The 55,021-nt window shown below is 64.2% G+C and carries 55 protein-coding genes and 1 pseudogene (1 of these 56 cut by a window edge); 21 read left to right on the forward strand and 35 right to left on the reverse strand.

What is annotated here, in order from left to right; translation table 11 throughout:
* The 9 genes and pseudogenes from AC3A4H_RS08710 to AC3A4H_RS08750 all read right to left on the reverse strand — a co-directional run.
* Positions 1 to 77 (reverse strand): annotated as a pseudogene (locus tag AC3A4H_RS08710) (ribulose-phosphate 3-epimerase); the annotation flags it as partial.
* Entirely contained in the window at positions 74 to 1,015 is a 942-nt protein-coding gene (cbbX, locus tag AC3A4H_RS08715) for a CbbX protein (RefSeq protein WP_487766353.1), read from the reverse strand. The gene cbbX and the pseudogene AC3A4H_RS08710, both read right to left, overlap by 4 nt.
* A 178-nt stretch (positions 1,016 to 1,193) precedes the next feature.
* A complete protein-coding gene (locus AC3A4H_RS08720) occupies positions 1,194 to 1,613 on the reverse strand; it encodes a RuBisCO small subunit-like domain-containing protein (protein ID WP_487766354.1) in 420 nt (139 codons plus the stop codon).
* 105 nt (positions 1,614 to 1,718) lie between these two features.
* Positions 1,719 to 3,179 (reverse strand): form I ribulose bisphosphate carboxylase large subunit, encoded by a 1,461-nt coding sequence (locus AC3A4H_RS08725; RefSeq protein ID WP_487766355.1) that lies wholly within the window; start codon positions 3,177 to 3,179, stop codon positions 1,719 to 1,721.
* A 34-nt stretch (positions 3,180 to 3,213) separates the two neighbouring features.
* A complete protein-coding gene (gene fba / locus AC3A4H_RS08730; RefSeq protein ID WP_487766356.1) occupies positions 3,214 to 4,293 on the reverse strand; it encodes a class II fructose-bisphosphate aldolase in 1,080 nt (359 codons plus the stop codon).
* 2 nt (positions 4,294 to 4,295) lie between these two features.
* Complete coding sequence (gene gap / locus AC3A4H_RS08735; RefSeq protein WP_487766357.1) at positions 4,296 to 5,345, reverse strand: type I glyceraldehyde-3-phosphate dehydrogenase; 1,050 nt, start codon at positions 5,343 to 5,345, stop codon at positions 4,296 to 4,298.
* A 13-nt stretch (positions 5,346 to 5,358) separates the two neighbouring features.
* Positions 5,359 to 7,371, reverse strand: a complete 2,013-nt coding sequence (gene tkt, locus AC3A4H_RS08740) for a transketolase (protein ID WP_487766358.1) — start codon at positions 7,369 to 7,371, stop codon at positions 5,359 to 5,361.
* A 10-nt stretch (positions 7,372 to 7,381) separates the two neighbouring features.
* On the reverse strand, positions 7,382 to 8,254 hold the full coding sequence (locus AC3A4H_RS08745; protein WP_348777624.1) for a phosphoribulokinase: 873 nt from the start codon (positions 8,252 to 8,254) through the stop codon (positions 7,382 to 7,384).
* Between the two features lie 20 nt (positions 8,255 to 8,274).
* Positions 8,275 to 9,324, reverse strand: coding sequence for a class 1 fructose-bisphosphatase (locus AC3A4H_RS08750; RefSeq protein ID WP_487766359.1), 1,050 nt, complete (start codon positions 9,322 to 9,324; stop codon positions 8,275 to 8,277).
* Between the two features lie 120 nt (positions 9,325 to 9,444).
* On the opposite strand from AC3A4H_RS08750, the gene AC3A4H_RS08755 reads away from it, so the two are divergent.
* A complete protein-coding gene (locus AC3A4H_RS08755) occupies positions 9,445 to 10,398 on the forward strand; it encodes a LysR family transcriptional regulator (RefSeq protein ID WP_487766360.1) in 954 nt (317 codons plus the stop codon).
* A gap of 4 nt (positions 10,399 to 10,402) precedes the next feature.
* Here the strand turns inward: AC3A4H_RS08755 and AC3A4H_RS08760 are convergent, their stop codons facing one another.
* From AC3A4H_RS08760 to AC3A4H_RS08785, 6 genes are read right to left on the reverse strand one after another with little or no spacing between them, the layout of a single operon-like run.
* Positions 10,403 to 11,035, reverse strand: a complete 633-nt coding sequence (locus AC3A4H_RS08760) for a hypothetical protein (RefSeq protein ID WP_348777621.1) — start codon at positions 11,033 to 11,035, stop codon at positions 10,403 to 10,405.
* Entirely contained in the window at positions 11,035 to 11,865 is an 831-nt protein-coding gene (locus AC3A4H_RS08765) for an ABC transporter permease (protein WP_487766677.1), read from the reverse strand. The genes AC3A4H_RS08760 and AC3A4H_RS08765 overlap by 1 nt, the downstream gene beginning before the upstream one ends.
* Positions 11,866 to 11,906: 41 nt before the next feature.
* Entirely contained in the window at positions 11,907 to 12,692 is a 786-nt protein-coding gene (locus tag AC3A4H_RS08770; RefSeq protein ID WP_487766361.1) for an ABC transporter ATP-binding protein, read from the reverse strand.
* Positions 12,693 to 12,750: 58 nt separating this feature from the next.
* Positions 12,751 to 13,212, reverse strand: coding sequence for a cupredoxin domain-containing protein (locus AC3A4H_RS08775; protein ID WP_487766362.1), 462 nt, complete (start codon positions 13,210 to 13,212; stop codon positions 12,751 to 12,753).
* Between the two features lie 26 nt (positions 13,213 to 13,238).
* On the reverse strand, positions 13,239 to 14,213 hold the full coding sequence (locus AC3A4H_RS08780) for a YVTN family beta-propeller repeat protein (protein WP_487766678.1): 975 nt from the start codon (positions 14,211 to 14,213) through the stop codon (positions 13,239 to 13,241).
* 37 nt (positions 14,214 to 14,250) lie between these two features.
* Positions 14,251 to 15,480, reverse strand: a complete 1,230-nt coding sequence (locus AC3A4H_RS08785) for an ABC transporter substrate-binding protein (protein WP_487766679.1) — start codon at positions 15,478 to 15,480, stop codon at positions 14,251 to 14,253.
* Between the two features lie 429 nt (positions 15,481 to 15,909).
* On the opposite strand from AC3A4H_RS08785, the gene AC3A4H_RS08790 reads away from it, so the two are divergent.
* The 5 genes from AC3A4H_RS08790 to AC3A4H_RS08810 are packed head-to-tail and all read left to right on the forward strand — an operon-like array spanning position 15,910 to position 20,303.
* Positions 15,910 to 17,106, forward strand: coding sequence for a (5-formylfuran-3-yl)methyl phosphate synthase (locus AC3A4H_RS08790; protein ID WP_487766363.1), 1,197 nt, complete (start codon positions 15,910 to 15,912; stop codon positions 17,104 to 17,106).
* The gene (locus AC3A4H_RS08795; RefSeq protein WP_487766364.1) at positions 17,103 to 17,738 is read left to right on the forward strand and encodes an amino acid kinase family protein; all 636 of its coding nucleotides are present in this window, start codon (positions 17,103 to 17,105) and stop codon (positions 17,736 to 17,738) included. The genes AC3A4H_RS08790 and AC3A4H_RS08795 overlap by 4 nt, the downstream gene beginning before the upstream one ends.
* A 2-nt stretch (positions 17,739 to 17,740) precedes the next feature.
* Positions 17,741 to 18,292 (forward strand): flavoprotein, encoded by a 552-nt coding sequence (locus AC3A4H_RS08800; RefSeq protein ID WP_487766365.1) that lies wholly within the window; start codon positions 17,741 to 17,743, stop codon positions 18,290 to 18,292.
* On the forward strand, positions 18,285 to 19,679 hold the full coding sequence (locus tag AC3A4H_RS08805) for a DUF6513 domain-containing protein (RefSeq protein ID WP_487766366.1): 1,395 nt from the start codon (positions 18,285 to 18,287) through the stop codon (positions 19,677 to 19,679). Before AC3A4H_RS08800 ends, AC3A4H_RS08805 begins: the two co-directional genes overlap by 8 nt.
* A gap of 3 nt (positions 19,680 to 19,682) precedes the next feature.
* Positions 19,683 to 20,303, forward strand: a complete 621-nt coding sequence (locus tag AC3A4H_RS08810; RefSeq protein ID WP_487766367.1) for a DUF447 domain-containing protein — start codon at positions 19,683 to 19,685, stop codon at positions 20,301 to 20,303.
* A 72-nt stretch (positions 20,304 to 20,375) separates the two neighbouring features.
* Here AC3A4H_RS08810 and AC3A4H_RS08815 read toward each other — a convergent pair whose 3' ends face one another.
* A complete protein-coding gene (locus tag AC3A4H_RS08815) occupies positions 20,376 to 21,416 on the reverse strand; it encodes a hydantoinase/oxoprolinase family protein (protein WP_487766368.1) in 1,041 nt (346 codons plus the stop codon).
* A 45-nt stretch (positions 21,417 to 21,461) separates the two neighbouring features.
* Between AC3A4H_RS08815 and AC3A4H_RS08820 the strand changes: the two genes are divergently transcribed.
* On the forward strand, positions 21,462 to 22,172 hold the full coding sequence (locus AC3A4H_RS08820; RefSeq protein WP_487766369.1) for a HisA/HisF-related TIM barrel protein: 711 nt from the start codon (positions 21,462 to 21,464) through the stop codon (positions 22,170 to 22,172).
* Between the two features lie 214 nt (positions 22,173 to 22,386).
* On the opposite strand, the gene fae is transcribed toward AC3A4H_RS08820, so the two are convergent.
* The 7 genes from fae to AC3A4H_RS08855 form a co-directional block, all read right to left on the reverse strand.
* Complete coding sequence (gene fae, locus AC3A4H_RS08825) at positions 22,387 to 22,896, reverse strand: formaldehyde-activating enzyme (protein ID WP_348777608.1); 510 nt, start codon at positions 22,894 to 22,896, stop codon at positions 22,387 to 22,389.
* A 186-nt stretch (positions 22,897 to 23,082) separates the two neighbouring features.
* Positions 23,083 to 23,928 carry a triphosphoribosyl-dephospho-CoA synthase gene (locus AC3A4H_RS08830; RefSeq protein ID WP_487766370.1) on the reverse strand — a complete coding sequence of 282 codons (846 nt, stop codon included), beginning with the start codon at positions 23,926 to 23,928 and terminating at the stop codon, positions 23,083 to 23,085.
* Complete coding sequence (locus AC3A4H_RS08835; protein WP_348777606.1) at positions 23,925 to 24,875, reverse strand: ATP-grasp domain-containing protein; 951 nt, start codon at positions 24,873 to 24,875, stop codon at positions 23,925 to 23,927. The genes AC3A4H_RS08830 and AC3A4H_RS08835 overlap by 4 nt, the downstream gene beginning before the upstream one ends.
* Positions 24,876 to 24,879: 4 nt before the next feature.
* Positions 24,880 to 25,836: a methenyltetrahydromethanopterin cyclohydrolase gene (gene mch, locus AC3A4H_RS08840; RefSeq protein ID WP_487766371.1), complete on the reverse strand. Its 957-nt coding sequence runs from the start codon at positions 25,834 to 25,836 to the stop codon at positions 24,880 to 24,882.
* Complete coding sequence (locus AC3A4H_RS08845) at positions 25,833 to 26,966, reverse strand: ATP-grasp domain-containing protein (RefSeq protein WP_487766372.1); 1,134 nt, start codon at positions 26,964 to 26,966, stop codon at positions 25,833 to 25,835. Before AC3A4H_RS08845 ends, mch begins: the two co-directional genes overlap by 4 nt.
* Positions 26,944 to 27,840, reverse strand: coding sequence for an NAD(P)-dependent methylenetetrahydromethanopterin dehydrogenase (locus AC3A4H_RS08850; protein ID WP_487766373.1), 897 nt, complete (start codon positions 27,838 to 27,840; stop codon positions 26,944 to 26,946). Before AC3A4H_RS08850 ends, AC3A4H_RS08845 begins: the two co-directional genes overlap by 23 nt.
* A 55-nt stretch (positions 27,841 to 27,895) precedes the next feature.
* Entirely contained in the window at positions 27,896 to 28,858 is a 963-nt protein-coding gene (locus tag AC3A4H_RS08855) for a beta-ribofuranosylaminobenzene 5'-phosphate synthase family protein (RefSeq protein WP_487766374.1), read from the reverse strand.
* Positions 28,859 to 29,001: 143 nt separating this feature from the next.
* Here AC3A4H_RS08855 and AC3A4H_RS08860 point away from each other — a divergent pair, with 143 nt between their 5' ends.
* From AC3A4H_RS08860 to AC3A4H_RS08880, 5 genes are all read left to right on the forward strand, one after another.
* Positions 29,002 to 29,391 carry a 4a-hydroxytetrahydrobiopterin dehydratase gene (locus AC3A4H_RS08860; protein WP_348777601.1) on the forward strand — a complete coding sequence of 130 codons (390 nt, stop codon included), beginning with the start codon at positions 29,002 to 29,004 and terminating at the stop codon, positions 29,389 to 29,391.
* 99 nt (positions 29,392 to 29,490) lie between these two features.
* Entirely contained in the window at positions 29,491 to 30,567 is a 1,077-nt protein-coding gene (locus tag AC3A4H_RS08865) for a tungsten formylmethanofuran dehydrogenase (protein ID WP_487766375.1), read from the forward strand.
* A complete protein-coding gene (locus tag AC3A4H_RS08870; protein ID WP_487766376.1) occupies positions 30,561 to 32,192 on the forward strand; it encodes a formylmethanofuran dehydrogenase subunit A in 1,632 nt (543 codons plus the stop codon). Before AC3A4H_RS08865 ends, AC3A4H_RS08870 begins: the two co-directional genes overlap by 7 nt.
* Complete coding sequence (gene fhcD / locus AC3A4H_RS08875; RefSeq protein ID WP_487766377.1) at positions 32,180 to 33,088, forward strand: formylmethanofuran--tetrahydromethanopterin N-formyltransferase; 909 nt, start codon at positions 32,180 to 32,182, stop codon at positions 33,086 to 33,088. The genes AC3A4H_RS08870 and fhcD overlap by 13 nt, the downstream gene beginning before the upstream one ends.
* Positions 33,085 to 33,894 carry a formylmethanofuran dehydrogenase subunit C gene (locus AC3A4H_RS08880; protein WP_487766378.1) on the forward strand — a complete coding sequence of 270 codons (810 nt, stop codon included), beginning with the start codon at positions 33,085 to 33,087 and terminating at the stop codon, positions 33,892 to 33,894. Before fhcD ends, AC3A4H_RS08880 begins: the two co-directional genes overlap by 4 nt.
* A 234-nt stretch (positions 33,895 to 34,128) precedes the next feature.
* Here the strand turns inward: AC3A4H_RS08880 and AC3A4H_RS08885 are convergent, their stop codons facing one another.
* Positions 34,129 to 34,542, reverse strand: a complete 414-nt coding sequence (locus tag AC3A4H_RS08885; protein ID WP_487766379.1) for a MerR family transcriptional regulator — start codon at positions 34,540 to 34,542, stop codon at positions 34,129 to 34,131.
* A 324-nt stretch (positions 34,543 to 34,866) separates the two neighbouring features.
* On the opposite strand from AC3A4H_RS08885, the gene AC3A4H_RS08890 reads away from it, so the two are divergent.
* The 3 genes from AC3A4H_RS08890 to AC3A4H_RS08900 all read left to right on the forward strand — a co-directional run bounded on the left by AC3A4H_RS08890 (position 34,867) and on the right by AC3A4H_RS08900 (position 39,081).
* Positions 34,867 to 37,248, forward strand: a complete 2,382-nt coding sequence (locus tag AC3A4H_RS08890; RefSeq protein WP_487766380.1) for a heavy metal translocating P-type ATPase — start codon at positions 34,867 to 34,869, stop codon at positions 37,246 to 37,248.
* Between the two features lie 138 nt (positions 37,249 to 37,386).
* Positions 37,387 to 38,403, forward strand: a complete 1,017-nt coding sequence (locus AC3A4H_RS08895) for a L,D-transpeptidase family protein (protein WP_487766381.1) — start codon at positions 37,387 to 37,389, stop codon at positions 38,401 to 38,403.
* A gap of 114 nt (positions 38,404 to 38,517) precedes the next feature.
* Positions 38,518 to 39,081, forward strand: coding sequence for a L,D-transpeptidase (locus AC3A4H_RS08900; RefSeq protein ID WP_487766382.1), 564 nt, complete (start codon positions 38,518 to 38,520; stop codon positions 39,079 to 39,081).
* 137 nt (positions 39,082 to 39,218) lie between these two features.
* Here AC3A4H_RS08900 and AC3A4H_RS08905 read toward each other — a convergent pair whose 3' ends face one another.
* The 5 genes from AC3A4H_RS08905 to AC3A4H_RS08925 all read right to left on the reverse strand — a co-directional run bounded on the left by AC3A4H_RS08905 (position 39,219) and on the right by AC3A4H_RS08925 (position 42,938).
* Entirely contained in the window at positions 39,219 to 39,644 is a 426-nt protein-coding gene (locus AC3A4H_RS08905; protein WP_348777593.1) for a BA14K family protein, read from the reverse strand.
* A gap of 892 nt (positions 39,645 to 40,536) precedes the next feature.
* Entirely contained in the window at positions 40,537 to 41,007 is a 471-nt protein-coding gene (locus AC3A4H_RS08910; protein WP_487766383.1) for a BA14K family protein, read from the reverse strand.
* 254 nt (positions 41,008 to 41,261) lie between these two features.
* Entirely contained in the window at positions 41,262 to 41,474 is a 213-nt protein-coding gene (locus AC3A4H_RS08915; protein WP_056105658.1) for a cold-shock protein, read from the reverse strand.
* Positions 41,475 to 41,871: 397 nt separating this feature from the next.
* Entirely contained in the window at positions 41,872 to 42,084 is a 213-nt protein-coding gene (locus AC3A4H_RS08920) for a cold-shock protein (RefSeq protein WP_348777591.1), read from the reverse strand.
* A gap of 419 nt (positions 42,085 to 42,503) precedes the next feature.
* The gene (locus AC3A4H_RS08925) at positions 42,504 to 42,938 is read right to left on the reverse strand and encodes a VOC family protein (RefSeq protein ID WP_487766384.1); all 435 of its coding nucleotides are present in this window, start codon (positions 42,936 to 42,938) and stop codon (positions 42,504 to 42,506) included.
* Between the two features lie 270 nt (positions 42,939 to 43,208).
* On the opposite strand from AC3A4H_RS08925, the gene AC3A4H_RS08930 reads away from it, so the two are divergent.
* Both AC3A4H_RS08930 and AC3A4H_RS08935 read left to right on the forward strand, forming a co-directional pair.
* The gene (locus tag AC3A4H_RS08930; RefSeq protein WP_487766385.1) at positions 43,209 to 44,750 is read left to right on the forward strand and encodes a sulfatase-like hydrolase/transferase; all 1,542 of its coding nucleotides are present in this window, start codon (positions 43,209 to 43,211) and stop codon (positions 44,748 to 44,750) included.
* A 144-nt stretch (positions 44,751 to 44,894) separates the two neighbouring features.
* Positions 44,895 to 45,251 (forward strand): DUF1428 domain-containing protein, encoded by a 357-nt coding sequence (locus AC3A4H_RS08935; RefSeq protein WP_348777588.1) that lies wholly within the window; start codon positions 44,895 to 44,897, stop codon positions 45,249 to 45,251.
* 77 nt (positions 45,252 to 45,328) lie between these two features.
* Here AC3A4H_RS08935 and AC3A4H_RS08940 read toward each other — a convergent pair whose 3' ends face one another.
* Both AC3A4H_RS08940 and uvrB read right to left on the reverse strand, forming a co-directional pair.
* A complete protein-coding gene (locus tag AC3A4H_RS08940) occupies positions 45,329 to 45,532 on the reverse strand; it encodes a dodecin family protein (protein ID WP_487766386.1) in 204 nt (67 codons plus the stop codon).
* A gap of 142 nt (positions 45,533 to 45,674) precedes the next feature.
* Positions 45,675 to 48,626 (reverse strand): excinuclease ABC subunit UvrB, encoded by a 2,952-nt coding sequence (uvrB, locus tag AC3A4H_RS08945; protein WP_487766387.1) that lies wholly within the window; start codon positions 48,624 to 48,626, stop codon positions 45,675 to 45,677.
* A 212-nt stretch (positions 48,627 to 48,838) separates the two neighbouring features.
* On the opposite strand from uvrB, the gene AC3A4H_RS08950 reads away from it, so the two are divergent.
* A complete protein-coding gene (locus AC3A4H_RS08950; RefSeq protein ID WP_487766388.1) occupies positions 48,839 to 49,969 on the forward strand; it encodes a glycosyltransferase family 4 protein in 1,131 nt (376 codons plus the stop codon).
* Between the two features lie 59 nt (positions 49,970 to 50,028).
* On the opposite strand, the gene AC3A4H_RS08955 is transcribed toward AC3A4H_RS08950, so the two are convergent.
* On the reverse strand, positions 50,029 to 50,514 hold the full coding sequence (locus AC3A4H_RS08955) for a SemiSWEET family sugar transporter (RefSeq protein WP_487766389.1): 486 nt from the start codon (positions 50,512 to 50,514) through the stop codon (positions 50,029 to 50,031).
* Between the two features lie 211 nt (positions 50,515 to 50,725).
* Between AC3A4H_RS08955 and AC3A4H_RS08960 the strand changes: the two genes are divergently transcribed.
* Both AC3A4H_RS08960 and AC3A4H_RS08965 read left to right on the forward strand, forming a co-directional pair.
* Positions 50,726 to 50,977 (forward strand): DUF1344 domain-containing protein, encoded by a 252-nt coding sequence (locus AC3A4H_RS08960; protein ID WP_348777583.1) that lies wholly within the window; start codon positions 50,726 to 50,728, stop codon positions 50,975 to 50,977.
* 189 nt (positions 50,978 to 51,166) lie between these two features.
* On the forward strand, positions 51,167 to 51,406 hold the full coding sequence (locus tag AC3A4H_RS08965) for a hypothetical protein (RefSeq protein WP_348777582.1): 240 nt from the start codon (positions 51,167 to 51,169) through the stop codon (positions 51,404 to 51,406).
* A gap of 96 nt (positions 51,407 to 51,502) precedes the next feature.
* Here AC3A4H_RS08965 and AC3A4H_RS08970 read toward each other — a convergent pair whose 3' ends face one another.
* On the reverse strand, positions 51,503 to 52,720 hold the full coding sequence (locus AC3A4H_RS08970) for a mandelate racemase/muconate lactonizing enzyme family protein (protein ID WP_487766390.1): 1,218 nt from the start codon (positions 52,718 to 52,720) through the stop codon (positions 51,503 to 51,505).
* A complete protein-coding gene (locus AC3A4H_RS08975) occupies positions 52,717 to 54,333 on the reverse strand; it encodes a GMC family oxidoreductase (protein ID WP_487766391.1) in 1,617 nt (538 codons plus the stop codon). The genes AC3A4H_RS08970 and AC3A4H_RS08975 overlap by 4 nt, the downstream gene beginning before the upstream one ends.
* A 192-nt stretch (positions 54,334 to 54,525) precedes the next feature.
* Between AC3A4H_RS08975 and AC3A4H_RS08980 the strand changes: the two genes are divergently transcribed.
* Positions 54,526 to 54,918, forward strand: coding sequence for an acyl-CoA thioesterase (locus AC3A4H_RS08980; protein WP_487766392.1), 393 nt, complete (start codon positions 54,526 to 54,528; stop codon positions 54,916 to 54,918).
* A gap of 21 nt (positions 54,919 to 54,939) precedes the next feature.
* Here AC3A4H_RS08980 and AC3A4H_RS08985 read toward each other — a convergent pair whose 3' ends face one another.
* Positions 54,940 to 55,021, reverse strand: partial view of a winged helix-turn-helix transcriptional regulator gene (locus AC3A4H_RS08985; RefSeq protein WP_487766393.1) — the 3' end only. It continues 320 nt past the right edge of the window; only the last 82 of its 402 coding nucleotides appear in the window; the start codon falls outside the window, past its right edge — the gene reads right to left on this strand; it ends in the stop codon at positions 54,940 to 54,942.

Genomic DNA, 55,021 nt, shown 5'->3' on the forward strand with positions numbered 1-55,021 from the left:
ACCGCCTCGACCTCGTCGCCGAGGCGTGAGAAATCGGCCGACAGAACCGAGGGCGCGATCAGGGTTTTTGCGGTCATTGGCTGGCCTCCTCACCCTTCGTCTTCATTGCGAAGACCCGACTTGCGGTGATGTCATCCGAGGAAATAGTCGACAGGGCCTTGGCGTCGAGCGGGCCCTGGGAGGTCTCGAACAGCCGGTTGGCTTGCCGCAAACGCGCCCGGTCGAGTGCGTTGCGGATCGAGCGCGCATTGGCGAAATGCGGCTGCTCGCGCCGACGGGCAATGTAGTCTTTGAGCGCCGCGACAGCGGGTTGATCGAGCCTGTAGTTCTGGTGGTCGAGCATCTTCTTGGCGATCCCGAGAAGTTCGTCGTCGGTATAGTCCGGAAAATCGATGTGGTGCGCAATGCGCGAGCGGAAGCCGGGATTGCTCTCGAAGAAGCGGTCCATCCGCGGCGCGTAGCCGGCGAGGATCACGACCAGGTCGTCGCGCTGGTTTTCCATCACCTGAAGCAGGATCTCGATCGCCTCTTGGCCGTAGTCGCGCTCGTTTTCCGGGCGATAGAGATAATAGGCCTCGTCGATGAACAGCACCCCGCCCATCGCCTTTTTCAGGATCTCCTTGGTCTTCGGGGCGGTGTGGCCGATATATTGGCCGACCAGGTCGTCGCGGGTGACCGATACGAGATGGCCCTTGCGGATGTAGCCGAGGCGGTGGAGCAGGTCGGCCATGCGCAATGCGACGGTGGTTTTGCCTGTACCGGGATTGCCGGTGAAGCTCATGTGGAGCGTCGGCGTTTCGTGCGCCAGGCCCATGCGCCGGCGCGCGCGCTCGACCAGCAGCAGGGCCGCCGTCTCGCGGATGCGCTTCTTGACGGGGGCGAGGCCGATCAGGTCGCGGTCCAGCTCGGCCAGAACGTCCTTGACGCCCGAGCTCTCGAACTCCTCGCGCAGGTCGATTGCCGTCGGGATTTCCTCGACGGGGGTTTCGGTTTCGGCTGTTGCTGTTGCGGACATACGAGTCTCCTGTGTGAGGTATCGTGCCTGGAGGCGCGGCCTCTTTACCCTCCCCCTTGCGGGGAGGGTCGCTGAGCGAATTGGGCGTAGCGAGATTCAGGAGTGGGGTGGGGGTTCCAACCCGTGCGTTCCCGCCCGCTATGCGGTCGACCGTTCCCCCAAGGGAGGGTAATCGAACTCACCCGTATCTGTTGCCGGCCGGGCGGTCGGCTGCATAGGGCTTGGTCGTGTAACGCACCACGCGGCCGGGCGCTTCCTGCCGCTCGAGGCGGTAGCCGGGCTCCTCGGCCGGGCGGTTGACGATGAAGGACAGCTTCACCGACTCCCAGCCATGGCTGGAATCGAATGCGACGACGCGGATGTAGCGGTCGCCATAGACCTTGCGGCACGCCTTCAGTTCCATGATCAGGGCCGCGGCGTCGGGATTGTCGAACATCGGGTGGCCCCACATGTCCCAATAGGTGTTGCGGGGATGCGGGTCGTCGGTGAACTCCAGGCTGACGGCCCAGCCATTGTCGATGCAGTACTGCACCTGCGCCCGGATCTGGTCGTCTGTCAGGTCGGGCAGGAATGAGAAAGTTCCCTGGGTGATGCGCATTGGAATTGGCTCCTGTCGGTTGCGCCGCTTTGCCCTCCCGTGCGGGGGAGAGGCGGCGAATGATGCGGTCGGCCCTCCCCACGCGGGGGAGGGTAAGGTGCGGTCTTACTCCGCCGCCGTCGCCACCGGCACGAAGTCCGGCGAGTCGGTCGAGGCGTAGTTGAAGGTCACGTCCTTCCAGGTTTCGAGCGCCTGCTTCAGCGGCAGGCAGGTCTTGGCGGCGTCCTGCAGTATCTGCGGTCCCTCGCGCATGATGTCGCGGCCTTCGTTGCGGGCGAGGATCATGCATTCGAGCGCGACGCGGTTGGCGGTGGCACCCGCCGCGATGCCCATGGGGTGACCGATCGTGCCGCCGCCGAACTGCAGCACCACGTCCTCGCCGAGCAGGGTGAGCAGCTGGTGCATCTGGCCGGCATGGATGCCGCCCGAGGCCACCGGCATCAGCTTGTTGAGCGAGGCCCAGTGCTGGTCGAAGAAGATGCCGTTTTCCAGCCGCTTCGGATTAAAATCCTCGCGGCAGACGTCGTAGTAGCCGTGGGTCGTGGCCGGGTCGCCTTCCAGCTTGCCGACCACCGTGCCGGCATGGATGTGGTCCACGCCCGCCAAACGCATCCACTTGGCGATGACGCGGAAGGAGACGCCGTGGTTCTTCTGGCGCGTATAGGTCGAGTGGCCGGCGCGGTGCAGGTGCAGGATCATGTCGTTCTTGCGCGCCCAATTCGACATGGACTGGATGGCCGTGTAGCCAATGACCAGGTCGATCATGACGATGGTGGAGCCGAGTTCCTTGGCGAAGTTGGCGCGCTCGTACATGTCCTCCATGGTGGCGGCGGTCACGTTCAGATAGGTGCCCTTGATCTCGCCTGTCTCGGACTGCGCCTTGTTGACGGCCTCCATGCACCACAGGAAGCGGTCGCGCCAATGCATGAAGGGCTGCGAGTTGATGTTCTCGTCGTCCTTGGTGAAGTCGAGACCGCCCTTCAGTGCCTCATAGACCACGCGGCCGTAGTTGCGGCCGGAGAGGCCGAGCTTGGGCTTCACGGTCGCGCCCAGCAGGGGCCGGCCGAACTTGTCGAGGCGCTCGCGCTCGACCACGATGCCGGTGGCCGGGCCGTTGAAGGTCTTCACATAGGCGACCGGCAGGCGCATATCCTCGAGCCTGAGCGCCTTGAGAGGCTTGAAGCCGAAGACGTTGCCGATGATCGAGGCCGTGAGATTGGCGATCGAGCCCGGCTCGAACAGGTCGAGATCGTAGGCGATGTAGGCGAAATACTGGCCCGGCGCGTTGGGAACCTGGTCGACCTGGTAGGCCTTGGCGCGGTACTTCTCAGAGGCGGTGAGGCGGTCGGTCCAGACCACGGTCCAGGTCGCAGTCGAGCTCTCGCCGGCCACCGCCGCGGCAGCCTCGATCGGGTCGACGCCGTCCTGCGGGGTGATGCGGAACACCGCGATGATGTCGGTGTCCTTGGGCTCGTAGTCGGGCTCCCAATAGCCCATCTTCTTGTATTCCATGACACCGGATCTGTAGCGTGCGGCTCCGGTGACGGTTTCTGTCTTGTTGGCCATAGGTCTGGTCCTTTCTTAGCTTGGGTTGGACCGCTCAGGCGGCCTTGGCGGGTGCGATTTGCGGGTCGAGCTTGCCGGCGGCGTAGCGCTTGGCCATCTCGTCCATGGCGATGACCTTGATCTTCGAGGCGTTGCCGGCGGTGCCGAAGCGCTCGAGACGGTCGCGGCACAGGTCGCGCATGGCGTCCATCGCCGGTTTCAGGAACTTGCGCGGGTCGAATTCGCTCGGATGCTCCATGGCGATGCGGCGGAACTGGCCGGTCATGGCCATGCGGCAGTCGGTGTCGATGTTGACCTTGCGAACGCCATGGCGGATGCCGCGTTCGATCTCCTCCACCGGCACGCCGTAGGTCTGGGGCATCTGGCCGCCATGCTTGTTGATGACGTCCTGAAGCTCCTGCGGCACCGAAGACGAGCCGTGCATGACGAGATGCGTGTTGGGCAGCTTGCGGTGGATCTCCTCGATCACGCGCATGGCCAGGATGTCGCCATCGGGCTTGCGGGTGAACTTGTAGGCGCCGTGCGAGGTGCCGCAGGCGATCGCCAGTGCGTCGACCTTGGTGCGGGTCACGAAGTCGACCGCCTGGTCAGGGTCGGTCAAAAGCTGGTCGTGCGACAACGCGCCTTCGGCGCCGTGGCCGTCCTCGGCCTCGCCCTGTCCCGTCTCCAGCGAGCCGAGCACGCCGAGCTCGCCCTCGACGGAGGCGCCGACCCAATGGGCCATGCGCGATACGCGCTCGGTAATAGTGACGTTGTATTCATAGCTCGCGGGCGTCTTCGCATCGGCCTCCAGCGAGCCGTCCATCATCACTGAGGTGAAGCCGTGGCGGATGGCGGTGAGGCAGGTGGCTTCGTTGTTGCCGTGGTCCTGGTGCATGCAGACCGGGATGTCGGGATAGATCTCGGCCAGAGCGTCGATCATCTTGGCCAGCATGATGTCATTGGCGTAGGAGCGGGCGCCGCGCGAGGCCTGGATGATGACCGGCGCGTCGCAGGCCTTGGCCGCCTCCATGATGGCGAGGCCCTGTTCCATGTTGTTGATGTTGAATGCCGGCACGCCGTACCCGCGTTCGGCGGCGTGGTCGAGCAATTGCCTCAGCGTGATGCGGGCCATGGTCAGGCTTCCTCCTTCGTCCTGCTGTGCTGCTTGCGGGGTTCGAGCGTACGGCCGATCGCCGCGGCGGTGTCGGCCATGCGGTTGGAAAAGCCCCACTCGTTGTCGTACCAGGACATGACCCGGACGAGGTTGCCCTCGATGACCTTGGTCTGGTCGAGCGCGAAGGAGGACGAGGCCGGATTGTGGTTCAGGTCGATCGAGACCAGCGGCTCGTCGACGATGGCTAGGATGTTCTTCAGCTTGCCGTTGGCGGCTGCCTTCATCGCTTCGTTGACCTCTTCCACGGTGGTCGGGCGCGAGGGCACGAATTTGAAGTCGACCACGGAGACATTTGGCGTCGGCACGCGGATGGCGACGCCGTCGAGCTTGCCCTTCAGCTCCGGCAGCACCAGGCCCACGGCCTTGGCCGCACCGGTCGAGGTCGGGATCTGGGAGAGGGCGGCGGCGCGGGCGCGGTAGAGATCCTTGTGCATGGTGTCCAGCGTGGGCTGGTCGCCGGTGTAGGAGTGGATCGTGGTCATGAAGCCGCGTTCGATGCCGATGGCCTCGTGCAGCACCTTGGCGACCGGTCCCAGGCAGTTGGTGGTGCAGGACGCGTTGGAGACGACGACGTGTTCCTTGGCGATCTTGTCGTCGTTGACGCCATAGACCACGGTCAGGTCGGCGCCGTCAGCAGGCGCTGAGACGAGCACGCGGCGGGCGCCGGCGCTAAGATGCGCCGAGGCTTTTTCCTTCGAGGTGAAGATGCCGGTGCATTCGAGCGCGATGTCGACGTCCAGTTCCGTATGCGGCAGCTCGGCCGGGTTGCGGATCGCAGTCACCCTGATCGGCGGCAAGTCGTCGATGACCATCGTGTCGCCCTTGACGGTGACCGTGCCCGGGAAACGGCCGTGGACGCTGTCGTAGTGCAGCAGATGCGCGTTGGTCTCGACAGGGCCGAGATCGTTGATCGCCACCACCTCGACGTCGGTGCGGCCCGACTCGATGATGGCGCGCAGGATGTTGCGGCCGATGCGGCCAAAGCCGTTGATTGCGACGCGAACTGCCAATTGCTCCTCCCGTTCAGTCGATGAGCTCGAGGGCCGCGCCGGCGACCGCTTCGGGCGTGATGTTGAAGTGGCGGTAGAGTTCGGCGGCGGGGGCGCTGGCGCCGAAGCCCGACATGCCGATGAAAGCGCCGTTCTCGCCGATCCAGCGGTCCCAGCCGAGGCGGGCGGCAGCTTCCACCGCCACGCGCGGGGCGGTGCCGAGGACGGACTTGCGGTAGGACGCGTCCTGCGCCTCGAACAGCTCCCAGCAGGGCATGGAGACCACGGCGGCCTCGATGCCGCGCTCGGCCTTCAGCTTCTCGGCGGCGGCCACCGCGATCTCGACCTCGGAGCCGGTGGCGATCAGCGTCGCGGCGCGCGGGCCTTCCGTCTCGCGCAGCACATAGGCGCCGCGGGCGGAGCGGTTCTCGCTCGAATGAGCAGGCCGCAGCATCGGCAGGTTCTGGCGCGACAGCACCAGCACGCTCGGCCGGTCCTTCGTCTTCAGCGCCAGTTCCCAGCACTCCGCCGTTTCGATGATGTCGGCCGGGCGGAACACGTTGAAATGCGGCGTGGCGCGCAGCATGGCCAGATGCTCGACCGGCTGGTGTGTCGGGCCGTCTTCGCCCAGCCCGATGGAGTCATGCGTCATGACGTAGATGACCCGCTGGCCCATCAGCGCGGACAGCCGCATGGCACCGCGCGCATAGTCGGTGAAGCACAGGAACGTGCCGCCATAGGGCACGAAGCCGCCGTGCAGCGCGATGCCGTTCATGGCCGCCGCCATGCCGTGCTCGCGGATGCCGTAGTGGACATAGCTGCCGGAGTAGTCGCCGGCGACGAGGCGGTTCATGCCCTTGGTAATGGTCAGGTTCGAGTGGGTGAGGTCTGCCGAGCCGCCGACGGTGAGGCCGGTGGCGCCGTTGATGACGGAAAGCGCCATTTCGGAAGCCTTCCGGGTGGCGACCTTGGTCGCCTTCTCGACATGCTCCTTGCGGAAGGAGTCGAGCGCCTCGAACACGGCAGGCGGGACATCGCCGGCAATTGCCGCCTCGAAAGCATCGCGGCGTGCGGAGGCTGCAATCCGCACTTCCCACTCGCGGCGTGCAGCTTCGCCGCGGCCGGCAACTTCGCGCCATGCAGCCACAATTTGATCCGGCACCTCGAATGGCGGCCAGGACCAGCCGATGTTTTCGCGTGCGGCGGCGACTTCGGCTTCGCCGAGCGGCGCGCCGTGGGTCTTTTCGGAGCCCTGAAGGTTGGGAGCGCCCTTGCCGATGACGGTGCGGCAGGCGATCAGCGAGGGGCGGTCGGAATTGCGTGCGTGCTCGATTGCCGCGGCGATCGCATCCGTGTCATGGCCGTCGATCTCCTGCACGTCCCAGCCGGCAGCCCTGAAGCGCGCCGGCTGGTCCATCGAGGTCGACAGCGAGGTCGGGCCGTCGATCGAAATCGAATTGTTGTCCCAGAAGACGATCAAGCGGTCGAGCTTCAGATGGCCGGCAAGGTCGATCGCCTCGTGGCTGATGCCTTCCTGCAGGCAGCCGTCTCCGGCGATCACATAGGTGTAATGGTCGACCAGATCGGCGCCGTGGCGCGCGGCCAGCATGCGTTCGGCCAGCGCCATGCCGACGGCAGTCGAAATGCCCTGGCCGAGCGGTCCGGTGGTGGTCTCGATGCCCTGCGCATGGCCGTATTCGGGGTGGCCGGCGGTGCGGCTGCCGAGCTGGCGGAAATTCTGCAGCTGCTCGATCGGCATGTCGGGATAGCCGATGAGATAGTGCAGCGCATATTGCAGCATCGAGCCGTGGCCGGCCGAGAGCACGAAGCGGTCGCGGTCGGGCCAGTCGGGCCTTGTCGGGTCGAGCTTGATGAAGCGGCGGAACAACACCGTCGCCACGTCGGCCATGCCCATGGGCATGCCCGGATGGCCCGAATTGGCCTTCTGCACGGCATCCATCGCCAGTGCGCGGATGGCGTTGGCCATGTCGCGCTCGGACACGGTTTCGGCGGCCGGATTCGGCTTGAGAGACGATTGCAGGTTCATGGCTTCCTCCTCACGACGCGCGCTTCTTGCGCTCGATGAGTTGCAGGATGAGGGGGGTAAGGATGAGCTGCATGGCGAGGTCGAGCTTGTTGCCCGGCACCACGATGGAATTTGCCCGCGACATGAAGCTGTCGTGGATCATCGACAGCAGGTAGGGGAAGTCGATGCCGCGCGGCCGTGCGAAGCGGATGACAAGCATCGACTCGTCCGGGGTGGGTATCCAGCGGGCGATGAAGGGGTTCGACGTGTCGACGATGGGCACGCGCTGGAAGTTGATGTCGGTCTGGGTGAACTGCGGAGTGATGTAGCGCACATAGTCGGGCATGCGGCGCAGGATCACGTCCATCACGGCTTCGGTGGAATAGCCGCGCGTGGACCGGTCGCGATGGATCTTCTGGATCCATTCGAGATTGATGACCGGCACGACGCCGATCTTGAGGTCGGCGTGGCGGGCGAGGTTGACCTGTTCGGTCGCCACGCAGCCATGCAGCCCTTCGTAGAACAGAAGGTCGCTGGGCGGAAATTCGCGCCATTCGGTAAAGGTGCCCGGCTGCTGGCCGTAGAGCTTGGCCTCTTCCTCGTCGTGGACATAGGTGCGCGTGCGCCCCGTTCCGCGGCGGCCATATTCCTCGAAGACGGATTCGAGAATCTCCAGCTCGTTGGCCTCGACATTGAAGTGGGTGAAGTTGGGGTTCCCCTTCTCCTCCTCCTCGGCGACCTTCAGCTTCATTGCCGCGCGGTCGTAGCGGTGGAAGGCATCGCCCTCGATGAAGGCAGCCTCGATGTGCTCGCGCCGGAAGATCTGCTCGAAGACGCGCTTGACCGAAGTGGTGCCGGCGCCGGACGAGCCTGTGATGGAAATGATCGGGTGCTTGGCCGACATGAAACGCTTTCTCCCCCAGGTCAGGCGCGGAACAGGCCGCGGTGGCCGAACAGCGGCGAGCGCTCGCCTATGCTGCTCGGATCCAAGTGATAACGAGTGATGCGGGCCACCTCCCGGGCGGAGCCGAAGACCAGCGGAGTGCGCTGGTGCAGGCTCTGCGGATGGATATCCAGTATGCGCTCGATCGTGTCGGTCGCCGCGCCGCCGGCCTGCTCGATCAGATAGGCGATCGGGATGGCCTCGTAGACGAGCCGCAGGCGGCCGCTTGCGTATCCGCGGCGCTGGTCGCCCGGGTAGAGGAAAACGCCGCCGCGCATGAGGATGCGGTAGCAGTCGGCCACCAGCGAAGCGATCCAGCGCATGTTGAAGTCGCGCTCGCGCGGACCCTCGGTGCCCTTCAGGCAATCGTCGACATAGAGCCGCACGGCCTCGTCCCAGTGGCGGTAATTGGCGGCATTGATCGCGAATTCATGGGCGCGCGGCGGCACGATGCGGCTTTCATAGGCCTGCACGAAGGTGCCCAGTCGCGCCGACTGGACGAAGACATGGGTGCCGCTGCCAAGCGACAGCACCAGCGCCAGCTGCGGGCCATAGATGAAGAAGCCCGCGCCGAGCAGGTTCGTTCCCGGCTGCAAAAAGGAGGCGGCCGGATTTTCATCCGGCGCGCCAGTTGCAGGGAGGAGCGAGAAAATCGTTCCGATCGACACGTTGGTGTCGATGTTGGAGGAGCCGTCGAGAGGATCGATGGCGATGGCAAGCTCGGCATCCGTGTTGAGCAGGACCGGCTGGTCAAGTTCCTCCGAGGCGTAGAGATGCACCGGCGCATGGCGCATGGCGTCGAGGAAGATGTCGTCGGCGAAGACGTCGAGGTCCTTCTGCACGTCCCCGTCGTGATTGGTGCCGCGCGTGCCTGCGAAGGCCCTGCCGAGCGCGCCCTGGTTGATGGTATTGCGCACCTTGACCGCCGCCTGGGCGAGCTGGCGGATCGTCGTGGCAATGGCGTCGCGACGCAGGTCGCCGCCGCTGCCGACGTAAGAATTCAGAACCGCATCGAGTGTTGCCGTCGTCATCTTGTCCTCCCGAGCGGTCGCAAAGCATCGACCAAGCCTGAGACGGATGAGAACAAAGGCGCTTACCTAAGTAAATTTTAATAACTTTACTTTTCTAATAAAAAAGATTTAGCATCGGGCATGCGGAACCTCACTTTCAGGCAGCTCAGAGCAGTTCAGGCGATCATCGCCACGGGCAAAATCGTCAACGCTGCCAAGGCCTTGGGGCTGACCGCGCCGGCGGTAACGATCCAGCTGAGGCAGGCCGAGGACGAACTCGGCATCGCGCTTTTCGACCGCACCGCAGACGGGATGCGTCCGACTGCCGCAGGATTGGCCCTGGTCGATGCGGCCCAGGCGATCGAGGAGCGGCTGCGGCTGCTAGAAGATCAGATCGACGCGATAAAGGGCGTGCGCACCGGCAGCCTGACGCTGGGCGTCGTCTCCACCGCCAAATATTTCGCGCCACGGCTGATGGCCGCCTTCATGAAGGAATATCCGGACATCGAGATGAGCCTTCTGGTCGGCAACCGCGCCGAGACGATCGCCAACCTGAAGAGCCATGATGTCGACATCGCGCTGATGGGGCGTCCGGCGCGCGACGTGCCTGTGCGGGCGTCGGCCTTCGGAGACCATCCGCTGGTCATCATCGCAGCACCCGACCATCCGCTGGCGAAGGCCCGCGACATTTCCAAGGAACGCATCGCCCGCGAAAACTTCCTGATCCGCGAGCCGGGTTCGGGCACGCGCATTTCGCTGGAGATCTTCCTGAGCGAAATTCCCGGCCGGCTGGACGACCTTGGCACGGAGATGGACTCCAACGAGACCATCAAGCAGGCGGTGATGGCAGGGCTGGGAATTGCGTTCATTTCCGCGCACACCGTCGCCTTCGAGGTGGAAACGAGGCGTCTCGTTATACTGGACGTACAGGGCATGCCGATCCGCCGGCAATGGTTCGCGGTGATGCGGGCCGACCGGGCGATCTCGCCGGCAATGTCGACCTTCCACGATTTCCTGATGCGCAAGGGCGCGATGTACCTGCCGCTGTTCGGCAAGCTCTATCCCGCCCAGGCGCCCCGGCCGGAAATGGTATGAGGCGCTACTTCTTCGGTGCGAGGGTATCGGCGATGGTCTTTGAAAGCTGATATAGCCGCTGCTCGATCAGCGTCGGCACCTCGCAGACATAGGTGAGCGACTTGACCCGCTCGTCGAAGACCCGCGTCTCCCAATTCAGCCGGTCAGTCAGTTGCGTCACCTGATTGGGGTCGGCATCGGGCTTGGCGGTCAGGTCGTCGAGTTCCGAGGCCTCCTTGCGCAGATCCGCGGCAACCTCGATCTGCTTGCGTGCATAGCGGGTGATGCCGCTCATGACGCGCGATCGTTCGGCGTTCATGTGGTCGAACAGGCCCTGTTCCAGCATGGTCATCGCGGGCACCAGCTTGTCCGGCGGCAGGCTGGCGGCGAAGTCCTTGATCTGCTGCTCAGCGTCGGGCAATGGCAACCGGCGGGCGGCGAGCTCGCGCACGCGTTTGGCAATGTCGGGATCGTTTTCCCAGCCCTTGGCCGTGTCCGGCAGTTCCGGCCCGTTCCAGATCTGGGCCAGCGACAGTTCGGGCACCTTGCGCTGCATGCATGGCCAGTCGGGTTCGGTGGTGGCGGCATTGGCAGGGTGGACGAGGGCGCATGCCAGCAGAATGCCGGCAAGGCTGCAGATCGGCAGCAAAGGTCTCATCAGGCGTTTCCTCCCGTATCCTGTTTACGGTTCATCAGGCCGCGCGACGGGTCGTAGGCGATGATGGCGCCGGCCAGGAACAGCAAGGTGCACCCGACCACGACGGCGAGAGAGAACCAGTCGATCTGGCAATAGAGCGCAAAGCGGATCAGCTCCACCGCATAGGTGAAGGGGTTGAACAGGCAGATCTTGTAGAGGATGGGGCTCGACTGCTGCACGCGCCAGAGCGGGTAGAGCGCCGGCGAGGCGAAATACATCGGGAAGATCACGAAGTTCATCACGCCGGAAAAGTTCTCGAGCTGCTTGATGAGCGACGACAGGAACATGCCGAGCGCGCACAGCATCAACCCCGCCAGGAACAGCGCCGGCAGCACGAAGAGATAGCCCAGCGGCGGCGCCTTGATATCCCAGAACCAGGCTACAAACAGGAACACATAGACCTGGGCGATGGCGACCGCGACGCCGGCGAACAGCTTGGATACCAGCAGGTACCAGCGCGGGAAGGGGCTGACCAGCAGCGTGCGCATGTTGCCCATCTCGCGGTCGTAGACCATCGAAAGCGACGACTGCATGCCGGAAAACAGCAGGATCATGCCGCAGAGGCCGGGCGTGATGTAGACCTCGTAGAGCACGTAGGTCTTGTAGGGCGGGATGATCGAGACGCCGAGCACCTGGCGGAAGCCGGCGGCGAAGATCAGCAGCCACACCAGCGGCCGGACCAGCGATGAAATGAATCGCTCGCGCTGGTTCACGAAGCGCAGGCCCTCGCGCACCAATATGCCCTTCAGGCAGATCAGGTATTGGCGCAGGCCCAAGCGTGGCGACCGCATCGGCACGGTGCCGTGGTCGCTGGTGCGGGCAGGCAGGTCGCTCATGGCTGCATGTCCGTCATCTGCTGGTCGTCAAGGCCGCTGAGCCGCGCAAAGGCTTCGCGAATCGTCTTCATGCCCGCGGCGCGCACCACCTCCACGACGCCGCCGGCGGCGACGAGGCGGCCCTCGCGCAGCACCACGACATGATCGCTGTCCTCGACCTCGTCGATGAGATGCGTGGCCCACAGCACGCCCACGCCTTCGGTCGCTACCAGCTTGCGGATGGTGGCGAGGATGCCGGCGCGCGACTGGATGTCGAGCCCTACCGTCGCCTCGTCCAGCAGCAGCAGGGGCGGGCGGTGAAGCATGGCACGCGCGATCTCGATGCGGCGCATCTGGCCGCCCGACAGGCTGCGCGCCTTGTCGTTCAGCCTGTCGCTCATGTCCACCTGCTGCAGCAGCGCCTCGATGCGCGCCCGCGCCTCGCGCGCGCCGATGCCGTGCAGCGAGGCATGATAGGCAAGGTTCTGGTAGACGCTGAGGTCGAGATCGAGCGTGCGTGCCTGGAAGACGATGCCGAGGCGTTTCAGTGCTTCGCCCGAGGCGCGGGCAACATCGTGCCCGAAGATGCGGATCGAGCCCTCGCGCGTGTTGTAGAGGCGGCTGATCAACGAGAACAGCGTCGTCTTGCCGGCGCCGTTGAGGCCGAGCAGAACGGTAAAGGTGGCCGGCGCGATGGTGAAGGAGACGTCCGAGAGCGCCCGCTTGGAGCCGTAGGAATAGCTGACCGCGGCGACCTCGAGGGCCGCCACATTGCCATGTCCTTCGGTCTTCACATGCTGCAAGGCGGATCGCTCCTTTGCCTCCTGACCATACCGCCGCTTAGCTGGGGCCTCCATTGGCCTATTTGACGGTAATCGTGCCCTTCATGCCCTTGTCGGCCAGGTCAGGCACCGACCATGTGTAGGTGCCGGGCCGCACGGTGTTGAACTGGACCAGTATGGTGCCGGGGGAATCGAATTCCAGCCAGGCCGGCGCGCCGTTCATATGGATTTCCAGTCCGTTGATGACGATCTGATTCATCCAGACGTTACGGAACAGGTCGGTCACGAACTTGTATTCCAGTCCGGTGCCCGAGCTGATCTTCCAGCGATAGCCCTGTCCGGCAATGAGATCGAAGTCGTTCTGGTTGACGGCGAGGTTGTCTTCGGCCGTGCCCAGGATCAGTTCGGGCAGGTTCTGGCTGGCGCGTGTGGCCTTGGGCTGCTCGTCATCGTCGTCGGCCTCCTGCGCGAAGGCGTGGAGCGGTAGCAGGGCAGCACTGATCAATGCGGCAAAGGCAACACTGCGGTATTTCCTCATCATCGTCCTCTCCTCGCTTTTCAAAAAACTCACTGCGGCGACACCACCACGCCCCAGGGCAGGGCGCCGACGGTGACCGACTCGATCGGCTCGTCGTTGGCCACGTCGATGAAGGTGATGTCGTTTGAAATGCCGTTGGTGCTGATGATCATCTTCTGGTCGGGGGTGAAGGCGAGCTGCCAGACCCGCTGGCCGACCAGCACATATTTCTCCACCTCGTAGGTTTGCGTGTTGATGACCGCCACGCGGTTGGCGGGCCCGAGCGCCACATAGGCTTTCTTGCCGTCGGCGGTGATGCGCACGCCCACCGGCTGGATCGCCTCCGAGCGCAAGCCCGGAATGGCGAAGGTGATCTTGTGCGTGACCTGGCGGGTGGCGTTGTCGATGACCGAGACGGTGCCGCCGATCTCGGCGCTGACCCAGACCTCGGAGCCATCCGGCTTGAACTGGGCAAAGCGCGGCCTTGTGTCCACAAGGACGTTGTCGGTGATCTCATGGGTCTGGGTGTCGATGAAATGGGCCATGCTCGTCGTTTCCGACGTGTTGACCAGCGTCTTGCCATCCGGGCTGATGCCCATGCCCTCCGGCTCGACCCCGACGGGGATCTCGGCCACCACCCTTTTCGTCTCAAGGTCGATGACGGTGACTAGATTGTCGTTCTCATTGGCGACATAGAGGATCTTGCCGTCGGGCGAGAGCGTGAAAAGTTCCGGGTCGGGGCCGGAGGGGAGGGTGCCGACGATCTGGTACGTGGCCGTGTCGATTATCTGGATCGTGTCGTCGTCGCTTGCGCACAGATAGATGAACTTGCCATCGGGCGAGATGGTGATGCCGCGCGGGCGCTGCCCCACCGGCACCGACTTGACCACCTTCATCGTCGTCGAGTCGACGACGGTCATGGTGTTGTCCTTCTCGTTGGAGACGTAGACCATGAAGGCCGATGCCGGCGTGGCCAGGAACGTGGCGGCGAGCGCCGCGGCCGCGAGTGACAATTTTCCACGCATCCAGTGCACCCTCCCGGTTTGTCTTTCGTTCACGTTCCTATTTCTTGAATACGCATTTCGTTTCAGGCTGGTCGACGCCGAGCGTGTCGAGTTCCGAGACCTGGTGCAGGAACCCTTCCTGCGGCGAGGTGGAGACGACGGCCTTGGCATCGCCCAGGAAGATCGGCTGGCGCAATTGCAGGTTCCAAGGGCGGAAGGTGAGCTTCTGGCCCTTGAAGGCGGCGATCGAGAACTTGTCGCTGTGGAGATAGTCGCTGATCTTGCCCGGATCGCCGCTGTTGGTGCGCGTGGCCGCCTCGCCGACCGAGCGCACCGCGGTCCAGGCGTTCATGTCCTTGGACAGCATGTGCCGGCCGGCGTTCTTGTCGAAGCGGGTCTGAAGCTGCGAGCCGCCCCACTGCTCGCTGGCCGGGTGCCAGGAGGATGGCATGAGCCCGGCGGTTCCGGCCACCACGCGCGGCAGCCAGGTGCGATAGGGCACATAGGTGCCGAACACCTCACTCTCGTCGGCCACCAGCACCGCGTCGTGGTCGGGAAAATCCTGGGTGAACACCGGCATCTGCTGCTGTATCTGGATGACGCCCGTGTCGGTGCGGCGCGCAGTGCCGGTGTCCTTGAACTCCTTCTCAGCCAGAAGCTTGGCGCCGAACCGTGTTGCCGCGCGGCGCAGGGCGTCGGCGAACAGTTGATCGTTCTCGTGCGAGCCGTAGATGAGCACCCAGCGCGGCCACTGCTTCCAGATGAGATACTGGGCCAGCGCATCGGCCAGCATGCTGCGCGTCGGCGCAATGTGGAAGACATTGGCCCGGCATTCCTCCTCGCGCAGGATGTCGTCGGGGGCGCCGATGTTGAAGATCAGCACGCCCTTGTCGCGCGCAATATCCGCGATCGACAGCAACTGCTTTGCCGAAAGGTCTGCAAGCACGTAGCGATCGCCCTTGCCGACCAGTTCGTTGAAGGCGCCGACGGCATCCGCACCGGGCTTGATCTCGGCGATGTCGAGCTCGAACTTCTGCTTGAGGAAGGAACCGGTGGTGTTGTTGTCGCCGATGCCGAGCTTGGCGCCGGCGATGCCCTCATCCGGTGGCGGAATGTCGAGAACCGATAGTGCCAGCTGCGGCTGGTAGGCGCGCAGGTAGCCGATGCGTATTTCTGTCGTCTGCTGCGGCGCCTTGGCTGAATTTGTCTGGGCTTGCGCGAGAGCGGGCAAGACGTTGACGGCCGCCCAAAAAAGAACGATGAAAACCCGCAGAGAGTTCGGCACCATACTCTTCATAGTGACTCGCCCGTTGTCATCCGGCCAAAGACCGGAAGAAAGTGCTGCCATAGTTCGGTGCCGAAATGAACTTAGCCCATGGTCTAATATTGTCAAAGCCCGGCAGCCGCGATTTCATCGCGGCTGATATAGTTCATGTCGCAATTTCTCATGTTTCAGGACGGATCGAGGGGGCCGCGCGCAAAACGGACCTCGTAAACCGCTTTGTCACCTTTGCCGCCGAGTCCGGACGGACTATGCTGGCATTGAAACGTGGAAAAGCTCGCCAAGGCGGCCCCAAACCCGAATGATCGCGCGGAGGAAAGCGCCTATATCGAGGCCGGTGATGCACGGCCAGACGAACGGTCCGGCGCCTCGCCGGGCGACCCCAGCCCGCCCTTACTGCAAACATACCGGCCTCGCGCCTAAGGAACTGATGAAATGACGAAAATGCTGGCGAGCGTGAACGGCGTCGAGGAGGCGGAGATCGCCCTTGCGGGCGGCGCCGACATCATCGACCTGAAGGACCCGAACGCCGGGGCGCTGGGCGCCGCGCCCATCGAGGTCATTCGACAGACCGTCGCTGCCGTCGGCGGCAGGCAGCCGGTCAGCGCCGTCGCCGGTGACCTGCCGATGCAGCCGGACCTCATTCGCGCCAAGGCGGAGGAGATCGCCGCCACAGGCGTCGACTATGTCAAGGTCGGCTTCTTCCCTTCGGCCGATGCCGTCGCCTGCGCCGAGGCGCTGGCGCCGCTTGCCGGACGGACGAAGCTGATCGGCGTTCTGTTCGCCGATCTCGAGCCCGACCTTGGCCTCCTGCCGGTGATGGCCCGCAGCGGGCTGCACGGAGCCATGCTCGACACGGCCAGGAAGGACGGGCGCCGGCTGCTAGACCACATGCCGCCAGCCATGCTGCACGGTTTCGTCGACGACTGCCGCGCGCTCGGCCTGGCGGTCGGCCTTGCCGGCTCGCTGGAAGCCCCGGATATTCCGCGCCTGCTGCCGATGGCACCGGATTTCCTCGGCTTCCGTGGCGCGCTTTGCGACCAGTCCGAGCGCACCGGCGCCATCGAACCCGAGGCTGTTCGGCAGGTCCGCGCCCTCATTCCCGACGCACGCCCGGCAGGCGCCGCCGCCGCCAGCGTCGACTACAGGCTGCTCGCGGCACGCGGCTATTCGCCCGGTGCGGCCGATGCGGCGCTCGGCACCGACAAGATCTTCGTGCGCGAATTCGTGCTGCCGGTGCAGATCGGCGCCTACAGTTTCGAGCACGGCCACACCCAGAAGGTGCGCTTCGACGTCGTGGCCGACGTGCTGCGGGTGACGCACGCACCGGAAGACATGCGCCACGTGTTTTCCTACGATATCATCATGGACGGCATCCGCACCATCGTCGCGCGCGGCCATGTGCAGCTCAGCGAAGCTCTGGCCGAGCAGGTGGCGGCCCTGGTGCTTGAGGACCCGCGCGTCATGAAGGTGACAGTGCGGGTGGAGAAGCTCGAGCTCGGACCCGGCGGCGTCGGGGTCGAAATCGAGCGCAGGCGGGCGAGCGAGCGGGCGCTGCATTTGCGCCACGGCGCGGCTGCGGGCGAAGGCGGTTTCGCGGCCGGCGGCGGCCAGAAGGGCTCGTCTTCATGAGGCGCATTGTCGTCAAGCTTGGCGGCAGCACGGCCTATCATGCCGAAATGCGGGAGTGGACCGAAATACTGGCCGAGGCGCGCGCGCCGCTGGTCGTCGTGCCGGGCGGCGGTCCCTTCGCCGACCGCGTGCGCGAGGCGCAGGCGCAGATGGGCTTCTCCGACGCCTCCGCCCATTTCATGGCCATCCTGGCCATGGAGCAGATGGGGCTGGCCCTACTCGACATGAGCGAACGGTTTTCGCCGGCACGCACGGTCGAGGAGATCGATGCGGCGCTGGAGCATGGGAAGGTGCCTGTCTGGCTGCCCTCGCAGATGTGCCAGACAGCGGCCGACATCGCGCAATCATGGGACGTGACTTCGGATTCGCTGGCGGCCTGGCTTGCAGGCCGCATCCATGCCGAAACGCTGCTGCTGATTAAGCAGACTGACGCCTTCGATGCGGAAGAGGATGTGGAGGGGCTCGCAACTGCGGGCCTGGTCGATCCGATGTTGTCTTCCATGCTGCGCCCGGAGACAGGCCTTTACCTGGCCGGACCGGGGGCGCTTGCAACGGCGTCCCAGCGTCTCACTGCAGGCGAAGTGCCGGGAAGGGAGTTCGCCGCGCGCGCGGCGCAGAGGGGAGCGGCGTAGACATGGCCAATTTGCACACGCCGCGCTGGGCCTGGGTGCTGACCGGTTCCGGCCATTTCTTCACGGAAAGCTTCGAGATGATCCAGCAGCTCGAGCATTGCGATATCTTCGTCACCAAGGCGGCGGACGAGGTGCTGCGCATGTACAAGCTGAAGCTCGATTTCCCGGATTCGATGCGGGTGATCCACGACAAGACGGCGAGTGCCATTCCGGTCGGAGGCTTCTATCACGGCGTCTACCACACCGTGGTGATTGCGCCCGCTTCCTCGAATACGGTTGCGAAATGCGTGCTCGGCATCTCCGACACCATCGCCACCAATGTCTATGCGCAGGCCGGCAAGTGCCGCGTGCCGTCGATCGTATTTGCCTGCGACACCGCGCCGGAGCTGGAGACCATGGCGCCGCATGGCATGGTCAAGGTCTATCCACGTCCTATCGATCTCGAACACACCGAACGGCTGAAGAACTTCCACTACACCACGGTGGTGGAATCGCTTGCCGGGCTGAAGGCAGCGGTGGCCGCCCGCCGAACCGAGCTGGAAGGCCATGGCTGAGCGGCTCGTCTTCCTCACCGGCCATCTTGCCAAGGCGCGGCTGGAGCGGCTTCTGGCCGGGCTGGGGGAGACCGAGTTTTCCTGGGAGATCATCGACATCGGCGTGAAGGTTGCGGCGCTGATGACGGAGGAGATCATCAAGCGCCGGCTGAACATGCCGGAAGGGGCCGATCGCGTCGTCGTTCCCGGCCGCTATCGGGGTGACCTCGACCGGCTGTCGGCGCATTTCAATGTGCCCTTCGTGCGCGGCCCGGACGAAATTGCGGACCTGCCTGCTTTTCTCGGCCGCGCAGGCGAGCCGCCGGACCTCTCGCGCCACGACATGCGCATCTTCGCCGAGATCGTCGATGCGCCGATGCTTTCTGTCGCCGGCCTGCTGGCGCGGGCGCGCGTGCTGGTCGAGGCCGGTGCCGACGTGGTCGATCTCGGCTGCCTGCCCGAGACGCCTTTTCCGCTGCTGGGCGAGGCAGTGAGCGCGCTGAAGGCTGAGGGCATTTCGGTCAGCGTCGATTCAGCCAATTTCGAGGAACTGAGGATCGGCGCGGCAGCCGGCGCCGACTATCTGCTCAGCCTGAACGAGGAGACGCTGCCGCTCGCCTTCGACCATCCGGCGGTTCCGGTGCTGATCCCTTCGGTTCCCGGTGATCTGGATTCGCTCGGCCGCGCCATAGAGGCGGCGCAGAAGGCTGGCATCGACTTCATTGCCGACCCGGTTCTCGATCCGATCCATTTCGGCTTTGCGGCCTCGCTCGGCCGCTTCATCGAGGCGCGGCGGCGCTGGCCCGATGTCGAGCTTCTGATGGGCACCGGCAACCTGACCGAACTGACCGATGCCGACACTTCCGGCATCACGGCCATTCTGGCAGGCCTGTGCTCGGAGCTCCGCGTGCGCAATGTGCTGACGGTGCATGTCAGTCCGCACACGGTTCGCACCGTGGAGGAGCACGACCTTGCCCGCCGCATGATGTTTGCCGCCCGCGCCGACGGGGCGCTGCCGCGCGACTACCACCCCGGCCTGCTGCAGGTCCACGACCGCAAGCCCTATGCAGCGACCCTGGAAGACATCGAGGCTCTTGCCGCCAGCGTGCGCGACGCCAATTTCCGCATCATGACAGCGGAGGACGGCATCCACATCTTCAACAGCAAGGGCCATGCCGTGGCGACGGATGCCTTCGAGTTGTTTCCTGGTCTTGGCGTGGAAAACGACGGCGCCCATGCCTTCTATCTCGGCGCCGAGCTGATGAAGGCCGAGATCGCCTGGCGCCTGGGCAAGCGCTACGCGCAGGACGAGCCGCTGGCCTGGGGCGTGGCCGCTCCCGCGCCGGAGGCCGACCGTACTCGCCTGGCCGAAGCCGGCCATACGCTGCGCGCGAAAAAAGGGGGATAAGTGATGCCTTATATTCGCGAGACCATCATCACCACGGTGAACAAGAGCGGAAAGGTGCACATCGCGCCGCTCGGCATCATCGAGGAGAAGGACGGCTGGATCGTCGCGCCGTTCCGGCCGTCGATCACGCTCGACAACCTGGCGCAGGTGCCTTTCGCAGTCGCCAACTATACCGACGACGCGCGCATCTTCGCCGGCTGCCTGACCGGGCGCAAGGACTGGGCGACGGTGCCGCTGGGAGAATATCCGGTTCCGCGCCTCGAAGCGGCGCTCGCCCATTCCGTGCTCGAAGTGGTGGATGTCGAGGACGACGGCGTGCGCCCGCGCCATTTCTGCCGCGTGGTGGCGGAGGAAATGCATGCGCCCTTCACTGGCCTCAACCGCGCCAAGGCGGCCGTGCTGGAACTGGCCATCCTCGTCAGCCGGCTGGGCATGCTGCCGCGCGAGAAGATCGAAACCGAGATAGCCTATCTCGCAATCGGTATCGAAAAGACAGCTGGCCCGGCAGAGAAGGAGGCGTGGGGCTGGCTGATGGAAAAGGTGACCGATCATTTCTCCGCGCTGGACGCCAAAGGGCGAGATGTGCAGGAACGGCCTGAGAGCCCCCTTCCTCCCGAGAGTTGATATTTTGAATCGGAAGTCAGTCCGAACTGTCTGGCGGCGCTGACTTTTTCAGATCTGCCAGGTCGGCGGGATTCAGTTCATATCCTGCGCCAGCAGCGCCAAGGCCGCGGCCGGGGCCGCACTGCTCGCCTCGCTGCGGGCGTCGTCGCTGGCTGCGATCAGGTCGGCGAAGTCGACGAAGGGCCGTTCCATCCGCGCGGCCAGCCGCCTGATCTGCCAGCGGCCGATGCCGGCGCCGACGACCGGCGCGGCGCTGTCGCCCGCCAGCCTGCCCGCCACGCGGAAGGCGGCGTCGTGCACGGTGCGAAGCTGCTGCTCGCTGAACCAGCGCGCAAGCTCCCGCCACTCCGGCGGCGTGAGGTCGGAGGCGTCGCGCCCCACCATGCGGGCAAGGCGCGAAATGGAACCCGCCGCCGTCTTGGCCTGGCCATCGGCGGCAGGCTGCTTGTCGTCGTCCTCATCGAGCACGCCGAGGATGCGGTGCACGTCGGCGATGGTCGCAAAATATTCGTTCATCAAGGGCGACATCGCTCCCTTGACCGGCGCGGCGGAGGCGATGCCGATGAGGGCGCTGCGGGTGAAGCCGGTATAGACGAGCTCGCCTGTGGCAAGCCTCTCGGCGTCGGTGTAGCCGTCATGCTCGACCCGGCCTCCTTGCGTGACGAGGAGATCGGTGGTGGTCGAGCCCATGTCGACAAACAGCGTGTCACCGGCATGCTCGGCGACGAAGGCCGCACTCGCGTGCCAGTTGGCAGAGGCGACATCGGCCGCAAGCGCGGTCGCCTTGTCGGGCGCGACGAAACCGGAGCGGCCGGCATAGATCAGCGCCTTGCCCGGGAAATGCTCGGTGACGATCCCCAGCAGCGAGGCGATGCCGGCCTCGCGCGAGGGAAAAATGTCGGACAGCTCGCCGGTCATGGTGACGACGTTGAGGCGGCTGCCGGCAAACAGGGGCCGTGCCGCGTGCGCGGCATCGATGAGCCGGTCGAGGCCGAGCCAGATAGGTGTCGCCAATGTCAGCGCCTCGACGATGCGGCCATCCTCCGCGCGGGCGATCTTCAGATGCGCGCCGCCGATGTCGCAGCCGACCACGATATTCTTTTCTTTGCTCACGCTTCACGCTTTCACGTGTAGGAATTGCCGAACCGAGGGTTGCAGATGCGTATCATTCCCGTGCTCGATCTGAAAGGCGGCCAGGTCGTGCGGGCCGAGCAGGGTCGGCGCGACCGCTACCGGCCGATCGTCACCCCGCTGAGCGCCAGCGCCGATGCGGTGGCAGTGGCCGAAGGGCTGCGGCGGCTTCATCCGTTCCCTACCTTCTACGTCGCCGATCTCGACGCTATCGAGGGGCGGGAGCCCAGCAGCGAGACGCTGGCGCGGCTGGCCGCTATGCGCGATGCGCCCGAACTATGGGCGGATGCCGGATATGCCGATGCGGCCAGTCTCGAAGCCGCTCTCGAAACCCCGGCGCTGTGCCCGGTGCTGGGTTCGGAGTCGCAGGCCGATACGGAACTGCTGCGCCGTTTCGCCGGACATACGGACCTCATCCTGTCGCTTGATTTCTTCGCCGACGGTTTTCGCGGGCCGGCCAACCTGCTGGAGGAACAGGACCTGTGGCCGCAGCGGGTGATCGTGATGACGCTGGCCAAGGTGGGCTCAGGGGCAGGGCCCGACTTCGAGCGGCTGCGCGAGATCAAGGCCAGGGCTGGCGGGCGCGCGGTCATCGCCGCCGGCGGCGTGCGCAACGAGGCGGACCTGCGCGAACTCGCGCGCCTCGGCATCGCCGCCGCTCTGGTAGCGACCTCGCTGCATGACGGCACGCTGACGCCGGCACAGATCGCGACGCTTGCAGAGACGCCGAACGCATAAGCCACCAAGCTGCCGGGCGGGGCCACCGCCGGCAGCAAGACACACCCTCTATGCCGCTCGCCTTTCGCGGGCGAGCGGACCGATAAGGCCAACCTCCCGAAGAATCAGCGCGATGCTTCGGAAAGGAGCGTCAGAAACCCAGCATCTTCATCAACCGGCGCAACAGACCATCCGGCTCTGCAGAGGGTTTTATCTGTGCGGGGCTGTCTCTTGTCTATGAGGCTCCGAAGGGATGCTTGACCGAATCGCGCTTGGCGGTTGCCTCGGCTGCCGTCGGCGTGCCTTCGACGGCGCGCTGGATGGCTTCCTTCACAGCCTGGTAGTTGAATTGCTGTATCTTGGCGTCGTCGCTGGCTTCCCAGTGAATGAAGACGCCGACGCAGATGAAGACGTCGTCGGCTTCCTCGGCCGGGATGATGCCTTCGGCGACGCTGTCCTGGACCGCCTTGGCCACGGCGAACTGGGCGGGACCGAACATCTGCACCGCCTGCTTGGCGCCCTTGATCGTGACCTTGTTGAAGAGGACGGTGTTGGGCTTGCAGGGAAGGTTGGGCGTAAGCACTGCCAGAAGCGTGGTGAAGCCGTCCTTGTTGTTGGTGAGCGCGTGACAGAACGCGGATTCGACCGGGCTCCCACGCGGGCCGATAAGCAAATCGACGTGCGCCACCTCGTTGCCGTCGCCGACCAGCGACTCACCGACCATGACCTTATTGATCTTTGCCATGCCAATTCTCCTCCAAGACACAATTTGGGTGCCAAGACACAATCATGGTGCCCATGGATGCCGCTCACGAGCGGGCGCCCGATGGACAGCTATCCTTGTTGGCAGCGTCCGGAAAACCGGACCGGTTGGCTAGATAGCCGCGAAAGCCCTGCTTCCGCTGCGGAAATTCAAACATCAACCCGGCGATTACGCAAGGTGAGCCCCCAGATTGTGGACTAAAAGACAAGCAACGGTGAGGTCGGCCGAGGTGCCGGGATTGATGTCTGCGGCCTTGAGCCGGGCATCGAAGCCCAAAAGTACTTCGATGCGCGCATTTTCGTCGCTTGGGGCCTCAAATTTACGCCGAACGGATGAGGCCTCGGCGCGTACAGCCTCGGCGATTCCGGCCCCGTGCTTGCGCAAAATATGGCTGTCGGGGAAGGCGGTCAGGAATTCCAGATAGGCATGCACGGCCGGCCACATGCCTCTCTCGCCACGCGCGACCGCCGCCTTGAGCGCCGGCAGGCCCGCTTCGAATATGTCGGCGAAGCCGGTCACATATTGGTGGGCGATGCGGTCGCGGTTCGAGGCCTCTTGCATGGCCTCGAGCAGCCCCGCCGTGGGGCGCTCATGCACATCGTGCCTGGGTGCCTCGCCCAGCCCGCCGGGCGAGGCGAGCACGATTGCCTCGAATACGGCTGCGGTGTCGTCGAGGTCGATGGCATCGAGCACCCGCCGCAGATTGGTGCGCAGGTCGGCGCCTTCCATTGCCGCCGCCTCGGCAAGGGGCGCGCAAAGCAGGACGATGCCGAGATTGGTGTTGGTGCCGACGGCATCGCGCGTGGCGCTCACCGCTTCGCGGATGCGCAGGCCGAGCGAAAGCTCGGGATCGGTGAGCGGCGCCGACGAGACCCGCGCGCTCGTCAGGAACTGCTCCGTCGTCATGCGGTGTCCGTCGGCGAAGCGGTGCACGTTGCCGGGCTTCAGCGCCTCGATCTCCTGCCGACAGGCGTCCTCATATGCGGCACGGATGATTTCGCGCGAAACCGTCATATGGGCACTGCCGCGCCTTCGGCCGCCGGCGCGTTTTCGACCAGCGTCAGCGTCGGGCGGCCATGCACGGCCTCCACCAGAGCTGCGGCAATGGCGTCGGCTATGCTGACCTGCGCCACCGATTGCAGGCCCGACCATGCCGGCATGCTGTTGACCTCAAGCACGAAGTGTCGCCCGTCTGCGTCGGCCACGATATCCACCCCGGCAAAGGCAGTGCCCACGGCCGCGGCCGAGGCCAGCGCCAGCGCTTCAAGCTCGGTGTCGGCTCCCGCGATGTGCTCGGGCGTGGCGCCGCGGTTGACGTTGGTGATCCAGTCCTCGCCGCGCCGCGCCATCATGGCCACCACCCGGCCGGCGCAGACGAAGACGCGATAGTCGCGAAAGGGCGGACCGGCGCGTGCGACATAGCGCTGGAGGTAGTAGACCCCGTTGATCTCCTCTTCGCCGGGCAGGTCGGCCATGTCGCGGATCAGCCGGATGCCGCGGCCCTGCGCGCCGAACAGCGGCTTCAGCACCAGGGGCCCCGATGCTGCCTCGCGGGTCACGACGGCCTGCGCCGCTGCCAGCCCTTCCACCGCGAAGGTAACCGGCGTTGGCAGGCCGGCCTGGTGAAGCAGGAAGGTGGTGGTCGACTTGTCGACGCAGTTTTCTATCGCCTTGGCCGGGTTCCACACCGGCACGCCGAGGCTGCCCAGGGCGTGCAGCACGCCGAGCCGGCGCGTGATCGCCTCGAACGAGCCGGCCGAGATCGAGCGTACCAGCACCGCGTCGGGCAGCGATCCATCCTCGAAGCCTGGAATGGCGAGGCCGGAGGGGCTTTCCGTGTCGAAGCCAACGGCCGAGAGCGAGGCGGTGACGGTTTCGCAGCCGCGCCGCTGGATGGCCGCAACGACGCTGCGGGACTGGGCGCCGGAATTGTCGTTGAGGACGAGTATCCTTGTCGCCACGCTTCTAGCCCAGACTCGTTTCCAGCATCGCAAGATCACGGCTGCCGGTGCGGAAAGTATCCCCGGTCTCGATTGCCGTCACGATGACTTCGGCCGGGCTGAACAGCAGCGGGTCGATGGCGTAGAAGTCGCCCTTGAAGTGCTTGAAGACCTCGGCAAAGGGGCGGCCATGGTCACGCGAGGCGCTGCTCGGCATGTTTTCGGCCAGGGCACGAGCATCGCTTGCCGAGCCGCGCACGAAAAGCTGCACCAGCCCGCCATAGATGATGGCATCGTTGGTGCGGCCCATCGCCGTCAGGAAATCCGGATGCGGGGCGGGAATGGGGGCGGCGCCGACGCCATCGACGATATTGTCGAGCGGGAATTTGAGATCGTTGGCCTTGTGCAGGGCGACCTCCAGCACACGGCTGACGATCTGCACGCAGCCGGCGATGCTCTGCGTCGGCGCGTAGACGAATGTGAGGTTTTCCGGCGCAAGCCCCGTGGCCGCAGCCACCTTTTCGACAACGGCCGCGGGCGGCGGCGTGGCGGTTTCCAGAACAATCACGCTCTGCGCCGCCTTTTCGCGGTAGGAGAGGGTGGAAAACAGCGGTTCGACATGCGCCAGCACGCGCACGGGGCCGGAGCCCATGGCGAAATATTTGCCGCTGGAGAGGTTCCAGCCGGCATACTGGCTGGCCAGGCAGGCAAGCACCGGCTGCGAGGAGCGGACCTCGACATTGAGCGGCCATTTCCCGGCCGCGAAGTTCATGGCGGTCGAGAGCGTGCCCAGCCCGCCCATCGTGGCCTCGGCCATGCGCAGGCCGGCTTCGATGCTGCCGAGGGCATTGGCACCCGCGTCGATCAGGCGTTCGCCCAGCGGGCCGGTGGAAACCGAGACACGCAGGCGCTCGGAATCGTCGACCATGCCCTGCGCGATGCGGGCGGCATTGTCGTTGAGAAACGCGGAACCGTCTTTCATGGTCGGCCTCCATTCCAGTGGTGCTGTAGTGCTTGTTGGCGTTCGGCGAGCGTCCGCCGCGCCGCTTCGGCGCTGGGGCCGCGCGCGAAGATGGTGCAGACCGGATCACCCGCCTCCAGCACGGTGCCCGCAGACTGGCGGTCGGCGACCCATTCGGGCCAGGCGATGGCCGGGAAGCTGTCCACCGGCCTGTCGGCATAGGTGATGGTCGCGGCCATGCAATCCAAAAAGCGCGGCAGGCGATAAGGCTCGCCGCGGCCTGCGCGAATGTGCGCCTCCATGAGCGGGGCGTCGTCGGCGTCGAATATGTCGAGCGTGGCGCCCGGGCGGGGGTTGATCTCAAGCAGATGGTAGCCATCGGCATTTCGGATCAGGTCCGCGCTGCACAGGCCGACGAGGCCGGCGCGGCGGGTGAGCGCGGTGAGCCAACCGCCAATTGTCGCCGCGTCCACGCGGTCGAAGCGCAGCAAGCGCACCGCGCCGCCATAGCGGTAGGGCGCATTCGGGGCGGGCGACAGGAACTGCCGGCTGAATCCGACAATGCGTGCGCTCTCGCCATCGCCCACGAACAGGGCCGAAACGCTCGCGCCGCCCAAGTGGCGCTGGAAGTAGCGGCCCGCCTGCGCCGCGTCGCCATTGGCGGGGCGGATATGGGTTCCGCCGGCGCCGCCGTCGCGCTTGACCAGCCAGTGTTCAGGATCGGCAGGCGGTTCGCGCTGCAACGCCGGATGCGGGATGCCGAGTTCTTCGCAATCGGCCGCAAAGGTTTCGGGGTCCTTCACGCGGCGGATCGCCTCGCCGCCACAGCCGGCGAGGGGAAAGCGCCGGGCGATGGCATCGATGAGGTCGGGCTGGCGCTCGAAGCCGGAGCCGCAGACGACCGCGACCGGTTCCTCCGGCCCGGCAAGCTCTGCCAGCGTCTCCACCGCTCGGCTCGCATCTATGCCGTCGTGCAGATCGCCGGGCAGAATGACCGCGCGGTCCGCCAGCGCGCGCGTGTCATCGTCGCAGAACAGGTCGGCGACGAGGGCGCGATAGCCGGCCCGCCGTGCCGCGGCGGCCAGTGCGCGGCCGGATATCGCCGCAATGAGAACGGCGGCCCCGGAACTATTTTGCGATCTCGCGGGCAAGGGAAAATGCGTCCTGAAAATCGAATGCGACCGCCTTATCGGCTTCTATCATCTTTTGGAACAGACCGAATTCGGTCTTGTACTTGACGCCGCCGATGGCCAACGGCCCGATGCCGACAGCCTTCGTCGCTTCGATCGGATCGCCATTGGCGTTGACCGCCACGCCTTCGATGCCGGCGGGGGGAACCGCATTGACGTCGGCGGCGATGAGGAGGTCGTTGCCAGCGGAGAGTACGTCGCGCGAAAGCACCTGCACGCCGGCCTTGGCGGCCGATAGCACCACCTCGTTTGCACTTACGGCTGCGGCCTTCTTGTCCTCGCTGGAGCCGTCCATTGGCGTGATCTCCACGCCGAAGCGGGCCTGCATGTCGCCCGCAATCTTGCGCACGCGCTCGATGCCGTCATGGCCGACGATCGTGACCTTGGCGCCTTCCCGCGCCGCGATGACCGCTGTGCAGAAGCCGACCACGCCGGTGGCGCCGAACACGGCGATACGCGTGTCCTTCAGGCTGCGCTCGAATTTGGTTTCGAGCAGCTTCTCGACCTTGGCCACCATGGCGGCGGCGGTGGTGAAGGAGCCGGCCGGGTCGGCGAAGACCGAGATCTTGAATGGCGGCACCATGGCCTTTTTGGCTACGTCGAACATGTCCAGCGCCAGCGGTGCGTCCTTGCCGGCGATGAAAATGCCCGTGTCGACCCCGGCATCCGGCGGCCGCGAGAAAATCGCGTCCTGCACGAGGCCGGTGACCTCGCCGAGGCTGACGTCGACATAGGGAACGACCGCATCGAAGCCGGCGTCGAGCGCCATGTTAACGTCGAAGGGGCTCATGTGCTTGAGCGGCGTGAGCATGTGCAGGATGTGTTTGCGAGCCATGACTGCCTTCCTGAGCTGGGATTGAGGCGCCCGACCTGTCCGGGCGTCCATTGGTCTAGCTGCCGACGAGGTCCAGCGCCGATGTGCTTGTTCCGGCCCCCGAATTGCGACCGCGCACGACCCTCGTTTCAATGCCTTCCGGCAGTGGGCCGGCCTTGTCGACGATCGAATGCACTTGCGCCGCGGGTGCAAAGGCGAAGCCGGTCGGTCCCCAGGAGCTCTGGCCTATGCCGACTGCACCGGCCTCTGCCAGCCTGTGCGCGACCGCTTCCACGCGCTTGCTGGTGAAGACACCGCCCTGGGCCGGCGCGAAATAGGCGCCGATGAGGGCCTGGATGGCGGTTATGGCGGCACCGAAGGACGGCAGATCACGCTCCACCAGGGCAGGCATAACGCCCATCAGCACATGGCGGCAGATCTCGCCGGCGCTGGCGGCGGGGAAGGGCGGCAGCGCGCGGAAAGCCTCGATCTCGTCCGTTCCGTAGATGCCGTTCTTGCCGGCCTCCAGAACCAGAATGACGCGCCAGTCCTCCGGGAAGGGCAGGCGCGCGATCACCGGCGGCTGCTTGCCGCTGTCGTCCTTGCCGGCATCGACGATGAGCCCGCCGCTTTCGAAGCTGGCGATGCCGATGCCCGAGCGCTCGCCGCGGCCGAGCAGAATCGCATCGGCAGCGGTATTCAGCGGCAACTGGTGCAGGGTGCGCAGCGCCGCCGCCATGGCAATGGCGATCTGCGTGCCCGAGCCCAGGCCGGCATGGGGTGGAATGGCACGCTCGATGACCAGCCGGTGCGGCGTGCGGATGCCGAGATGCTGCGAAAGCCGTTTCAGGTGTTCGGCGGCGCGTTCGGCATCAGGGCCTTCGGCGCTGGTCTCGCGGGCGTGCGACAGGGTGACGACCGTTTCCGGCTCGCTCAGCGGCAGGCCGAGGCTGCCGAAACGCCGCGCGGCGTCGCCGCTCAGGTCGAGGAACCCGAGATGCAGCCTTGCCGGCACTTTTATGGTTAAGGAATTAGACATCTACCCTCATGTGGGTGCATCATGCATGCATCACAGCAGTTAGGTGCCCGCTTTCATGATAGCTGCTTTCATAGACGGGGCAAGCGGGAGGAAAGGAATCACATGCGCGCCTGCAAAACTCTGTGTCAAAAGTGGAGGCGATCATGAGCGACCAGAAGCAAGCTGCCAAGGAATACGTCTATTCCGAGGCCGAAATTGTCGAAAAGCTCCAGAAGGAACTGCCCAAGTGGCGCTATGAGAATGGCTGGATCAGGCGCAAATACAAGACCCACAGCTGGAAATCCACCCTGATGGTGATCAACACCGTCGGCCATCTGGCCGAAGCCGCCTGGCACCATCCCGACCTTGCGGCTTCCTATGCCTGGGTCGAGGTCAAGCTGATGAACCATGCGGCCAAGGGTGTCACCGACAAGGATTTCGAGCTGGCCAGGAAGATCGAACAGGTCGTGGGCTGGCAGCCGGGCCAGGAAGGCGGCGCACTGGAAGGCACGCCGCAGACTGACCAGCGCTTTGCCTACATCAAATACGATTGACCAAATGCGCTTTGTCCGCCTTAATCTCTCCGGGCGAAATACTTGTTCGCCCGGAAAATTTTTGTTTGAAGTCAGATCGGCACCAGAAAGTTGCATAGCATGACGGTTGCATGGATCGGCGACCGGGGCGTGCCTGTAGCAGAGGCGGCAAAACATGCCGCCGGGCTTCTGGTGTCCAGTCTCTGTCCCGTTTTCAGCCTCGATACGGATGTGCATGGCACGCGCGCGGCGATTGCACTGGCCCAACGCACCGGTGCGGCCTACGACCAGCTTGGCGGCGCGGCGGTGGCGCGCGAGACCGCCCAATACACCGACAAGGGTGGCATGTTCATCGCGCCCGGCGAGGTGCGGCGGCGCGCCGACGTGGTCGTGATTGCCGGCGAACTGCCGGCGGCCCACTACGATCTGATCGCCGAGCTTGCCAATACAGCACCCGATCTCGATGGCGGGACGGGGAAGCGGGAATTCTTCCTGATCGGGGCGGACACGCCTGCGCCCGGCAACATCAAGGCCACGCGGCTTGCCTGCGCCGGCGGATTGGACGCCACGCTGGCTGCGCTGCGGGCGCAATGCGCCGGACGCAAGACCGCGCGCGACGTAGACAGTTTCAACAGCTTTGCCGAGGCGCTGGTGGGAGCACAATTCCCGGTCTTCACCTTCTGCGGCCAGTCGCTCGGGGCGCTCGGGCTTGAAATGGTGCAAGGGCTGATCGCCGACATAAACCGCAAGCACCGCGCCTCTGCGCTGCATCTGCCGGCAAGCGAGAATGGTTGGGGCAGCGTGCAGGCTTCGACCTGGACAAGCGGTTTTCCGCTGCGGACGGGGCTGGCGCGCGGCTATGCCGAGTTCGACCCGTGGCGTTTCGATGTGGCGCGGATGATCGCCGAGGGCGAGGCCGACCTGCACCTGGTCGTCTCGGCCGATGCGGCGCAAGTTCCGGCCCATGAGGGGCTCGCGCTTGTTGCGCTTACCAGGACCGACAGACCGGTCGCGGGGGCAGCCGTCACCATTGCCATCGGCAGACCGGGCGTCGACCACGACGCAGTCGTCTATTCGAGCAGCATCGGCACGCTGGCGGCGATCGAGGCAAGGGCGCCAGGCGAATTGCCGTCTGCCGCGGCCGTGCTGCGCCAGATCGCCGAACACCTGCCGCATGAAGAGGCGCTGCCATGCTGACCAGGATCACCGGCGGCGAAATCGTCGATCCCGTCAACGGCCGCGTCGGCAAGGGCGATCTCTGGATCGAGGATGAGACCATCGTCCCGGAGCCTTCCGGCAGGCAGCCCGATGTCACGCTCGACGCCACCGGTTGCGTGGTGATGGCTGGCGCCATCGACATCCACTCCCATATCGGCGGCGGCAATGTGAACACGGCGCGGCTGTTGCTGCCCGAGCACCACAGGGCGCATGCGGCGCGTCCGTCCGCGACGCCGCTTTCGCAGGTCGGCTGGACGACGTTCGAGACCGGCCGCCTCTACGCGCAAATGGGTTTCACCACCGTGGTCGAACCGGCCATGTCGCCGGGTGCTGCGCTGCACACCCATCTCGAGCTTGCCGACATCCCGATCATAGACAAGGCGACGCTGGCGATCCTCGGCAACGACGATTTTCTGCTCTCGATGATCCGCGACAATGCTTCGGCGCAGATGATCGAGGACTATGTCGCCTGGACCGTGGCTTCCAGCCGCGCGCTTGGGGTCAAGGTCATCAATGCCGGCGCGGCGGCCGCCTTCAAGGAGAATGTGCGCACTTTCTCCTTCGACGACGTCGTGCCTTTCTATGGCACCAGCTCGCGCAGCATCGTCAAGACGCTGCAGGCGGCGGTGACCTCGCTCGGCATTCCGCATCCGCTGCATGTCCACTGCAACAATCTCGGCGTGCCCGGCGCGCCGGAAACGGCTGCGGAGACCATGGCGGCGGCGGAAGGGCTGCCGTTGCACCTGGCGCATCTGCAGTTCTACGGCTACGGCACCGAGGGCAAGCGCGGCTTCTCGTCCGGAGCCGCGCGGTTGGCCGAACTGGTCAATTCGACGCCCGAAATCACCATCGATGTCGGGCAGGTGATGTTCGGCCAGACGGTGACGATCTCCTCCGACGTGCTGCGGCAGTTCTCCGCGCGCGGCACCGCCAATCCGAGGAAGTCGGTGATCTTCGATGGCGACGCCAACGGCGGCGGCATCGTGCCCCACCGCTATCGCGAGGATTTTTATGGCTCGCTGCAGTGGGCGATCGGGCTGGAGCTGTTCCTGCTGATCGATGATCCGTGGCGGGTGTTCTTCACCACGGATCATCCCAATGGCGCGCCCTTTACCGCCTATCCGGAGATCTTCGAGCTGCTGATGAGCCGCGAGGCGCGCGCGAAAGCGATGGAAGGGCTTTCGCAGCGGGCGCTGCGCTTCTCGACGCTGCCCTCGCTGACTCGCGAATACACGTTTGAGGAAGTCGCGATCATGACGCGGGCCGCACCCGCCAAGCTGCTGGGCCTGAAGGATCGCGGGCATCTGGGGGCTGGGGCGCTGGCCGATGTCGCGGTCTATCGAAAGGGCCAGGACATCGCGCAGATGTTCCGCTCGGCCGCCCTCGTGCTGAAGAATGGCGAGCTGGTGGTGGAGGACGGCATCGTCAGGAATTATCGCTGGGGCAAGACGCTGCGGCTGAAGCCTGAGCCGGAAAAGGCCATGGTGAAGCGGCTGGAGACCTATCACCAGGATCGCTACGGCCTGTCGCTGAACTGGTTCGACTTTCCCGATTCAGCGATCCAGCGCGACCAACCCTTCAGCGAGGTGTCATGCAACGCTTGACGGTCAACGGCGTCGCCATCGACGACACTTTTGCCGAAGCCTTCGGCATGCGCGCCACCGCCATCATCATCACCGGGCCCAACCGAAAATGGGCGCGGCAGGCGGCAATCACCATGACCGGCTTTGCCACCTCGGTGATCGGCTGCGGCTGCGAGGCGGCGATTGACGTGGAACTGCCTGAGTCGGAGACGCCCGACGGCCGGCCGGGTTGCCGAGTGATGATTTTCGCCGTCAGCACCGATGAATTGCAGAAACAGTTGCAGAACCGGCTTGGCCAGTGCGTGCTGACCTCGCCGGGCAGCGCCTGCTTTGCCGGGCTTGAAGGCACCGCCGATCTCAAGCTTGGTGCCGCACTTCGCTATTTCGGCGACGGATGGCAGGTGTCCAAGAAATTCGGTGGGCGGCATTTCTGGCGGGTGCCGGTGATGGACGGCGAGTTCCTGTGCGAGGCCACCACGGGGCTCACCAAGGAAGCCGTCGGCGGCGGCAACCTGCTGCTGGTCGCCTCGTCCAATGCCAAGGCACTGGCGGCGGCGGAGGCGGCAGTTGTGGCAGTCGAGAAGGTGCCGGGGGCGATCATGCCGTTTCCGGGTGGCATCGTGCGCTCGGGCTCCAAGGTCGGCGGCAAGTACAAGGGCATGATGGCCTCGACCAACGATGCCTTCGCGCCCACGCTGCGGGGCGTGGTGAAGAGCGAGCTTGGCCCGGACGACAACGCCGTGCTGGAAATCGTCATCGACGGCGAGACCAGCGATGCCGTGGCGGCTGCGATGAGGGCCGGCATCGGCGCGGTCACCGCGCTGGGGCCGGAAAAGGGCGCCTCGCGCATCAGCGCCGGCAATTATGGCGGCAAGCTGGGCAAGTTCCACTATCATCTGAAGGAATTGCTGCCGTGAAGCCGCTCACCTTTACCTTGCGCGAGACCCCGCCGGAACGGCTCGACCTTTCGCCGCTCACGCCCGAGGGGCTGGCCGGCCTGTCGGCCAGCGAGATCGGCGAGATCCGGCTCGGCATGTCCAAGCGCGGGCTTAAGGTCGGCGATCTGTTTCGCGTATCCGGCAGCGACTTAAAGAACTTTGTCTTCGAAGGCGGCAGTTCCCGTTTCGATGGTGTCGGAACCGGCTTGGCAGAAGGCAGCATCCGCGTGGCCGGCGATGTCGGCGCGCAGGCGGGCCGAAAAATGCGCGGCGGCCAGCTTCTGGTCGAGGGAAGCGCCGGCCCCCATGCCGGTTCCTGCATGCGCAAGGGTCGGCTGGAGATTCTCGGCGATGCCGGCGACCATCTCGCCGGGCCGCTGGCGGGTGAACTTGCGGGCATGAATGGCGGCGTGCTGATCGTGCGCGGCCGCGCCGGCGACTATGCGGGCGACCGGATGCGACGCGGTGTGGCAGCGGTGCTGAAAGGCTGCGGCGACTATACAGGCGCGCGCATGATTGCCGGGACGCTCGTCGTCACCGGCGGAGTAGCGCGCATGCCCGGCTATCTGATGCGGCGCGGCTCCATCCTGCTCGACAGCATGCCCGAGGAACTGTCGCCGAGCTTCGTCGAATGCGGCGCGCCCGACAGCGTGTTTGCCGCCGTGTTCGACCGCTATCTGATGGCGGAGGGCATTTTGGAAGGCCCGTTGCTGGGCACAGCGCCCGGCAAGTTCGGGGGCGACAATGCGGTGGCCGGGACCGGGGAGATTTTGTTTCGGCGGTAAACGTGCTTCGCCCCACTGAGGACAGGCCTATGGGATATGGCGCGACTTACCCCCACTCCGCCTCGCTTCGCTCGGCACCTCTCCCCCTCAAAAGGGGAGAGGAAGGGTGCCAAGCTCGCGGACGGCGTTTCCTCTCCCCCGTCGGTCGGGGGAGAGGTGGTTTGCGAAGCAAACCGGGGTGGGGGCGCGAATTCTATATCCAATCACCCTGCCATCGGACGGTAAGCCGAACCGTCAATGCTCGTGCTCGCAAAGCTCGTGATGGGCGAGCGCGCGGATGACGTAGCAATCCTTCACCTGGTCGCCATGGCAATGGTTGGCAATGCGCTCCAGCTCATTCTCCAGGCGCTTCAGCTTCTCGATCTTCGCCCGCACGGCGTGTAATTGCTCGCTCGCAATGCGGTCGGCATCGGCGCAGGGGCGCTCGGGATGCCGGCTGAGGTCGATAAGCTTGCGGATCGCTTCGATGGTCAGGCCAAGATCGCGGGCATGGCGGATGAAGGACAGGCGGTCCAGTTCCTCGCGCGTGTAGCGGCGCTGGTTGCCTTCGGAGCGCTCTGCGGCATCCATCAACCCCATCTGCTCGTAGTAGCGGATGGTGGGAATTTTCACGCCTGTCTGGCGTGAGAGTTCGCCGATCGTCAGCATTAGACTCCTCGAGAAAGCTCCAGTCTCTAGAGATATGAGATTGGCGGGCCGCCGCGTCAAGGTTCGCTAAGCTTGCCACCGATTGTGAAAATACCCCCACCCCTAACCCCTCCCCACAAGGGGGAGGGGGATCTCGTCCCGTCGATACCAACACAGAGCTTGGGTTGGCGGCCATGCAGCAAACGGTCCCCTCCCCCTTGTGGGGAGGGGCTAGGGGTGGGGGTGTAGGCCGCAAAAATCCATCCGGAGAAAAAGTTCAAAAAGCCTCTTGTAGCTCTAGTTGCTAGAGGTGTTACGCCGTTCCTGTACGAACAGGAGCATGCCATGTCCGCCCGGAAAGACGCCGACCTCATCAAGCTGGAACACGCCTGCTGCGGCAGCGATCAAAGCAACAATCCCGCAACGGAAGGCCACCGGCATTCGCATGACCATGCGCAGGAGCACAGCCACGCGCACGGACATGACCATGGCGGCTGCTGCGAACACGACCACGACCACGGCGAGGTCGATGCCGAGATCGCATCCGCGCCGATCGTTTCCGGCCGCAGCTTTCGCGTGTTCGGCATGGACTGCGCCGAGGAAGTGGCGACGCTGAAGTCGGCCGTCGGCCCGGTGGTGGGCGGCGACAGCCATCTGGCGTTCGACGTGCTCAACGGCCGCATGACAGTCCTCGCCAGCGCGGGATCGATCCAGAGCGGCACCATCATCTCGGCGATCGCCGCCACCGGCCTGCGGGCCGAACCGTGGCAGGAAGGCGCGCCGCCGGCCAAGGATGCGCGGCTGGCCGAGCAGAAGCTGTTCACCGCGCTCAGCGGGCTGTTCCTGCTTGCCGGCTTCGCCGTCCATGTCATGACCTCGCCGGGGCAGTCCTTCCTCGAGATCATGGGCTTTCACCACCCGGAGGGCGCGCCGCTCGCGGAGCAGGCGGCGCTGCTTTTGTCGGTTATCACCGGCGCGCGCTTCGTTGCAATCAAGGCCTGGTATGCGCTCAAGCGCCTCTCGCCGGACATGAACCTGCTGATGATGGTGGCCGTGGCCGGTGCGCTGACCATCGGCGATTGGTTCGAGGCGGCCACCGTTGCCTTCCTGTTTGCCCTTTCGCTGATGCTCGAAAGCTGGAGCGTGGGCCGCGCGCGCAATGCTGTCTCGGCCCTGCTTGATCTGGCGCCGCCCGTCGTCCGGGTGAAGAATGCAAGCGGCGAGCGCGAGATGAAGGCGGCCGATGTACCCGTCGGCAGCCGCTTCATCGTGCGCGGCGGCGACCGCATCGCGCTCGACGGCCGCATCGTCTCGGGCGCCAGCGCCGTCAACCAGGCGCCGATTACCGGCGAGAGCCTCCCCGTCGCCAAGGAGCCGGGCGACGAGGTCTTTGCCGGCACCATCAATGGCGAGGGGTTGCTGGAGGTCGAGTCTACCAGGGCGGCGACGGACACGACGCTGGCTCGCATCATCCGCATGGTCTCCGACGCACATAGCCGCCGTGCAGCGGTCGAGCAGTGGGTGGAGCGCTTCGCGCGCGTCTACACGCCTGCGGTGATGGTCCTGGCGCTGCTGGTATTTCTGTTGCCGCCGCTGCTGCTGGGCGGCGAATGGGGCACGTGGTTCTACAATGCGCTGGTGCTGCTGGTGATCGCCTGTCCTTGCGCGCTGGTCATTTCCACGCCGGTGTCCATCGTGGCCGCGCTGGCTTCCGCCGCGCGCAACGGCGTGCTGATCAAGGGCGGCACCTTCATAGAGCTGCCGGCGAAGCTGACTGCGCTGGCCATGGACAAGACCGGCACGCTGACCAAGGGCGAGCCGCAGGTCTTGCGCGTCATCCCGCTCTCGGGCCACGACGAGAAGGAACTGCTGCAGCGCGCCGGCGCCCTTGAGGTGCGCAGTTCGCATCCGCTGGCGGACGCCATTATGCGCCACATGGCGGAGGAGGGCTTCGAACCCGTGGCCGGCGAGGGCATAAAGCTGCTGCCCGGCAAAGGCGTGCAGGGCGTCTTCAACGGCAAGACCTATTGGCTGGGTTCGTGGCGCTACGCCGTGGAACGCGGCCAGGCCGACGATACTGTCGCGGCACAGGTGGCGGAGATGGAAAGCAACGGCGCCACCGTGGTGGTTGTCGGTTCGGAAGGGCATCTGTGCGGGGTCATCGCCTTCGCCGATACCATCCGCCCCGAGGCGAAGGCTATCCTTTCGGCGTTGCATTCTGAGGGTGTGAAGGAGGTCGTGATGCTGACGGGCGACAACCGCGCGGCGGCGACAAGTGTGGCGCGGCAGGTCGGCATCGACACGGTGAGGGCGGAACTGCTGCCGGACCAGAAGGTCGAGGCCATCGACGAACTGACGAAGCGCCACGCGATGGTCGCCATGATCGGCGACGGCGTCAACGACGCCCCGGCCATGGCGCGCGCGCATTTCAGCATCGCCATGGGCGCCATCGGTTCGGACGCGGCCATCGAGACTGCGGATATCGCGCTGATGACGGACGACCTCTCCAAGGTGCCGTGGCTGATCCGCCATTCCAGGCGCGCCATGGGCGTCATCCGACAGAACATCGTCTTTGCGCTGGGCGTGAAGGCGCTGTTCGTGGCGCTGACGGCGGTGGGCATCGCCACCATGTGGGGCGCCATCGCGGCCGATGTTGGTGCCTCTCTGCTGGTGGTGGGCAATGCGCTTCGCCTGCTGAACGGCAGGAGCGAGACTGCGGGTGGCTGAGGCCCGCACGTGATGTCGGAAAGGTTTCGTTAACCATGACTGCGGACAATGTTGCCAAACATGATTTGACGCCCGCAGTTCCGCCACAGATGGTGGGCAAGCGGAGACGGGCGACGGGCTTTCGGGGACGAACCGGATTTGAAACTGCTGCGCAGACTTGCTGTTCCTTTGGCTATTCTGGCGCTTTCGACGGCGCTGGCAGGCTGCGTGTCGAGCGTGCTCGACGTCGACAGCCGCGGTATCCAGCCAATTCCGGCGCGCCTGGTCAGCCAGATGAAGGCCAGGCAGATGAAGCCGTCGGACCCGATCCTGATCCGCATCTTCAAGGAAGAAAGCGAGCTGGAAATCTGGAAGCGTGATCGCAGCGGCCGCTACGCGCTTCTGAAGACCTATCCGATGTGCAGGTGGTCGGGAAAGCTCGGACCGAAGAAATACAGCGGCGATCGCCAGGCACCGGAAGGCTTCTACCAGGTCTCGGCCAGCATGCTGAACCCGGCCTCGCAGTATTATCTTTCCTTCAATCTCGGCTTCCCGAACAGGCTTGAGAGCGCGCTGGGCTATACGGGCGACGCGCTGATGGTACATGGCGCCTGCTCCTCTGCAGGTTGCTATGCGATGACCGACGACGGCGTGGCCGAAATCTATGCGGTCGCGCGCGAGGCGCTGCGCGGCGGCCAGACCTCGTTCCAGGTGCAGGCATTCCCGTTCCGGATGACGGCGGAGAACATGGTGCGGCACCGCAATAATCCGAACATGCCGTTCTGGAAGAACCTGAAGGAAGGCTACGACATCTTCGACGTCAGCCGCCGCCAGCCCATGGTTTCGGCGTGCGCACGGCGCTATGTGTTCGACGCCCAGTTCGAGGGTGGCGAGCCGAACGATCCGCTTGCGGCCTGCCCGCCCATGACGATTGCTGCCGATCCGGCACTGATCGCCAAGCGCGAGGCCGACGCCCGCGTCATCGAGGCCGCGGCCGCCGAGGGCAACGAGATTTCCACTCATGCCTACGCCGACGGCGGCATGCATCCGAGCTTCCGCGCGATGCTGCAAAAGAGCGGCGCGCAGGAACTTGCAAAAAAGACCTCCCGCACCCGGGTGCCGATAAGCCGGCCGGACGCGATATTGCTCGCTGAACAGAACACCCCGGATACCTGACGCAACGACCCACGGCGAACTACATTTCCGCCAATGGACAAGGTCGCGTGGCGTCCTATCTTCGAAGCGAATAGCTATCGCATTTCAAGCATATTCGCGTTCGAGAGGCAGGTCATGTTCAGTCGCCGAGCGTTCATCCTGGGGCTGGCCAGCGCGGTTCTCGCTCCCGGCGCCGCATTTTCGGCCAGGCACAAGAAGCACTTCGTTCTCAATCCCAGATATGAGCCGCGAACGGTGCCGTTTTCCCGGCGATACGAGCCGGGCACCATCGTGGTCGACCCGCACCGGAGGTTTCTCTACCTCGTCGAGCAGCCCGGCGTCGCCCGGCGCTATGGCGTCGGCGTGGGAAAGGCCGGCCTTGCGTGGTCGGGGCGCGCGGTGGTCGGGCGCAAGGAAGAATGGCCGCGTTGGCAGCCGACGAAGGACATGATCCGCCGCAGTCCGCGCAAATATGCCAAGTATGCCGAAGGCGTCGAGGGCGGCCCCGACAATCCGCTCGGCGCAAGGGCGCTTTATCTCTTCAGCCACGGGCGCGACACCTACTATCGCATCCACGGAACCAACGAGCCCTGGACGATCGGCCATGCGGTTTCGAATGGCTGCATCCGCATGCTCAATGAACATGTCGAGGAGCTCTACGATGAGGTGGGCATCGGCACGCCGGTTGTCGTGCTCTAGCCTGTCAGCGCATGAGGTCGGAAGCCTTTGGGCCTGAATGGCAGATCAAGAGCGCCGGCAAGGTGTGTGTTCGGATCGGGTGGAATTTGCGATGAGCAGGTCCCTCGACAGGCTCGAGGGACCATGCGGTTGTGGGGTCAGCGCCCGCAGAAATGCAACCGGCCATCAGTGCCGACAAAGGTGCCGGTGCGCGGATTGAAGCTGCGGTAGCGGGCTTGGCAATACTGGAACCAACCTGGCGACCACGCACGAACGGTCACGACGCCGGGGCGGTAGAGCGGCGCGGTTCCAATATAATCAGGTGATGGGGCCACGTAGTTGGGCGCGTAAAGCGGCGCAGTGCCCACATAGTTGGGTGCGTAAAGCGGTGCCGTGCCTGCATAGGCGGGGCCATAGCCGCGCCAGGAAGGGTATGCGAGCGCGGCTACCACCAAAGCACCCGCCGCGATGCCGCCGGCTATCCACCAGGCCGCCGCCGGGTTGGCATCTGCCGTCGGTGTATAGGCTATTGTGCTGGCAGCCACGGCTGCGGCGAGAACGGTTGTCTTGAGGGGGTGGATCATCACTGTCTCCTTCTCGCAGGCTCGCCTTGCGAGCGACGAGCCAGGCTCAGAAATGAGAAATAAGGGTGAGGCCTTGGCTTGCAACCTGTACGGATTTGCAGCGCCTCGAAATGTGATCGGCCGTGAACGCGCTGCCAGTGCCGCGGAACGACATGCAGTGGGCGGTCCGAGCGAACCGCCCAAAGCAGGCTTTTCCAGCCAAGCTCATGATTTGAGGTCCGACTATGGTGGTGTTAGTACCAGCCCCACCATGGCCGTGCCCTGGGCACGATGACCACGCGGCGGGGCGTATAGTACGTCCTGGGGCCGATGTAACGCCGCGAGTAGTAATCGCTTATTCCATAGCTCCGCCCCACATAATTTGGCCCTACCCGATAGGCCGGCGGGGTTATGCCATAGCTCCGCCCCACATAATTTGGCCCTATCCCATAGCCCGGTGCGGTTATTCCATAGCTCGGCCCAACATAGTTTGGCCCCACTATCCTATAGCCTGGCGCCGTGATCCCATAGGTCGGCCCAACCAATGCGGGGTTCACCGCCAGCGATCCGTTTGGAAGCCTGTAGAGTGTTTCAGGGGGATAATAGCGCTCATCCAGGGCACTTGCCGCCGGCAGGAAAGCCAACGAGGCCACGCACGCGGTTGCAGCTAACACAGTAGTCTTGAGGACATAGTTCATGGCGATCTCCTTCCCACGGGCCCGCCCGGGGAATGACGAGCCCAGCTTCAAAAAACATAGGGCAGGGTCTTTTGATGTAAGCTGGCGAGGCGGAAATGCTCTGAAATTTGATCGCGGCAACCCTTGGCTGCGCGAAGCGAGATGAAACTGAAATGGGCGGCGCATCGGCCGCCCATTCGCGCGCACTCATGTCCAATCAGTTGAATTCGGCGCGTTCAGCGGCCGCAGAAGTGCTGCCGGCCGTCATAGCCGGTGAAGGTGCCTGTACTGGCGTTGAACGAGCGATACCGCCCTTCACAATAGCGATACCAGGCCGGTGTCCAGGGCTGCAGCGATACGGCCACTGCTCTGGCGGGGGCATAAACGGGGGCGCTGATGTAGTTCTGATAGGTGTAGTTCGGCACCAGGATCGGCCTGGTATATGTGAAGCGAGGCTCTCCAACATCGGGGCCTACATAGGAATAATCCGGCTCGATAACCGGCGCATCGTAGAACTGGGGGCCGAATGTGTAGACAGGGTCGGCGACGCCGAAAATGCCGGTCGCCAGTGCATAGAGTGGGGTGTCCGTGTCCCAGAACAGCACGTTGGCGTGTGCGGCCGGCGCGCCGGCCAGGAAGCTCGCCGCAAGAACCGCGGCGGCGAAGGTGGTGCTCGGAAAGAAGGTGGTCCTCAGAAAATAAATCATGACAATCTCTCCTTCGCGCAAGTCCGTCTAGGCGGACCAAGCGTCGGAGGGAGAGATAGGGCAGGGTGTCCCGGCGGAGCAGACTCTCAGGCGAGCTTTTATCCGGCGGGTGGTCTATCCAGACACCTGCTGCTTTTCGAACACCAATCCCTCCCGGAACTTCGAGGCACCGAGATCCGGCATCGCACTTTGGCGAGAGGGAAAGGGCGGCGACGGACGGCCGAGCGGCCGTCGCCGCGTCTTGATGCTGGGCGTCAGCCTACTGTCAAATTGACTGCTTTCGGGCCCTTGCCTCGCTTGTCCGGTTCGGTCTCGAAGGTCACCTTCTGTCCGTCTTCCAGACCCGGGAGACCCGATGCCTGGACGGCCGAAATGTGCACGAACACATCCTTTGCGCCGTCATCCGGTGTAATGAAGCCGAAGCCTTTAGCGTGGTTGAAGAATTTGACAGTGCCGGTCTGCGGCATGGGAAACTCCTTGTAATCCCCTCATAGTCATAGTGTCAGGCGAAATATCCGCCTGTTTCGGTCGCATTCTGGGGGAGAAGAAATAGTCATCGTGCCGGAACCTACTGGTCCTCTTTTCACGACGCCTGCCGGAAGACTTGGATATTCTCCCGGGAAGCCATTCCAATCTCTGGGCCCATTACTACCCGAAGTCTAAGTTTCTCCATATTTTAGCGCGAGGGGCAAGCAAAACTTTTCCTCTGCGCCTGGAAAGATGGAGAAGTTGTTCGATTTGGTTGTTGCACGCATAGGCTGTAGGCCTTTTGGATGACGCACAGCCCTCAAACGCGCGATCGTATAGTCACCTCATTTCTCAGGACATCAGCCGAAACGGACATGCGTCCGCAAAACCCCCGACTCAGGCGAGGCTGAGGTTTACGGCCTTGGGGCCCTTGCCCTTGCGATCGGGCTCGGTGTCGAAGGTGACTTTCTGGCCGTCCACCAGCGTGCGGATGCCCGACGCCTCGACAGCCGAGATGTGAACGAACACGTCACTGGCGCCACCATCAGGCGTGATGAAGCCAAAGCCCTTGGTTGCGTTGAAAAATTTTACGGTTCCGCTCTGGGACACTGGGAGAACTCCTTCGCCCGTTTGATTTGCCCTTGCCGATCTGGCGCGGGAGACAGGATGGGTGCTAATTGGCGGTCATACATTCGCGCATGGTGAAACCCTCCCGCCAAAACGGGCCTACCAGAGGTTCACGGTATCGGGGAAAGGGGTCGTGCAAAAACGTTCCAATCTCCGGGCCGAAAAAATGCCCGAACGCCCCTTTATCGCACGAAAACGTGATATCCGCAAGATCATGTCGCTGCGAGCGGGCAGCGTTACTTCAAAAGAGTGGTTGAAGCGTTCCGTTTGCAAGCAAATCTGTCAGCCGCCATGACTAGATGGGCGCAGCGCCCCTCGATATTGGCGCAAACTGCCGGACGGCAAGGTGGGAATGGCCGGGGCGCGCAGGACTTGCGCGCCCCGGCTCCGTGATTTGAGGGCTACGCCGGCTTCACCGGGGCATTCATGCCCCATGCAATGCCGAACGGGTCACGCAACTGGCCCCAGCGGTCGCCCCAGAACATCACATCCAGCGGCACAACCACTTCGCAGCCGGCGTCGACTGCCCGTTTCCACCAGCTATCGATGTCATCGCCGAGGATGAGCTGCATGGTGTAGCCCTGCGGCGCCTGGTGTGGATGGCCATGTTCCGGGTACGCATCCGAGAGCATCAGTGAACTGCCGTTGATGTAGAGGTGCACATGCATCGTCCGCCCCTTTTCATCAGGCGGGTAGGCGAAGGCGATATCGGCGCCAAAAGCGCGTTTGTAGAATTCGGCTGCCTTGGTGGCGCCGTCGACCTGCAGATAGGCGACCAGGCCGCCGAGAACCTTCGGCGCGGGGTTGGGTTGGGGCTGCATATTGGCGTCGTTCATGACGGTCCTCCGGTTTCATGCTGGGCATATCGCTCCAATGACGACTGGGAACGTGTGGCGCCGACAGCGGCGGTCAAATTTTTGCGCGGTGTAGGCGCGGCCGAAGTTCATGGCTCAAGCGGTGAGCTTCGGCTTAATAACCCGCTTGTCATCACAAGATTGCCTGCAATTTTGCAGGCCCATATTGTGACGGTTATGTGAACGGTTTATGTCGATCCCGGGCAGATGTGGGAGCAGGGTGTTCGCTCCTTGCCCATTGCGGGTCATAAAATGATCAGAACCAAGCGCGTTGTTCTGTTTCTTTTCCTGATGTCGTTTTTCTATCCGATAAGGATGATCTTCGACTTGCACGGGCGTCAAAGGATTATCTACATCCTGTCAGCGCTATGCGCCGCGCTGTTGTTCAAGCTCTATGACGACAAGGACACTTCAAGGAAATCTCTGTTTCTGTGGAGCTTGATCCCGGTCATATTCCTGTCTGTCTATGTTTTTGTCTTTGCCGTGTTCGGCAGCTTCGATTTCGGTGCGGTCGTCTACCACTTGCAGTCCGGCATGCGCGGCGGGCACCCGGACATTCGCAGCACGAAGATACTGTATATCGCGCTCTCCCTTGGCGGGTTCATTTTCTCGCTGCTCTATCTCAAGCGCCGTGACAGGCGTTTCCACTATGTGGATATCAGCCTCGCTTTGGCCTTGCTGGCTGCAAATCCCATCTTCTGGACCGCTGCCGATTTCTATTTGAGCCCGCCAGATCCAGCGCTGACCAATTTTTATACCGCTCCTCCAAAGCACTTCCCCGATGGGCTGAAAACGAAAAACATCGTCATCATCTACGCCGAAAGCGAGGAGCGGACGTTTGCCGAGATCAGCCGGGGTCCCGAGACTTTCGCGGAAATGCTGGAAGTGGCGGCCACCGGCATCGAGGTTCAGGGAATACGCCAGGTGACGAACACCGGCTGGACCATGGGCGGTTTCATTTCTTCGCAGTGCGGTGTGCCGCTTCAGCCGCGCGGCTTGTTCAGCGAGAACAATTTTTCGAAGCAGCCGAGTTTCTTCAGCGGCATTGACTGCCTGAGCGACGTTCTGAGTGCGAACGGCTATCACACAGAGTTCATGTATGGCGGCGAAGGCTCATTCGCTGGCATGGCCCTGTTCCTGAACGGCCACAATTACAGCTTCCGCAGCGGTTTGCCGGATTATCGCGAAATCGCAGGCGACTACGTCAATACATGGGGGCTCTACGACGACACGTTGTTCGAGCTCGCGGAGAAACGCATTGAAGCGCTGCAGGACCAGAACAAGCCCTTCGCGTTTTCCATCGCCACGATCGGCGGGCACGCACCCAAGGGCCATGTAACGCGGACTTGCCGGCAGAATCTTGAGCAAGGCGAACTGAGCGAAATGCAGTTCGCCATCAAGTGCACCGGTTATCATATCAAGACTTTTCTGGCTCACCTAGCGCAGAGGGGCCTTCTGGAAAACACCATCGTCGCCATTCAAAGCGACCATCTCATCATGGAAAACGAACATTCCCGCGAACTGAACCGCAAGCGGCGGATGAACTATTTCAGCATGTCGGGCGATGGCATTGCCCCTGCCGTGATCAATCGAGAGGCGGCAATGTTCGATGTGTTCCCGACACTGCTGCAGGCGCTGGGAATGGAACTGCCCGGGGGACGCGCGGGAATAGGTGTTTCCTTGTTTGCCAAGGAACCGAATCTCGTCGAGACTTATGGGGAGCACAAGCTGAGCGGAATGCTTCGCCGCGACTGGATGCTCAGCCGCAAATTGTGGGGCGACCCGGAGAGCTAGTGCAGGAACGCGCGCGATGAAGCGGCGCAGCATTCTCGCAGACTGCAGTTCCGGGGTCGGGGAGAAGAAAAATGCGACGCGCTGTCGGATAGCGCACAGCCGGCGCGTCCTTGCCAGGTAGTAACCCATGAGAGGAGAACCGGAATGTCCTATGTCGACGGCTTCGTAGTTGCGGTCCCCCGGCAGAAAATCGAATCCTACAAGGAACTGGCCCGGAAGGCCGGCGAGATCTGGAAGGAATATGGAGCGCTCGCCTATGTGGAGTGCATCGGCGACGATGTGCCCTATGGCGAGTTGACCTCGTTTCCGCGGGCCGTGCAGGCCAAGGAAGACGAGGTGGTGGTCTTTTCCTGGATCGTCTACGCCTCGCGCGCGGACCGCGATGCCATCAACGCAAAGGTCATGGCTGACCCGCGGCTGGAGCGCGAGATGAATTCCATACCGTTCGACGGCAAGCGCATGATCTATGGCGGGTTCGAAGCCTTCATGGGGCTGGACTAGCGCGCGCTTCCCATTCTGCCGCCGGCTCCAGTCCTGCGGGAGCCGGCGCGGGGCTGCGCGGGTGCCGGCAGGCGCCCTCAGTCCTCCAGGACGAAAGTGATTTTCAGGTTGACGCGGTATTGCGTGATCTTCCCGCCGCTGACCGTCACCTGCTGCTCCTTCACCCAGGCGCCGGCTATGTTCTTCAACGTCTTGCTGGCGCGTTCTATGCCCAACTGAACGGCGTCTTCGAAACTCCTGTCGGACGAGGCGCTGATTTCAGTGATCTTGGCGACAGTCATGGCATCCTCCCTGATCTTTGATGCGCGGGCCGAGCCCGCGCAGGAGGAAGCTAGGGCGTCCCCGGCCGATGTCATCGGCCGGCGGTCCTGTCGAGCGGGATTTGTGGGGTCGCGCGGGAGGCGGGGCAAGCGCCCCGCCCGATCAATGCCCCGGCCTGCCGGTCTTGCCCGGACGCCGCTTGGCGGCGCGCTCGTCGGCCGGGTCTTCATAGGAACCCACGCCGATCTTGGCGCGCTTGATCGGCTTGGTGCCTTCCACCGGCTGCTCCGTGCGGCGCACGGTCATCTCGTCCAGGCTGTTCTTGCGGAACAGGGATTTCGTGCTCTTGCCCTGATCGTCCGGCAGGCCATAGTCGGCACCGTGGGCTTCCTGCGCCGACTGCTTCTTGAACAGCGAGCGCGAAACCGCGCCGGCCGGCTTGGCCATGTCGGTGCCGGGACCCATGTCGTCGATATGCGGCTTCTGGAACAGCGACTTGCCGCCGGTGTCGTCGACTGCCCGGTGCTTGGCGATGCCCTTGTTGTGCTTGCCCTTTTCGCGGCCGGAGACCGGGCTTTCCATGTCGGCATATTTGGCCAGCGGGTCGTCCGAGACGGAAAGTTCCAGCTCGCGCAGGCGCTTGATCTCGTCGCGCAGGCGCGCGGCGCGCTCGAAGTCGAGATCGGCCGCGGCGTCGCGCATCTGCTTGTCCAGCGCCTCCAGATGCGCCTTGAGATTGTTGCCGACCATGTTGCCATCGGCAGCGAAGTCGGAAATGTCGGCGCGGACATGGTCCTTCTCGTAGACCGACTCAAGGATGTCGGCGATGCGCGACTTGACGCTTTCGGGGGTGATGCCGTTGGCCTCGTTCCACGCCATTTGCTTTTCGCGGCGGCGCGTAGTCTCGGCCATGGCCCGTTCCATCGAGCCGGTGATGTTATCGGCGTAGAGGATGACCTTGCCGTCGACGTTGCGCGCGGCGCGGCCGATGGTCTGGATGAGCGACGTTTCCGAACGCAGGAAACCTTCCTTGTCGGCATCGAGGATGGCGACGAAGCCGCACTCGGGAATGTCGAGGCCTTCGCGCAGCAGGTTGATGCCGACCAGCACGTCGAACGCGCCGAGGCGCAGGTCGCGCAGGATCTCGATGCGCTCGAGCGTGTCGATGTCGGAGTGCATGTAGCGCACGCGAACGCCGTTCTCGTGCAGGTACTCGGTCAGGTCCTCCGCCATGCGCTTGGTCAGCACGGTGACGAGCGTGCGATAGCCCTTGGCCGTGGTTTCGCGGATCTCGCCCAGCACGTCGTCGACCTGACTCTTGGCCGGGCGCACCTCGACCGGCGGGTCGATGAGGCCGGTCGGGCGGATGACCTGCTCGGCGAAGACGCCGCCGGCTTCCTCCATCTCCCAGCCGCCGGGCGTGGCCGATACGGCGACGGTGAGCGGGCGCATGGCGTCCCACTCCTCGAAGCGCAGCGGGCGGTTGTCCATGCATGAGGGGAGACGAAAACCGTATTCGGCCAGCGTCGCCTTGCGGCGGAAGTCGCCGCGATACATGCCGCCGATCTGCGGCACGGTAACGTGGCTTTCGTCGATGAAGACCAGCGCGTTATCGGGAATGTATTCGAACAGCGTCGGCGGCGGCTCGCCCGGGGCGCGGCCGGTGAGATAGCGCGAATAGTTCTCGATGCCGGCGCAGGAGCCTGTCGCTTCCAGCATTTCGAGGTCGAAGCGGGTGCGCTGCTCAAGCCGCTGCGCCTCCAGCAGGCGGCCGGCCTTTTCCAACTCCGCGAGGCGATGCTGCAGCTCTTCCTTGATCGACTTGATCGCCTGGTTCAGCGTCGGTCGCGGCGTCACATAGTGCGAATTCGCGTAGATCTTCACGCTCTTCAGGTCACCGGTCTTCTGGCCGGTCAGCGGGTCGAACTCGGTGATCTGCTCGATCTCGTCGCCGAACATGGAGATGCGCCAGGCCGAATCCTCAAGGTGGGCCGGGAAGATCTCGATCGTGTCGCCGCGCACCCGGAACGAGCCGCGCACGAAGTTGATGTCCTGCCGCTTGTATTGCTGGGCCACAAGGTCGGCGAGCAACTGGCGCTGGTCGAGCCGGTCGCCCACCTGCATCTGGAAGGTCATGGCCGTATAGGTCTCGACCGAGCCGATACCGTAGATGCACGACACCGAGGCGACGATGATGACGTCGTCGCGTTCCAGCAGCGAGCGGGTGGCCGAGTGGCGCATGCGGTCGATCTGCTCGTTGATCGACGACTCCTTCTCGATGAAGGTATCGGTGCGCGGCACATAGGCTTCCGGCTGGTAGTAGTCGTAGTAGGAGACGAAATACTCCACCGCATTGTCGGGGAAGAATTTCTTGAACTCGGCGTAGAGCTGCGCGGCCAGCGTCTTGTTGGGCGCGAGGATGAGGGCAGGGCGCTGGGTCTCCTCGATCACCTTGGCCATGGTGAAGGTCTTGCCCGAACCGGTGACGCCGAGCAGAACCTGCGTGCGCTCGCTCTGGCCTACGCCCTCGACGAGGTCCTTGATCGCGGTCGGCTGGTCGCCGGCAGGTTCGAAATCCGAAACCATCTTGATGGCGACGCCGCCTTCGGACTTTTCCGGTCGCTCGGGCCGGTGAGGCACCCAGGCCTTGCCATTCTTGTGCAGCGGGTTGCCGCTCTCGATCAGTGCCGAAAGCGCCGCCACGGTGGCGGTGACGCCGGCCGGCGCGAGGGTTTCTGCCTCTTCAAGGCTGATGTCCATGCCGGCGACCGGGTTGAGGCCGGCGGCGGCCCGCTCCTTGGCGGTGGCGGCACCGCCCATTGAAGTGCCGCGCGCCGTTCGCGCGGGCGCCGCGGAGCGCTCGGGCACCTTCTTCGCGGCCTTGGGCTTGGTCTTCTCTGCTTCCCTGGAAATCTCCTCGGCCCAATCCGCGATGGAGCCGCTCAGGGGCGTGCCTGATAGCTCAGGCTGCGGGGCTTCGCCAAAACCCTTGCGCTCGAGGGGCTCGGCTGCGTCGAGGAAATCGGTCAGCGCGCTTCGGCGGGCGCCCTTCGCAGGGCGATCGTCGCGGCTCGCCGGCGGGCGCGGAGATTTTTTTTCGGGGGATTTGGCCATGACCGGGAATATGGTAGGAGTTCGAAAAAATGAAAAGAGCAAGCAGGACAAAAGACCGCTTGGACTATAGCTGCTGACAGGGCGGTGTCAGGAAAGCAGGACCAAGCTCGCAGATCATCGACTCTACGTGCTTACGCCAATGGATCGGAGCTCCGTAGGGAGCGCTGCACTCCGTGGCAACGCCTGCAAACCCTGAACCGGTCCGAAAATTCATGAAGATTGCCCATCTTATGAGCCATCCGGCGCTGAACGGCGTGGCAACCAGCACGAAGATGCTGATCGATCAGCAGCTTCGGGCAGGGTATGAGGTCATGCTGGTTTGCCCGCGCAATTCCTGGATCGCGAAGCAAAGCTTTGCCGGTCGGCTGACAATGATGGCGAGCACCTTCAAGACCCTTCCGGCCGATCTGCGCAATACGGGCTATCCGATACGCGATTGGGGCCGCACGCTCGTGCATGCGCATGGCAGCAGGGCCAACAAGATGGCCATGATCTTCACGCTGTCGGACGGCGCGCCGCTGGTGATGACTGCGCATGCGCGCCAGTTCCAGATTCCATGGCGGTTTGCCCACGCGGTTGTCGGGCTTTCGCGACAGACGGCCGACTATTACACGCGCCGGCTGCTGGTTTCTCCACGCCGCATGCATATCGTGCCCAACATGTTCGATATCGGCGCGCTTCAGCCGGTTACGGCGGACGCGAGGGTCGAAGCACGCCAGAAGCTCGGCATTCGTCGCGAGGCCTTGGTTCTGGGCAGCGTCGGGACAGTCGGTGCGCGCAAGCGGCAGGTGGACATGCTGCGCGTCCTCAAGCGCATGGTCGCTTCAGGCGTCGACGCGGAACTGCTGCTGATCGGAGGGCTGGACGAAGGCGATGTCATGCCCGGGTGGCGCGAAGCCATGGACGATCCTGCCGTGAGCGGGCGCGTGCACCTCGCCGGCCAGCGCACGGACGCTGTCGCACTTGTGCCCGCCATGGACATTTTTCTTTGCACATCGGTTCGCGAGGAAGCCCCGATCGCGCCCCTTGAAGCCATGGCACAGGCGATTCCGGTGGTTTCCACCGATGTCGGCAACATGGTGGATCTGTTGCCTTCAGAGCGCGTCCGCCCGATCGGCGACGTAGAGGGTATCGCTCGGGCCGTGGAGCCGCTTGCCGGGAACGACGGGCTGCGCGTGCGCGAGGGGCTGCGCGACCGGCAGACGGTGGCCGAGAAGCTCGCGCCTTCCTCCATCCTGCCGCAGATCGAGGGCATCTACCGCGCTGCGCTCGGCCGGGCGCGTGATCGCGGCTGGAAGCATTTCAAGAATCCCGCCGATCGGTGGCGACCCGAGGGGGAATAGCCGCCGGCAAGGGCGTTTACCGGTCAGCCTGGAGACGAGCGCTGACGTGGGGCGATCGTTCACCCATAACGCCATTTCAGGCCGAGTATGGTGGCGATGAACAGGAACGTCACCACGTTGGACAGTATCACCGGCCATGAGCCGATGAACACGCCGTACACGACCCATAGAACGACGCCAGCAGCCAGCGCGCCGGTGGTGGCCCATGAAATGTCGGTGGCTTGCCTGTCGCGGAGGATTTTCGAGATCTGCGGCAGCCAGGCGAAAGTGGTTATGGTTGCGGCGACCGAACCGACGAGTTCGATGGAAGGAAACAAGGCAAGGGCTTTCGAAACAGGAGAGGATTGCAGGATCCATTGCAGAAAGCCTGATTCGTGTGAAGTTATGATGAGGGGCGGCGCTCCAGCCGGACGAAACTGCGGTAACCTGTTTTCCGCCGCCCGCGTGATCGGCGCCTCTTCCAAATTCGGCGCAGGAATGGCTGTAACACGGCAGCGGCCTTTTTCGCCCAACCCCAGGGTTTTGAAGGGGGTGGCTTGAAACATTTCCCATCATGGAGTGGCAGCGAAGCGGGCGACAGGGCTCGCGTGCTGCCAAATGTGACCTAAATAAGCCGCTGTTTTCGTTTGGAAAATTCACTTTTCGTGATTTGCGGTTCTCGGTCCGGGTGGCCTATCTCTGGGATGTCCGGTGCTTGAGCCGTCTTCCACGAAGCGGGCTGCAGCGCCGGGCGAAAACCAGAACGGAGTATTTGTCATGAAGAAGATTCTTGTAGCCGCCGTCGCTTCTCTGGCCTTCATGGGTGCCGCCTATGCCGGAACCGTCGAAGGAGTGGTGCAGTCGGTCGACACGACGACAAAGACGATCACGCTCGAGGACGGCACGCAGGTCGTCGCCGGTGCGGACATGGCCGCAGAATCCCTCGACGCACTGAAAGCCGGCACCAAGGTCAAGGTGACGCTCGACGAAGGCTCGACCAACGCCACGGCTGTGGAAGTGGTGGAGTAACCTCCTCCGCTCTGACTGGGGATATCGGGCCGGCCCTTCGAGGGCCGGCCCTTTTTGCGTCTGGTAACATCTGGGCGATCCCCGCCGATTGCGGAGCAACCCATTCGGCTGTGGCGCGTTACCGGCTGGTCGTGCGCCCGGATGCGCCGATCTCGGCGCACTTCCGGCGCAAAAACGGGAGAAGACCTCATGAAGACCATCCTCGGAACCATGCTCGTGTCGATGTTGATTGTGGCGCCGGCGCTTGCTGGCGAAATGCAAGGCAAGATCAAATCGATCGACATGAAGAAGCACATGATCATGATGGACGACGGCATGTCGGTCACCGCGAAGCCCAATGTGAAGCTCAACCAGCTCAAGGCCGGCGAGCGGGTCAAGATCACGACCGACAGTGACCAGATGGCAACTTCGATTGAGAAGATGCAATAACCTCGCTGCAGACTTCAAAGGCCGGCCTGTATCTCAGGCCGGCCTTTGTGTGGCATTTCGCGTGCCTTCAGCGCTGATGCGCTGCACCTTTCCGCCTCAGGGAAACAGCGGCTCCTGCGCCATTTGAAGGTGCAGTTCCGCGCCGGTCCAGGGATGCGCCTCGCACACCGCCTCGTTGAGCTCGACGCCTAGGCCGGGCTCCTTTGATGGAATGACCTTGCCGTCTTGCCACTCGATCTTCTTCTTCAACAACTTCTCGTGGAAACCGTCCCACTGCTTGAGCGATTCCAGGATGAGGAAGTTGGGCAGCGTTGCTGCAAGCTGGATGTTGGCCGCGCCGACGATCGGCCCGCAATAGCAGTGCGGCGCGACCTGGATGTGGTAGGCCTCGGCCATGGCCGCGATCTTCTTGGTTTCGAGAATGCCGCCGGAGCGGCCGAGATCCGGCTGCAGGATGGTGGCGGCGCGGTTTTCGATGACCCGGGCGAATTCCCACTTGGTCGTCAGCCGCTCGCCCGTGGCGATGGGAATCGAGGTGCCGCGCGCAACCTGGGCCATCACCTCCGGCATGTCCGGCGGCACCGGCTCCTCGAACCAGAGCGGGTCATAGGGCTCTATGGCCTTTGCAATGCGCAGCGCGCCGGAGGCGGTGAACTGGCCGTGCGTGCCGAACAGAATGTCGGCGCGGTTGCCGACCGCCTCGCGGACCGCCCTCAGCATGCGCGCCGAGAGATCGACGTCGCAGAGGCGCGGCTGGTGGCCGTCGAAGGCCGTGTAGGGCCCTGCCGGGTCGAGCTTCACCGCATTGAAACCCTGCTCGACATAGGCGAGCGCGCATTCGGCGGCGAGGTCGGGATCGTTATAGACATTCTTGTTCGGGTTTTCGACCTCGGCCGGCACCACGCTGCCGGCGGTGGGGTAGAGATAGGTGTAGGAGCGCAGCGTCTCATGCACCTGGCCGCCCAGCAGCTTGTAGACAGGCTTGCCCGCCTCCTTGCCGATGATGTCCCAGCAGGCGATTTCCAACGCCGAAAAGCAGCCCATGACGGAAATGTCCGGCCGCTGCGAGAAGCCTGACGAATAGGCGCGGCGGAAGAAGGTTTCGATGTCGTGCGGATCGCGGCCGACCAGATAGCGCTCGGCGAGGTCCTCGATCATGCGGGCGGTGACATGCGGGCCGAAGGTGGCGTTGTAGGCCTCGCCATAGCCGACCACGTTGCTATCGGTCGTGAGCTTGACGAAGATGAAGTAGCGGCCGCCGATGCCCGGAGGAGGGTTGCCGACGACGAAGGTTTTTACGTCGGTGATCTTCATGCGTGATCCTCCAAAATCATCTCCGCACCCTTCCAGCCGGTCATGATGGACGCTGCGTTGGTGTTGCCGCTGATGTTGTCGGGGAAGATCGAGGCGTCGACGATGCGCAGACCGCCAAGGCCGTGTACCCGAAGGCGGGGATCGACCACGGACTGCGGGGCATCCGGCCCCATGCGGCAGGTCGAGACGGGGTGATAGACCGTGCCGCTGCGCTTGCGGAAATCGGCGATCAGCTCGTCGTCGCTTTCGCATTTCGGGCCGGGCAGCACTTCTTCCTCAATGACCTCTGCCATCGCCGGCATTGAAGCGATCTTGCGCACGAATTTTACCGCCGCGAGCATTTCGGCGACGTCCGTCTCGGTGGAATAGCCGTTGGGCACGATCTTCGGATAGTCGAGCGGGTTTTTGGAGCGGATCGTGATCGAGCCGCGGCTCGACGGCCGGCAGTTCGACAGGCCGATGGAAAAGCCCGGCCAGGGATCGGGCGTCAGGATGGGGCGCTCGCCGGGCTTGGGCAGCACGGTCGAAAATGCCTGGAAATAGAGTTGCATGTTGGGGCGCGGCTGCGCCGGATCTGTGCGGAAGAAGCCGCCGCCCTGGTTCATGCTCATCGACAGCGGGCCGGTTTGCAGCAGCAGATATTGCATGCCGACCAGCATCTTGCCCCACCACGGGCGCAGGGTCTGGTTCAGCGTCGGCAGCCGGCCCTTATAGGTGTAGTTGATGCCGAGATGGTCCTGCAGGTTGGCCCCGACATGGGCATTGGCGTGCACCACCGGGATGCCGAGGTTTTTCAAGAGATCGGCCGGGCCGACGCCGGAAAGCTGCAAGAGTTGCGGCGTGTTGACCGAGCCGGCGCACAGCACCACTTCGCGGCTGGCGCGCGCGGTAACCGTGCGGCCGTTCTTCAGATATTCGATGCCGACGGCGCGCGTGCCCTCGAACAATATCTTCGTCGCCAGCGCGTTGGTGACGACGCGGACATTGGCGCGTTTCATCGCTGGCCGCAGGAAGGCGCGGGCGGCGGACCAGCGGCGGCCGTTTTTCGTGTTGATCTGATAGACGCCTACGCCTTCTTGGGCGGCGCCGTTGAAATCCTGATTGAGGGGGAGCCCGGCCTGCTGCCCGGCTTGTAGGAAGCGGTGGGTGAGGGGATGCACGCGCCTGCGATTGTCGGTCACATGGACGGGGCCGCCGCGCCCGCGCCATTCGTCGGCGCCGGCCTGGTTGTCCTCGATGGCCTTGAAGATCGGCAGAACGTCGTCAAAACCCCAGCCCGGATTGCCGGCTGCCGCCCAACCGTCAAAGTCCTCGCGCTGACCGCGGATCCAGACCATGGCGTTGATGGAACTGGAGCCGCCGAGCAGTTTTCCGCGCGGCCAGTGGTCGGCGTTGTTGCCGAGGCCCGGGTCGGGCTCGGTCTTGTAATTCCAGTTCACCGCCGGGTCGAAGAAGGTCTTGCCGTAGCCCAGCGGCATCTGCACGAAGAAGCGGCGATCTGTGCCGCCGGCCTCCAGCACCAGCACCGAGAAGCGCCCGCTGGCCGACAGTTTTTCCGCTACCACAGAGCCTGCGGAGCCGGAGCCGACGACAATGAAATCATAGTCTTGCATGGGAAACGAAAGACCGTCCGCGAACTGGCTGAAGTATCGATTCAAGCCTAGACCCCGTTTCACCGCCTCGGCCTATGGGCGACCGGCATGGCCTGTGAAAAAAGCGACGGGTGAAAATGTCGGTCGTGCCCAAAACTTGCCCTACGCGGCTGCAACTGCCATCCATGCAGGAGACGTTTTCGGAGATTCCAGATGCCCCATTACGCAGACGGCCAGCCGACGGGCGAGCTTACCTTGCGCACGCTGGCGATGCCGGCCGATGCCAACGCCGCCGGCGACATTTTTGGCGGCTGGGTGATGGCGCAGATGGACCTTGCCTGCGGCATCCGCGCCGCCGAGCGCGCCAAGGGCCGCGTGGTGACGGCGGCAGTGAAGGAAATGTCCTTCGCCAAGCCGATGAAGATCGGCGACACGCTGTGTATCTACACCCATGTCACGCGCGTCGGCCGCACCTCGATGACGCTGAAGGTCGAGGCCTGGGCGCAGCGTTATCTCAGCGACCTGATGGAGCGGGTGACGGACGCCGATTTCGTCATGGTGGCGCTGGACAGCGAGGGAAGGCCGAAGCCGGTGCCGGTGGAGTGACGCGCCGCTGCGACGAGATCGCTAACCCACTCGGCTAACGTGCTTCGGCGCCTGCTCGGCACAGGCCAGGTCGAACCTCATCCGCGCGTCGTTGATGCGATCG

The organism is Pseudaminobacter sp. Soil_N_29 (genome assembly GCF_057656055.1).

What these genes read in the sequence shown, in the direction of transcription:
- cbbX (WP_487766353.1), bottom strand. Translation starts at nt 1,015, where the DNA reads ATGTCCGCAACAGCAACAGCCGAAACCGAAACCCCCGTCGAGGAAATC.
- AC3A4H_RS08720 (WP_487766354.1), bottom strand. Translation starts at nt 1,613, where the DNA reads ATGCGCATCACCCAGGGAACTTTCTCATTCCTGCCCGACCTGACAGAC.
- AC3A4H_RS08725 (WP_487766355.1), bottom strand. Translation starts at nt 3,179, where the DNA reads ATGGCCAACAAGACAGAAACCGTCACCGGAGCCGCACGCTACAGATCC.
- fba (WP_487766356.1), bottom strand. Translation starts at nt 4,293, where the DNA reads ATGGCCCGCATCACGCTGAGGCAATTGCTCGACCACGCCGCCGAACGC.
- tkt (WP_487766358.1), bottom strand. Translation starts at nt 7,371, where the DNA reads ATGAACCTGCAATCGTCTCTCAAGCCGAATCCGGCCGCCGAAACCGTG.
- AC3A4H_RS08745 (WP_348777624.1), bottom strand. Translation starts at nt 8,254, where the DNA reads ATGTCGGCCAAGCACCCGATCATTTCCATCACAGGCTCGTCCGGCGCC.
- AC3A4H_RS08750 (WP_487766359.1), bottom strand. Translation starts at nt 9,324, where the DNA reads ATGACGACGGCAACACTCGATGCGGTTCTGAATTCTTACGTCGGCAGC.
- AC3A4H_RS08755 (WP_487766360.1), top strand. Translation starts at nt 9,445, where the DNA reads ATGCGGAACCTCACTTTCAGGCAGCTCAGAGCAGTTCAGGCGATCATC.
- AC3A4H_RS08760 (WP_348777621.1), bottom strand. Translation starts at nt 11,035, where the DNA reads ATGAGACCTTTGCTGCCGATCTGCAGCCTTGCCGGCATTCTGCTGGCA.
- AC3A4H_RS08765 (WP_487766677.1), bottom strand. Translation starts at nt 11,865, where the DNA reads ATGCGGTCGCCACGCTTGGGCCTGCGCCAATACCTGATCTGCCTGAAG.
- AC3A4H_RS08775 (WP_487766362.1), bottom strand. Translation starts at nt 13,212, where the DNA reads ATGATGAGGAAATACCGCAGTGTTGCCTTTGCCGCATTGATCAGTGCT.
- AC3A4H_RS08780 (WP_487766678.1), bottom strand. Translation starts at nt 14,213, where the DNA reads ATGCGTGGAAAATTGTCACTCGCGGCCGCGGCGCTCGCCGCCACGTTC.
- AC3A4H_RS08785 (WP_487766679.1), bottom strand. Translation starts at nt 15,480, where the DNA reads ATGGTGCCGAACTCTCTGCGGGTTTTCATCGTTCTTTTTTGGGCGGCC.
- AC3A4H_RS08790 (WP_487766363.1), top strand. Translation starts at nt 15,910, where the DNA reads ATGACGAAAATGCTGGCGAGCGTGAACGGCGTCGAGGAGGCGGAGATC.
- AC3A4H_RS08795 (WP_487766364.1), top strand. Translation starts at nt 17,103, where the DNA reads ATGAGGCGCATTGTCGTCAAGCTTGGCGGCAGCACGGCCTATCATGCC.
- AC3A4H_RS08800 (WP_487766365.1), top strand. Translation starts at nt 17,741, where the DNA reads ATGGCCAATTTGCACACGCCGCGCTGGGCCTGGGTGCTGACCGGTTCC.
- AC3A4H_RS08805 (WP_487766366.1), top strand. Translation starts at nt 18,285, where the DNA reads ATGGCTGAGCGGCTCGTCTTCCTCACCGGCCATCTTGCCAAGGCGCGG.
- AC3A4H_RS08810 (WP_487766367.1), top strand. Translation starts at nt 19,683, where the DNA reads ATGCCTTATATTCGCGAGACCATCATCACCACGGTGAACAAGAGCGGA.
- AC3A4H_RS08820 (WP_487766369.1), top strand. Translation starts at nt 21,462, where the DNA reads ATGCGTATCATTCCCGTGCTCGATCTGAAAGGCGGCCAGGTCGTGCGG.
- fae (WP_348777608.1), bottom strand. Translation starts at nt 22,896, where the DNA reads ATGGCAAAGATCAATAAGGTCATGGTCGGTGAGTCGCTGGTCGGCGAC.
- AC3A4H_RS08830 (WP_487766370.1), bottom strand. Translation starts at nt 23,928, where the DNA reads ATGACGGTTTCGCGCGAAATCATCCGTGCCGCATATGAGGACGCCTGT.
- mch (WP_487766371.1), bottom strand. Translation starts at nt 25,836, where the DNA reads ATGAAAGACGGTTCCGCGTTTCTCAACGACAATGCCGCCCGCATCGCG.
- AC3A4H_RS08850 (WP_487766373.1), bottom strand. Translation starts at nt 27,840, where the DNA reads ATGGCTCGCAAACACATCCTGCACATGCTCACGCCGCTCAAGCACATG.
- AC3A4H_RS08855 (WP_487766374.1), bottom strand. Translation starts at nt 28,858, where the DNA reads ATGTCTAATTCCTTAACCATAAAAGTGCCGGCAAGGCTGCATCTCGGG.
- AC3A4H_RS08860 (WP_348777601.1), top strand. Translation starts at nt 29,002, where the DNA reads ATGAGCGACCAGAAGCAAGCTGCCAAGGAATACGTCTATTCCGAGGCC.
- AC3A4H_RS08865 (WP_487766375.1), top strand. Translation starts at nt 29,491, where the DNA reads ATGACGGTTGCATGGATCGGCGACCGGGGCGTGCCTGTAGCAGAGGCG.
- AC3A4H_RS08870 (WP_487766376.1), top strand. Translation starts at nt 30,561, where the DNA reads ATGCTGACCAGGATCACCGGCGGCGAAATCGTCGATCCCGTCAACGGC.
- fhcD (WP_487766377.1), top strand. Translation starts at nt 32,180, where the DNA reads ATGCAACGCTTGACGGTCAACGGCGTCGCCATCGACGACACTTTTGCC.
- AC3A4H_RS08885 (WP_487766379.1), bottom strand. Translation starts at nt 34,542, where the DNA reads ATGCTGACGATCGGCGAACTCTCACGCCAGACAGGCGTGAAAATTCCC.
- AC3A4H_RS08890 (WP_487766380.1), top strand. Translation starts at nt 34,867, where the DNA reads ATGTCCGCCCGGAAAGACGCCGACCTCATCAAGCTGGAACACGCCTGC.
- AC3A4H_RS08900 (WP_487766382.1), top strand. Translation starts at nt 38,518, where the DNA reads ATGTTCAGTCGCCGAGCGTTCATCCTGGGGCTGGCCAGCGCGGTTCTC.
- AC3A4H_RS08905 (WP_348777593.1), bottom strand. Translation starts at nt 39,644, where the DNA reads ATGATCCACCCCCTCAAGACAACCGTTCTCGCCGCAGCCGTGGCTGCC.
- AC3A4H_RS08910 (WP_487766383.1), bottom strand. Translation starts at nt 41,007, where the DNA reads ATGATTTATTTTCTGAGGACCACCTTCTTTCCGAGCACCACCTTCGCC.
- AC3A4H_RS08915 (WP_056105658.1), bottom strand. Translation starts at nt 41,474, where the DNA reads ATGCCGCAGACCGGCACTGTCAAATTCTTCAACCACGCTAAAGGCTTC.
- AC3A4H_RS08925 (WP_487766384.1), bottom strand. Translation starts at nt 42,938, where the DNA reads ATGAACGACGCCAATATGCAGCCCCAACCCAACCCCGCGCCGAAGGTT.
- AC3A4H_RS08930 (WP_487766385.1), top strand. Translation starts at nt 43,209, where the DNA reads ATGATCAGAACCAAGCGCGTTGTTCTGTTTCTTTTCCTGATGTCGTTT.
- AC3A4H_RS08935 (WP_348777588.1), top strand. Translation starts at nt 44,895, where the DNA reads ATGTCCTATGTCGACGGCTTCGTAGTTGCGGTCCCCCGGCAGAAAATC.
- AC3A4H_RS08940 (WP_487766386.1), bottom strand. Translation starts at nt 45,532, where the DNA reads ATGACTGTCGCCAAGATCACTGAAATCAGCGCCTCGTCCGACAGGAGT.
- uvrB (WP_487766387.1), bottom strand. Translation starts at nt 48,626, where the DNA reads ATGGCCAAATCCCCCGAAAAAAAATCTCCGCGCCCGCCGGCGAGCCGC.
- AC3A4H_RS08950 (WP_487766388.1), top strand. Translation starts at nt 48,839, where the DNA reads ATGAAGATTGCCCATCTTATGAGCCATCCGGCGCTGAACGGCGTGGCA.
- AC3A4H_RS08955 (WP_487766389.1), bottom strand. Translation starts at nt 50,514, where the DNA reads ATGTTTCAAGCCACCCCCTTCAAAACCCTGGGGTTGGGCGAAAAAGGC.
- AC3A4H_RS08960 (WP_348777583.1), top strand. Translation starts at nt 50,726, where the DNA reads ATGAAGAAGATTCTTGTAGCCGCCGTCGCTTCTCTGGCCTTCATGGGT.
- AC3A4H_RS08965 (WP_348777582.1), top strand. Translation starts at nt 51,167, where the DNA reads ATGAAGACCATCCTCGGAACCATGCTCGTGTCGATGTTGATTGTGGCG.
- AC3A4H_RS08970 (WP_487766390.1), bottom strand. Translation starts at nt 52,720, where the DNA reads ATGAAGATCACCGACGTAAAAACCTTCGTCGTCGGCAACCCTCCTCCG.
- AC3A4H_RS08975 (WP_487766391.1), bottom strand. Translation starts at nt 54,333, where the DNA reads ATGCAAGACTATGATTTCATTGTCGTCGGCTCCGGCTCCGCAGGCTCT.
- AC3A4H_RS08980 (WP_487766392.1), top strand. Translation starts at nt 54,526, where the DNA reads ATGCCCCATTACGCAGACGGCCAGCCGACGGGCGAGCTTACCTTGCGC.